We start from the raw sequence: 57,671 nt of genomic DNA, 5'->3' as shown, positions 1-57,671 counted from the left end.
CGAGCGCCCCATGACCCGCATCGACTCGCGCACCGGCACGCCGTACAACACGTCGGCGCACTTCCTCTGGATCGGCGAGCGCACGCGCGAGCTCGACGGCGCGCACGTCGACTACTTCTCGAAGATCCGCAACCCCATCGGGGTCAAGCTCGGCCCGACCACCGCGCCCGAGGTCGCGCTGGAGCTCATCGACAAGCTCGACCCCGAGCGCGAGCCGGGCCGCCTGACCTTCATCACGCGCATGGGCGCCGGGAAGATCCGCGACGCCCTGCCGCCGCTGTTGGAGGCCGTGCGCGATTCGGGCGCCACCCCCCTGTGGGTGACCGACCCGATGCACGGCAACGGCATCACGACGCCGACCGGGTACAAGACGCGGCGCTTCGACGACGTCGTCGACGAGGTACGGGGGTTCTTCGAGGCGCACCGCGAGGTCGGAACGTTCCCCGGCGGCATCCACGTCGAGCTCACCGGCGACGACGTCACGGAGTGCCTGGGCGGCTCGGAGCAGATCGACGAGGCCACGCTCGCGACCCGTTACGAGAGCCTGTGCGACCCGCGCCTCAACCACATGCAGAGCCTCGAGCTCGCCTTCCTCGTCGCCGAGGAGCTCGAGAAGCGCTGACCCCCTCGCCCCCCTCGCGAAACCTCGCAAATGTCTGGCGACACGCCGTGGGAGCGCTGCCAAACCGAACATTTGTGAGGTTTCGCGACACGCGGCGGGGCTAGAACCAGGGCGACTCGCGGACCTCGCGCATCGCGATCTTGCGCTGCGCGGGGGGCAGGCGCGAGAGGTACAGCATGCCGTCGAGGTGGTCGGTCTCGTGCTGCAGCGCCTGCGCGAGCAGCCCCTCGCCCTGAAGCACGACCTCGTTGCCGTCGAGGTCGGTGCCCACGACCTTCGCCCACGGGTGGCGCAGCGCGTCGTGCCAGATCTCGGGCACCGAGAGGCAGCCCTCCCCCACGGGCGACGGCTCGCCGCGCACCTCGACGAGCACCGGGTTGAGGACGTACCCGATGTCGCCGTCGATGTTGTAGCTGAACGCGCGGAGGGCGACGCCGATCTGGTTGGCGGCGACGCCGGCACGCCCGGGCAGGGCGACCGTGTCGAGCAGATCCTGCACGAGGGCACGGATGCCGTCGTCCACGACCTCGATCGGCGCGCACGCGGCGCGCAGCACCGGGTCGCCGAAGAGCCGGATGGGGCGGACCGCCATCAGGCGGCCGCCTGCGCGCGCAGGCCCTCGACGACGACGGCGGCAAGCTCCCGCGCGGCCTCGCGCGTCTCGGGCTGCAGGTCGCGGAACGAGATGACGCTGCCCGACGCGATGTGCGGGTCGTACGGCACCCGCACGACGGCGCGCACCCGGCTGCGGAAATGCGCGTCGAGCTCGTCGGCGCGCACGAGCGCGGCCCCCGGGCGCGCCGTGTTGAGCACGACGATCGCGCGGCGCACGAGGTCGGCGAAGCCGTTGGTCTCCAGCCACGTGAGGGTCTCCGAGGCCAGGCGCGCCTCGTCGATGCTCAGGCCCGCGACGACCACGAGCGCGTCGGCGCGGTCGAGCGTCGCCGACATGACCGAGTGCACGATGCCGGTGCCGGTGTCGGTGAGCACGAGCGAGTAGAAGTGCGCCGCGACCTCGGCGACCTCCTGGTAGTCGACGTCGCTGAAGGCCTCGGACACGTGCGGGTCGGCGTCGCTCGCGATGACGTCGAGGCGCGTGTGGTCGCGCGCGACGATCTGCGAGATGTCGTTGAAGCCGTGCACCTGGGTGTGGCTGCGCGCGAGGTCGCGCACGGTCTTGCCGCTCGTCCGTCCGATGCGCTCGGCCAGCGTGCCGCGGTCGGGGTTGGCGTCGATGGCGATGACGCGGTCTTCGCGGGCATCGGCGAGCGCCATGCCGAGCAGCGTCGTGACGGTCGTCTTGCCGACGCCGCCCTTGCGCGAGAGCACCGGGACAAACCTCGCCCCGCCCGACAACGGCGCGCTGATGCGGCGGTCGAGCTCCTTGCGGGCGCGCGCCCGCTTGCTGTCGCCGAGGTTCAGCCGGCGCCCCGACAGCGTGTAGACGAGGTGGCGCCACGCACCCTCGGGCTCGGGCCGGACGACGTGCGTGGGATCGAGCAGGCGATCGGCGGTGAGGAGATCGGCGCTCTCGCGGCTGACTTCGAAGTCGCCCAGGCGCCGCGACTGCAGCGTGATCTCCGACGTGCGCGGGCGCACCCGCTCGTGCGCGTCGTCGGCGGGGACGGCGACCGATGCGCGCGTCGCGACCGGCGCAGCGACCCCGACGGCGGTCTCGCGCGTGCCCGCAGCGGAGCGCCCGGCATCCTCCGTGACGAGCTCAGCGGCGGGGCCGGAGGCTTCGACGATGTCGGCGGTCACGATCGCGTCGTCGTCCAGCGGAGCCCGGTCGTCCAGCGGCGCCCGGTCGCCCAGCGAAGCCCAGTCGCCCCGCGGTGCCGGGTCGTCCAGCGGAGCCCGGTCGTCCAGCACGACGTCGTCGTCGGCCAGGTCGTCGTCGTCATAGGACGGCGGCAGCGCGACCTCGACGCGGGCCGTGGCCCCTCCGACGATGTCGATGCCCGTCGTGTCGACGGCACCCGTATCGTCCAGCACTCCGTTGCCGAACTCGTCCGGCGTCGGGTCATTGCGGTCAGGCGTCACTTCTTGCACTCCAGATCGCCCGGGTCGCCCCGGGATTGCTCGCGGGCGGCGCGCGCCCGTCGTCCCACGTTAGTCGGCGGGGTGGATGACGAGCAAAAGATCGCCCGCTTCGACCGACGCCGTCCCAGTGATCGCGAGGCGTTCCACGACGCCGTCGACGGGGGCGGTGATGGCCGCTTCCATCTTCATCGCCTCGATGGATGCCACGGGCTGCCCCGCCGTGACGCTGTCGCCGACGGCGGCCTTGAGCGTCACGACGCCCGAGAAGGGGGCTGCGACCTGGCCGGGCCTGCTCGTGTCGGCCTTCTCGACCTGACGGGCCTCGACGGCGACGCTCCGGTCGCGCACGAACACCGGCCGCAACTGCCCGTTGAGGGTCGTCATGACGGTGCGCATGCCCTTCGCGTCGACCGCACCGATCGCCTCCAGCCCGACGTACAGCTGCACGCCCGGGTCGATCTCGGCGACGTGCTCCTCGCCGGGGACGAGCCCGTAGAGGTAGTCGGGGGTGCCGAGGGCGGACAGGTCGCCGTACGTCTCGCGGGTCTGCTCGAAGGCCGCCGTAGGGCCTGCGAACAGCAGACGGTTGAGCGTGCGGCGGCGGGTCGCGGAGTCCGCGCTCAGCCCTTCCTGCTGCTCGTCGGTCAACGGGGTGACGCCGACGACCACCTCGCGGCCCTCCAGCACCTTGGAGCGGAACGGCTCCGGCCAGCCGCCGGGCAGATCCCCCAGCTCCCCCGCCATGAACCCCACGACCGAATCGGGGATGTCGTAGGCGCGCGGGTTCTGCTCGAAATCGGCCGGGTCGGCGTCGGCGGCCACGAGGGCCAGGGCGAGGTCGCCGACGACCTTCGACGACGGGGTCACCTTCGGCAGGCGCCCGAGGATGCGGTCGGCGGCGGCGTACATGTCCTCGATGCGCTCGAACTGGTCGGCCATGCCGAGGGCGATCGCCTGCTGACGCAGGTTCGACAGCTGCCCGCCGGGGATCTCGTGGTGGTACACGCGCCCGGTGGGGCTCGGCAGCCCCGACTCGAACGGCCGGTACAGCTGCCGCACGCTCTCCCAGTACGGCTCCAGCGCGCCGACCGCCGCCAGCGACAGCCCGGTGTCGCGCTCGGTGTGGGCGAGGGCCGCGACGAGGGCCGACAGCGACGGCTGGCTCGTCGTGCCCGACATGGGCGCCGCGGCGGCGTCCACGGCATCCGCCCCCGCGGCACTCGCCGCGAGCAGCGTCGCCAGCTGTCCGCCGGCCGTGTCGTGCGTGTGCACGTGCACCGGCAGGGCGAACCGTTCGCGAAGGGCCGAGACCAGGCGCGCCGCGGCGGCGGGCCGCAGCAGGCCCGCCATGTCCTTGATCGCGAGGATGTGCGCGCCGGTGCCGGCGATCTGCTCGGCCAGGCGCAGGTAGTAGTCCAGCGTGTAGAGATCTTCGGCGGGGTCGAGCAGGTCGCCGGTGTAGCAGACCGCGACCTCGGCGAGCGCCGTACCGGTCTCGAGCACCGCCGCGATCGCCGGGCGCATCTGCTCGACGTCGTTGAGGGCGTCGAAGATGCGGAAGATGTCGATGCCGGTCGCCGCCGCCTCGCGCACGAACGCGTCGGTGACCTCCGTCGGGTACGGCGTGTAGCCGACGGTGTTGCGGCCGCGCAGCAGCATCTGGAGGGGGATGTTCGGCATGACGTCGCGGAGGGCCTCCAGGCGCTCCCAGGGGTCTTCCGCGAGGAAGCGCAGCGCGACGTCGTAGGTGGCCCCGCCCCACGCCTCGACCGACAGCAGCTGCGGCGTCATGCGGGCCACGTGCGGGCCGACGCGCACGAGGTCGCGCGTGCGCACGCGGGTGGCCAGCAGCGACTGGTGCGCGTCGCGGAAGGTCGTCTCGGTGACGGCGAGCGCGGTCTGGTCGCGGAGGGCCTGCGCGAAGCCGGCGGGACCGAGCTCGAGCAGCCTCTGCCGGTTGCCGCCGGGGACGGGGGCCAGCAGGTCGATGGCGGGCAGCTTGCTCCCGGGCGACACCATGAGCGGCTTGTCGCCGTACGGCCGATTGACGGTGACGTCGGCGAGCCAGTTCAGCAGCTTCGTCGCGCGGTCGCGCGAAGGGTTCGACCGCAGCAGCCCGGGCCGCTCGTCGATGAACGACGTGCTCACGTCGCCCGCGATGAAGTGCGGGTCGTCGAGCACGCCGCGCAGGAACGGGATGTTGGTCGCGACGCCGCGGATGCGGAACTCGGCCAGCGCCCGCCGCGCTCGCGCGACGGCCGCCGGGAAATCGCGCCCGCGGCAGGTGAGCTTGGCGAGCATCGAGTCGAAGTGCGGGCTGATCTGCGAGCCCGCGGCGGTCGTGCCGCCGTCGAGCCGGATGCCGGCGCCGCCGGGCGACCGGTACGTCGTGATCTTGCCGGTGTCGGGACGGAACCCCTGCGCGGGATCCTCCGTCGTGATGCGGCACTGCAGCGCGGCCCCGCGCAGGTGGATGTTCTCCTGCGCGAGTCCCAGGTCGTCGAGGGTCTCCCCCGCCGCGATCCGCATCTGCGACTGCACGAGGTCGACGTCGGTGACCTCTTCGGTCACGGTGTGCTCGACCTGGATGCGCGGGTTCATCTCGATGAAGACGACCTCGCCGGTGCGCGGACCGTCGGTCTCCAGCAGGAACTCGACCGTCCCGGCGTTCTGGTAGCCGATCGACTCGGCGAAGGCGACGGCGTAGCGGTGCAGGTCGCTGCGGATGCCGTCGTCGAGGTTCGGCGCGGGAGCGATCTCGATGACCTTCTGATGGCGACGCTGCACCGAGCAGTCGCGCTCGAACAGATGCACCGTGTGGCCCGTGCCGTCGGCGAGGATCTGCACCTCGACGTGCCGCGGGCGGCGCACCGCCTGCTCGAGGAACACGCGCGCGTCGCCGAAGGCGCTGTCGGCCTCGCGCATGGCCTCAGCGAGCGCCGGGGCGAGCTGGCCGGGCTCCTCGACGCGCCGCATGCCGCGTCCGCCGCCGCCGGCGACCGCCTTGACGAAGATGGGGAAGCCGATGTCGGAGGCCTGTGCGACGAGCGCGTCGACGTCGTCGGAGGCCTCGGTCGAGCGCAGCACCGGCACGCCGGCGGCGATCGCGTGCTTCTTCGCCGTGACCTTGTCGCCGGCCATCGCGAGCACCCGGGCGGGCGGGCCGATGAAGGCGATGCCCTCCTGCGCCGCGCGGGCGGCGAGCGTCGGATTCTCCGACAGGAAGCCGTAACCGGGGTAGATGGCGTCGGCGCCGCTGGCCTGGGCGACGCGGATGATCTCCTCGACGTCGAGGTAGGCGCGCACGGGGTGCCCCTGCTCGCCGATCTCGTACGATTCGTCGGCCTTCTGGCGGTGCAGCGAACCGCGATCTTCGAACGGGTAGACCGCGACGGTGCGGGCGCCGAGCTCGAACGCGGCGCGGAATGCGCGGATGGCGATCTCGCCTCTGTTCGCGACCAGGATCTTGCGGAACATGCGCACCTCTTTTACCTGAGATGGCCCGCCGTGCGGAGGTGCGGACCGTGGCTGAGTGTGCTCACAGCCTAGAGGACGGTAACGTAGAGCCTCGTGCACGTACTCTCCGTCTCCTCGCTCAAGGGAGGTGTCGGCAAGACGACCGTGACCCTGGGGCTCGCTTCCGCCGCGTTCGCCCGTGGGGTGCGGACTCTCGTCGTCGACCTCGACCCGCAGTCCGACGTCTCGACGGGCATGGACATCCAGGTCGCCGGTCGCCTCAACGTCGCCGATGTGCTGGCCAACCCGAAGGAGAAGGTCGTCCGTCAGGCGATCACCTCCAGCGGCTGGGCGAAGGTGCACCCGGGCACGATCGACGTCATGATCGGCAGCCCATCCGCCATCAACTTCGACGGCCCGCATCCGTCGGTGCGCGACGTGTGGAAGCTCGAAGAGGCGCTCGCGACGATCGAGGCCGACTACGACCTCGTGCTCATCGACTGCGCCCCGTCGCTGAACGCGCTGACGCGCACGGCGTGGGCGGCATCCGACCGGGTCATCGTCATCACCGAGCCGGGCCTGTTCTCGGTCGCCGCGGCCGACCGCGCCCTGCGGGCGATCGAGGAGATCCGCCGCGGCCTGTCGCCGCGCCTGCAGCCGCTCGGCATCGTCGTCAACCGCGTGCGGCCGCAGTCGATCGAGCACCAGTTCCGCATCAAAGAGCTGCGCGACATGTTCGGCCCGCTGGTCCTCTCGCCCCAGCTGCCCGAGCGCACGTCGCTGCAGCAGGCGCAGGGCGCGGCCAAGCCGCTGCACATCTGGCCGGGCGACTCGGCGCAGGAGCTCGCCGCCGACTTCGACTCGCTGCTGGACCGCATCATCCGCACCGGCCGCATCGCCGCCGGGGAACAGCGCGCCTGACCGTCGGCGTTCGCTCGTTACTCGAACGGCGCGTGGTCGCTGCGTTTCGTCTCGGCGCCTCCGGCGCCTCGCTCAACGACCGTGACTGTTCAACGCCCGTGGCTATAAGAAGCGGTCGTTGAAGGAGCCCACCGGTCGTGGAGCGAGCGGCGCAGCCGCGAGACGAAACGCCGCAATCAAGAGTCGGAGCGAGAACGAGCGCTGTCCGAACCCGAAAGCCCCCGGCGCTCCGCTCGCTCCCGCGCGCTCCAGCCCCTGACGGCATCGAGACCGCCCTCGGCGAAAGCGATGCGCTTGCGGTGACTCCATCCTTGAAGTCGTTTCTCCCACGCGAAAGCCTCATCGATGCGCTCGTACTCCGCGAACCAGAAGAGCTCGACAGGCAACCGACGGCGGGTGTATGCGGCACCTTCACCGGCCGCATGCTCGGCAAGACGACGGTCGAGGTCCAGGGTGCTCCCGGCGTACAACGTTCCGTCTGCGCACGTCAGCAGGTAAACATACGGCATGGCAGGAGCGTACGGATGCCGCCGGCGGCGCGCCGAAGTTGTCCACAGGCGGGAGTCGTTGCTGCGTTTCGTCTCGGCGCCTCCGGCGCCTCGCTCAACGACCGTGAGCTCACCACCGGTCGTTGAGCGAGCGGCGCAGCCGCGAGACGAAACGCCGCAAGCACGACCCGGTCGCTGAGCGAGGTCGAGGGGTCAGACGGCCTTCGCGGCGCGGCCCGCGCGGCGAGCGGCGAGCTCGTCGACCGGGTCGGGCACCTGCGGGTCGAACTCCAGCAGCGTCGACTCGACCTCGTGCAGCACCTTGCCCACGGCGATGCCGAACACGCCCTGCCCGCGGCTGACCAGGTCGATGACCTCGTCGTTCGACGTGCACAGGTACACCGAGGCGCCGTCGCTCATGAGCGTCGTGCCGGCGAGGTCGCGGATGCCGGCCGCCCGCAACTGCTCCACCGCGGTGCGGATCTGCTGCAGTGAGATGCCGGTGTCGAGCAGGCGCTTGACGAGCTTGAGCACCAGGATGTCGCGGAAGCCGTACAGCCGCTGCGACCCCGACCCCTTCGCGCCCCGCACGGTGGGCTCGACGAGCTCGGTGCGAGCCCAGTAGTCCAGCTGCCGGTAGGTGATGCCGGCCGCGCGGGCGGCAATGGCCCCCTTGTAGCCGGCCTCGTCGTCCATCTGGGGCAGCCCATCGGTGAAGAGCAGATCGGTCGCGAACTGCGCGCCACCGTGAAGCTCAGGCACATCCCGCACGGTCATCGTCACCTCCAGACGGTGTGGTTCCACGGTAGATGACCACCGCGCCTGCGGCAACGACATCCGCATCCGGCGCGTCGGCGTGTCGCGGCGCGCTCACGACGTGAGGCGATCGATCGTGGCCTGCACGACCACGGCCCGCACGTCGTCGATCCGGTGGATCAGCTCCGGCGCGAGCTCGGCGGCGCGGGCGCGGGCGGCGGCATCCGTGCGGCGCAGCAGCGGCGCGAGGGCGCTCTCCACCAGCGCCGCCTCGCGTTCTGCCGCCACGCGCATGGTCCGCAGGTGCCGCGGCTGGATGCCGTGCGCGTCGAGCGCGACGAGGGCGCGCAGCAGCGTCACCGCGCGCTCGTCGAACGTGTCGGCGGCGACGACGAGACCCGCCGTGACGGCGTCGTTGAGAAGCGCCGCGGGAGCCCCCGCCGTCGACAGCAGTTCGTCGCGGCGGTAGCGGCGCGGCGCGTGCAGGATCGACGGCGGCAACGCGATGTCGGCGTCGTCGCTGTGCGCATCGAGGTATTCGCGGATGCGGGCGAGCTTGAAGTCGTGGTCGCGCTGCAGGGTCAGTGCCGTCCGCAGGCGGGCGACGTCGACGGGCGAGAACTTGCGGTATCCGGCCTCGGTGCGCATCGGGGTGACGAGCCCCTGCACTTCGAGGTAGCGCAGCTTGCTGGCGCTGAGTTCGGGGAACTCCGGGGTCAACCGCGCGAGTACCTGACCGATGCTGAGGTAGCCCGCGGTCGCCGAACGCCCGCGGGGGGATGCCGCCGAACTCACCCGCCGGTCACCGCACCACGGTCGGCGGGCGATACGAAGAAGTTCAGGCGGAACTTGCCGACACGCACCTCGGTGCCGTCCTCGAGCTGCGCGCGGTCGACGCGCTCGCCGTTGACGTAGGTGCCGTTGAGCGAGCGCTGGTCGACCAGTTCGAACATGCCGCCGGTGCGGGTGATCTCGGCGTGGCGGCGCGAGACGGTCACGTCGTCGAAGAAGATGTCGGCCTCGGGATGCCGGCCGACCGTCGTGACGTCGGCGTCGAGCAGGTAGCGGGCACCCGCGGTCGGACCCGACCGCACGAGCAGCAGCGCGGCACGCGACGGCAGCGCGGCGATCGCCTCGCGCTCGACCTCGGTCAGCTCGCTGCCGAACGGAACGAACGACAGATCGGAGTCGTGACCGAACGTCTGCGTCGTGTCGTGCGTCTCGTGCCGTCCGCTGTCGGCGTCGCGGTGGATGCCGCCGTGTGCGGCGTCGCGGCTGTTGTCGGTCACGGTGGCTCCTCCCTCCACTTCACCCTAATGGATCGGCCCGTCTCCGAAACCCCCGATCGGGCCGGGCCGCCCGCGACGGCGAATGTTTCCGTGTGTGTCGGCGCCCCTCGCTCGCCGCCGCGGCGCGTTCTAGCCTGGCCGGGTCAGCACATCCGGCGCATCCCGCGCCTCTACCGAGGAGAAGCCCGTGTCCACGTCGCAGAACCGCCTTACGCCCACCCCGGTGCGTCAGGACGCGATCTGCATGTGCGCGCACGGGCAGGCCTGCTCGTCGTTCGCCCCCGGGCACGCCGTGCACCTCATCCAGGCCCGCCTGGTCTCGGCGACGCCCGGCGAGTGGGTCGACGCGATCGTGACCGCGACGGATGCCGCGGGCACCGCCCTCGTGCACACGTTGGACGGCGCGCCGGTGGAACTGTGGAACGGCGCCTGGGCGGCCGCGCAGCCGACCGCAGAGCTCGCCGCGGGCGCACCCGTGGCATACCACCCGCGCTACCACGTCCTGAGCGTGGGCGGGCGGCTGTTCAACACCCTCGCGCTGTAGCGGCGGATCGGAGCGTTTCGTCTCGCTCGCTGCGCTCGCTCGCTCAACGACCGGGGGCCACGCTCGCTCGACCGGAGCCCGCGCTCGCTCGCTCAACGACCGGGTGCGCTCAACGACCGGACGTTGAGCGAGGCCCGCAGGGCCGAGACGAAACGCGGTTTCCGAGCCGGGCCTCAGGCGGCCGTCATCATCATGTCCTTCATGGCCATGCAGGCATCCATGCAGGCCTGGCACGAGTCGGCGCACATCTTGCACACGGGGCTCATGTCGGCGTGCATCATGCACATGTCCATGCAGGTCTGACACATCGCCATGCAGGCGTCGAGCATCGACATCATCGACGCCGGCGTCATGCCCTGCATGCGCATCATCGCCCGCATCATGGTGTTGCACATGTCGGCGCAGTTCATGCACGACGCCGAACAGTCCATCATCTGCATGCTGCACACGGTGCACGCCTGCTCGCACGCGGCGCACGCGTCCATGCACGCCTGCATCATGGCCATGTCCATCTGCGGCATGCCCTCCATCGACATCATGTCCTGGGACATGGCGCTCATCATCATGGCGTCCATCCGAATACCTTCTCTCTGTCGTCGCGTCGCAAAACGCGTCATGGCGCCATGGTAGGCCTGCGATGCCGGTCGCAACAGACGGATCTAGGCTCGACATCGTGACGTCATCGAGAATTCACAACCGGGTGCTCGCCTTCGCCGCGCTGGTGCTGGCCGGCATCCTGTCGCTGGCGGCGATGCCCGCGTGGGCGCACGACGAACTGCTCGGCGCCGACCCCGCGGACGGTGCCCACCTCGACGCCCTGCCGGCCGAGATCGCGCTGACGTTCAGCGGCGTGCTCCTGGACGAACCCGGCGCGACGGACATCGTCGTGACCGACGCCGCCGGCACCGACCTCACCGACGGTGATCCCGTGCTCGACGGCACGCGCGTGCGCCAGGCGCTGCAGGGGGCGGGCTCTGGCCCCGTCACCGTGCTGTGGCGCGTCGTCTCCAGCGACGGGCATCCCATCTCGGGCCAGTACGCGTTCACGGTCGGCGAGGGCGGGGCGACCTTCACGCCCGCACCCGGCGCGGACATGGCCGGCACCGATGCGACGTGGCTGCTGTGGGTCGGCGGCATCGCCGTGGTGTGCGTCGTCGGCATCGTTCTCGTCGTCGTGCTTTCTCGAAAGCGCGCCCCGCGCGAGGACTAGGCTTGAGGCATGCCTCATTACAACGTCGTCGTCCTCGGTGCCGGTCCCGGTGGGTATGTCGCAGCGGTCCGCGCTTCGCAGCTGGGCCAGTCGGTCGCCATCATCGAAGAGAAGTACTGGGGCGGCGTGTGCCTGAACGTCGGCTGCATCCCCTCCAAGGCGCTGCTGCGCAACGCCGACCTGGCGCACACCTTCCTGCACAAGGCGGAGCTGTTCGGCATCTCGGGCGACGTGCACTTCGACTTCGGGTCGGCGTGGGATCGCAGCCGCAAGGTGGCCGACACGCACGTCAAGGGCATCCACTTCCTGATGAAGAAGAACAAGGTCACCGAGTACGAGGGACGCGGCTCGTTCACCGGACCGACCTCGATCGTCGTGACGAAGGCCGACGGCGCGACCGAGGAGGTCACGTTCGACAACGTGATCATCGCGACCGGATCGACCGTGCGCCTGCTGCCGGGCGTGCAGCTGAGCCAGAACGTCGTGACGTTCGAGGAGCAGATCCTCACCCGCGACCTGCCCGGCTCGATCGTCATCGTCGGCGCCGGCGCCATCGGCATGGAGTTCGCCTTCGTGCTCAGCAACTACGGCGTCAAGGTCACGATCATCGAGTTCCTCGATCGCGCGCTGCCGAACGAGGACGAGGAGGTCTCGAAGGAGATCCAGCGCCAGTACAAGAAGTACGGCGTCGACATCCTGACCTCCACCAAGGTCGAGTCGGTCGTCGACAACGGCTCGTCGGTGACCGTGACCTATGCGGCGAACGCCGACGGCGCGCGCGGCGAGATCACGGCCGACAAGGTGCTCATGTCGATCGGCTTCGCGCCGCGCGTGGCGGGCTTCGGCCTGGAGAATACCGGCGTCGCCCTCACCGACCGCGGCGCCATCGCGATCGACGACGACATGCGCACGAACGTGCCGGGCATCTACGCGATCGGCGACGTCACGGCCAAGCTCCAGCTCGCGCACGTCGCCGAAGCGCAGGCCGTCGTCGCCGCGGAGACCATCGCCGGCGCCGAGACGATGACGCTCGGCGACTACCGCTTCATGCCGCGCGCGACGTTCTGCTCGCCGCAGGTCGCGTCGTTCGGGCTCACCGAGCAGCAGGCGCGGGATGCCGGCTACGACGTCCGCGTCGCCAAGTTCCCGTTCTCGGCCAACGGCAAGGCGAACGGCCTGGGCGAACCGGTCGGTTTCGTCAAGCTCATCGCCGACGGCGAGCACCTGGAGCTGCTCGGCGGCCACCTCATCGGCCCCGACGTGTCGGAGCTGCTGCCCGAGCTCACCCTCGCGCAGAAGTGGGATCTCACGGCGCTGGAGGCGGCGCGCAACGTGCACGCCCACCCGACGCTGTCCGAGGCGCTGCAGGAGGCCTTCCACGGCCTCGCGGGCCACATGATCAACATGTAGTAGCAGGCGGTGGGCCCGGGGCGTTTCGTCTCGGGCCTGCGGCCCTCGCTCAACGTCCGGAGAATCCTCCCGGACGTCGAGCCCCCGGTCGTCGAGCCCCCGGCCGTCGAACTCCCGGTCGTCGAGCTCCCGGCCGTCGAGCCCCCGGTCGTTGAGCGAGCGCAGCGAGCGAGACGAAACGCCCCGGACTCTTCCGCGCCGCGGGCTCACGCGCCAAGGGCGCGCGCGATCTTCGAGCCGGATGCCGACACCCGCCCGCCGACACCGGCCACGAGGGCATCGGCCACGGCGAACAGGGCCGCGCGGGCGCCGGCCTCGCCGGGGGCCGCAGGCCCGAGTTCCAGTTCCCACTCACGCCACGCGGTCTGCACGCCGCGGCGCACGTCGGTCGCGATGACGCGGTCGTCGACGAACTCCGCCACCAGCCCCCCGGCGGCATCGCGCAGGGCGTACGCCGTGCGGGCGTTGCGGATGCGGGCGAGCTCCACGAACGGCGGCGCGGCGATGGGCGCGAGCGCCGCGAGCACCTCGGCGGGCACGCGCGCGGGCGCGCCGGCATCCGGCGCGCCGGCGGCGTCCCCCGCATCCGCGACGTCCTCGATGTCGAGTGGCCACTGCGTCTCGAGCCTGCCCGCGGGGGTCGACTGCTTGATATGCCAGCCCTCGTCGGGGCCACCGGTGCGACGGCGCAGCGCGGTCAGCGCCGCCGCGAGCCGCCCGTCGGGAGTGTCGAAGTAGCGGGCATCGAGGGCGCGCGGCTCCGGCGCGTCGACCGTCGCCACCCCGGGCAGCAGATCCCAATCGGGCAGCGGCGTATCGGCATCGACGTCGTACTTGCGCTCGATCTCGAGGGAGCGCGCCGCGGTCACTCGTCCCGGCCGTCGACGTCGGGGGCGATGTCGCCCTCGGCCTCGACGAAGCGGAACACCGCCTCGGTGGGCCCGTCGTGGTCGCCGGTGTGCGACGGCGAGCCCTCGCGCGCGTAGACGATCTGGGTCTCGCTGTAGGGCATGATCAGTCGCTGCTGCGACGCATCCTCGAGCGGGAGCACCTGCCCGTCGAGCGGGCCTCCGACAAGTCGTGCAATGGCCATGGTGACCTCCTGCCGCCAGCCTATCGCCGGGCCGGGCCGGCCCGGCCTCAGCGCGCCGGGTCAAACCCCTCCAGCACCCCGTCGGGCGTCGCGAAGCGGGTGACGAGGCTGCAGTCCTTGCCGCCCAGCCCCTCCTCCACGAGCAGGTCGAGCTGTGCCAGGGCGAGGCGAGCTGCGGGCAGGTGCACGCCGGTGAGGTCGCCGGCATCCACCGCGAGCGCGCAGTCCTTGCGGGCGAGATCGACCGAGAACGTCGCGTCGAAGTTGCGGTTCGCCGCCGCGGTCTCTACGACTCCCGGCACCGGATACCACGTGCGCACCGCCCACGACTCCCCCGACGACACCCGCGCAACGTCGTAGAACACCCTCGGGTCGAGGCCCAGCCGAGCGGCCAGCTGCGAGCCCTCGGCCATCGCCATGACGCTGATGAACAGCATCATGTTGTTGGCGAGCTTGGCCGCGATGCCCGACCCCGCGGCGCCGCACGCGACGACGTTGCCGGCCAGGGGCGCGGCGAACTCCCGCGCCCGCTCGATGTCGTCCTGCCGTCCGCCGAGCATGAACGTGAGGGTGTGCGCGGCAGCCCCCGCCGTGCCGCCCGAGACCGGCGCGTCGACGAACGTCAGCCCGCGCTCGTCGGCCTGCGCGTGGCACCAGCGCGAGGTCTCGATGTCGACGGTCGAGGTGTCCATCAGGACGGTAGATGCCGATGCCACCTCGAACACCCCGCCCGCTCCCCCGTACACGGCCCGCACGTGCTCGGGCCTCGGCAGCGAGGTGAAGCACGCGTCGGCGCCGTCGAGGGCGTCGGCGATGGATGCCACGATCCGCACGCCGGCGGCGGCCGCTGCGGCGGCGGCATCCGGGTTCGGGTCGATTCCGTGGACGGTGTGACCGGCGGCGACGAGATTCGCGGCCATGGGCGTGCCCATGTGACCGAGTCCGATGAAGGCGATGGTGGACATAGTGCCCACGCTAGGCACCCGCCCCGGCGGGGGCAATGGGGGTGGGCAGTGGGGGCGCCGACGCCGGGCCCGTCGGGGCGCCCGGCCCGGGACCGCGCACCACGCACCACGCACCACGCACCACGCACCGCGCACCGCGCACCGCGCACCGCGCACCGAATAGACTCGACCACCGATGAAACCGTTCCTGCTGCTCGCCACCCGCGCCGAAGACCTCCCCGCCGACGAGGAGTACGCGCTGTTCCTGCGATACACCGGGCTCGACGAGCGTGACCTCGTGCGCGTGCGGATGGAGGCGAGGCCGCTCGGGCCGATCGACCTCGACGACTACTCGGGGATCTTCGTCGGCGGCGGGCCGTTCAACGCCTCCGACCCCGAGCACGAGAAGTCCGCGACACAGCACCGGGTCGAGGCCGAGTTCGCGGCCCTGCTCGACGAGGTGGTCGCGCGCGACTTCCCGTTCTTCGGTGCGTGCTACGGCATCGGCACGGTCGGGGCGCACCAGGGCGCGGTGATCGACGGCACGCACCGCGAGCCGATCAGCGTCGTCGAGGTCTCGCTGACCGACGCCGGTCGGAGCGATGCGCTGCTGGCCGAGATGCCCGACACGTTCGCCGCGTTCGTCGGCCACAAGGAGGCGATCGCGGTGCTGCCGCCGACGGCGACCCTGCTCGCGCGCGGCGCGGCGTGCCCCGTGCAGATGTTCCGCGTCGGGCGCAACGTGTACGCGACGCAGTTCCACCCCGAGCTGGATGTCGACGGGATCACCACCCGGATCCACGCCTACGCCGACCACGGGTACTTCGCCGCCGACGAGCTGCAGCTCACCCTCGACGCCGTCCGGCGCCTGCCGGTGACCCACACCGGCGCGATCCTGCGCGCCTTCGCCGACCGTTACGCCCGCTGACTGCGCGGCCGTCCAGGGCGTTTCGTCTCGGCGCTGCCGGGGCGTTTCGTCTCGGCGCTGCCGGAGCGTTTCGTCTCGGCGCTGCCGGAGCGTTTCGTCTCGGCGCTGCCGGAGCGTTTCGTCTCGGCGCTGCCGGAGCGTTTCGTCTCGGCGCTGCCGGAGCGTTTCGTCTCGGCGCTGCGCGCCTCGCTCAACGACCGGTCAGCCCGGCACGTCCCCGGTCGTTGAGCGGACCCCCGGTCGTTGAGCGGACCCCCGGTCGTTGAGCGGGCCACTCCCCGGTCGTTGAGCGAGCGCAGCGAGACGAAACGCCGGTGGCCTCCCGCCGCCGCATGTGCCAAACGCAGGGTGAAACCGCCTCAGGCGGCTCCGCAGAGCCACTCTCGATCGGTTGACCCTGCGTTTGGCACGCTTTCGCGAGTATCAGCGAGCCCCCGCGGCCCTCAGCGCGTGGGCGGGGTGTGCCAGATCCGCTCGATGTAGTCGTGCATCGACCGGTCGGACGAGAAGAAACCGCTGCGGGCGACGTTGAGCACCGCCGCGTGGGTCCAGGCGTCCTGGTCGGCGTAGGCGGCGTCCACACGGGCCTGCGCCTCGATGTACGAGGCGTAGTCGGCGAGCACCATGAAGCGGTCGTCGTAGAGCAGGTTCGACACGATCGGCTCGAAGACGGTGCGGTCGCCGCCCGAGAAGGCTCCCGAGGCGATGAGGTCCATCGCGGCGCGCAGCTGCGGGTCGTGCTGGTAGAACTCCGCCGGCTTGTAGCCGCGCGCCCACAGAGCCTCGACCTCGGGCTCGCTCTGTCCGAACAGGAAGAAGTTGTCGTCGCCGACGAGCTCGCGGATCTCGACGTTCGCGCCGTCGTCGGTGCCGATCGTGAGCGCGCCGTTGAGGGCGAACTTCATGTTGCCGGTGCCCGATGCCTCCTTGCCGGCGAGGGAGATCTGCTCCGAGAGGTCGGCGGCCGGGATCACCCGCTCGGCGAGCGTGACGTTGTAGTTCGGCGGGAACAGCACCTTCAGCCGCCCCTCGACGCGCGGGTCGTCGTTGACGACCGAGCCGACGGCGTTGATGAGGTGGATGATGCGCTTGGCCATCTGGTAGCCCGGCGCGGCCTTGGCCCCGAAGATGACAGTGCGCGGCTGCACCTCGGATGCCGCCACCCGACCCGACGTGATCGCCTCGTACTGGGTGACCACGTGCAGCAGCTTCAGCATCTGCCGCTTGTACTCGTGCAGGCGCTTGACCATGACGTCGAGCATGTGGCTCTCGTCGGCCTCGAACCCGTCGCGGGCACGCAGCACGTCGCTCAGGCGCTGCTTGTTGGCGGCCTTGACGCCTGCGAACGCGGCGCGGAACTGCGGATCCTCGGCGTAGGTCTCGAGCTCGCGCAGCCGGTCGAGGTTGGTGAGCCAGCCCGGGCCGATGGCCGACGTGATGAGTTCCGACAGCCCGGGGTTGGCGAGCCGCATGAACCGGCGCGGGGTGACGCCGTTGGTGACGTTGGTGAACTTGCCCGGGAAGAATTCGTTGAAGTCGGGCAGCACCTTGTCGCGCAGCAGCTGCGAGTGCAGCTCGGCGACGCCGTTGACCTTGGCGCCGGCGACGGTCGCGAGGTACGCCATGCGCACCGACCGCTCGGGGAACTCGCCGATGATCGACATGTTGCGGATGCGCATCTCGTCGTCGCCGAACCGCTCGCGCACCTCGGCGAGGAACTCGTCGTTGATCCGGTAGATGATCTCCAGGTGCCGCGGCAGCAGGCGCCCGAGCAGGTCGACCGACCACACCTCCAGGGCCTCGGGCAGCAGCGTGTGGCACGTGTAGGCGAAGCACTGCTGGGTGACCTGCCAGGCGGCATCCCATTCCAGTCCGCGCTCGTCGACGAGCACGCGCATGAGCTCGGGCACGCCGATGACGGGGTGGGTGTCGTTGAGCTGGAAGATGACACGCTCGGGCAGCTTCGTCAGGTCGAAGTCGGGTGCGAGGAGGTTGTCGAGGAAGTCGCCGATGGATGCCGCCACGAAGAAGTACTGCTGCTGCAGGCGCAACTCCTTGCCCTGCGGCGTGGAGTCTTCGGGGTAGAGCACCTTGGAGATGTTCTCGGCGTAGGTCTGCGCGCGCACGGCCTCTTCGTAGTCGCCCGAGTTGAACACGCGCAGGTCGAACGAATTGGTCGCCTTCGCGCCCCACAGGCGCAGGGTGTTGACACGGCCGTTGAGGTAGCCGGGCACCATGTAGTTGTAGGGGACGGCCTGGACGTTCCAGCCCGGGATCCAGCGGGTGCGCTCCACGCCCTCGTCGTCGTAGGTCTCGGTGTGGCCGCCGAACGAGATGGTGCGGGCGGCTTCGGGGTGCGGGAACTCCCAGGGCGAACCCATCGCGAGCCACGCATCGGGGGCCTCGACCTGCTGGCCGTCGACGAAGGTCTGGCGGAAGATGCCGTATTCGTACCGGATGCCGTATCCCACGTTCGGAACGCCCATCGTTGCGAGCGAGTCGACGAAGCAGGCCGCGAGGCGCCCGAGGCCGCCGTTGCCGAGGCCGGGCTCGACCTCCTGCGCACGCAGGTCGTCGATGTCGATGCCGCACGCCGCCATCGCCTCGGTGGCGATGTCGTTCAGGCCGCTGGCGAGCAGGTTGTTGTCGAGCTGGCGGCCGAGCAGGTACTCGGCGGAGAGGTAGCACACGCCCTTGGCCTGCGATTCGCGCTGGCGGCGAAGGTCTTCGAGCCAGCGCGCCATGAGGTAGTCGCGCACGGTCATCGCGAACGCGAAGTAGCGGTCGTTCGCGCTGGATGCCGACAGCGGCACCCCGCGCTCGTAGTTGAGGTTCCGCAGGAACTGGCGGACGAATCCGTCGACGGATGCCGCGAGGCCCGTCACCGGCGCGAGTGCGAGCGGGTGGGTGGCGCCGAGCGGGTGGGCGGCGGGACCGGTCACAGTGGGTTCAGGCACGTCGTCCAACGTAACGTGCCGTCGCGTTCGATGCACATCGACGCGCGTCGGCGTGGCGTTCGCGCGTTTCGTCTCCTCGCTGCGCTCGTCGCTCAACGCCCAGGATGTGCCCCGGTCGTTGAGCGACCGCACCCCCGGCCGTTGAGCGCGCCCGGGTCGTTGAGCAACCGCACCCCCGGCGGTTGAGCGACCGCAGCCCCCCGTCGTTGAGCGCGCCCCGGCCGTTGAGCGCGCGCACCCCCGGCGGTTGAGCGACCGCAGCCCCCCGTCGTTGAGCGCGCCCGGGCCGTTGAGCAACCGCACCCCCGGCCGTTGAGCGACCGCAGCCCCCCGTCGTTGAGCGCGCCCCGGCCGTTGAGCAACCGCCCCCCCGGTCGTTGAGCGAGCGCAGCGAGACGAAACGCCGCGAGCCCTGCCGATGAGTCAGTCCGCGGCATCCTCGGTCAGCGTCACGATGAGTGCCGTCGCGATGAGGATGACCTGCGCCGAGAGGTTGATCCACAGCAGCAGGGCGATCAGCGACGCGAACGAAGCGAGCAGGGGGTTGTGCGTCGCTCCCCCGACGAACAGGCCCGACAGCTGCTGCAGCACGGTCAGCGCGACGGCGCCGAGCAGCGACCCGGTCCACAGCGCCCGGGCGGGTGCCCGCACCCCCGACAGGGCGCGGAAGAGGACGGCGATGGCGACGGCATCGAGGGCGAAGGTGACGAAGATGGCGAGCCATCGGCTGCCCCAGCTGACGATCGGGTCGCCGCTGCCGACGCCCAGCCAGTCGGCGACGGCGCCGAGGCCCGCGGTGCCGAGCACGGTGACGGCCGCCGAGACGACGAGGGCTGCTCCCACGCCGACGGCGAGCGCGAGGTTGCGGAGCATCACCCAGACGAAGAAGACGTCGTCCGACGCGGTACCGCACAGCACTCGCATCGCGACGTGCAACGAGGCGATCGCGCCGATGGCGGCGCCGACGAGACCCGCGAGCGACAGGATGCCGGCGATCGACAGCCCGGCCGGCAGCGTCGCGTCGTCGAGGTCGATGAGCCCGTCGGGCCCGACGAGTCCGGGGATCGTGCTGTCGACAGCATCGACGAGCGCCTGCAACGCCTGCGGGTTGCCGGCGAGCCAGAGCCCCGCGATCGAGAAGCCGAGCAGGACGCCGGCGAACACGCCGAACAGGGTGCGGTAGGTGACGCTGTCGGCGAGCAGCGCGCCGTGGTTGTCGAGGTAGCGCATGACCGCCCGCACGGGCGTCAGTGTCTGGGCCCAGGCGACGATCCGCTTGACGGTGCCGGGGATGTCCATGCCTCCACGATATGCGGGCAACCGGCGGCGGGTGGGCCGGAGCCTCCGATCCGGACGCCGACCGGAGCGTGGCACCTCTCGGTCGTCGAGCGCGCCGCGCCGCGAGACGAACCGCTGCCGCGTCCCCGACCCCTGGCCCGGTCGTCGAGCGGGCATCGGAGCCGTGAGCAAACGCGCCGCCGCACGGCCGCAGCGCTACGCGGCGTGGTGGTAGTCGTGGCGCCGCCTGGCGGCGGGGCGTGGGGTGCGTGCGGGGTCGACGTGACGCGGCGGGATGAGCCAGACGTCGGAGTTGATGCCGGGTCCGTCGATGCGGATGTCCCAGCCGTGGTCGTGGATCAGGTGGTGACACGACTCGCACAGCAGGGCACCGTTGTCGAGATCTGTCCTGCCGCCATGGGACCACCAGGTCAAATGATGGACTTTGCAGCGTCCGGGTGGCGCCCCACAGCCGATGCAGCCACCGTCTCGTTCGGTGATCGCCCGTTTCTGCGCGGGCGTGAAGAACCTCTTGTCGCGTCCCCAGTCGAGGATCTCGCTGTCGGCGCCGAGTACGCAGGGAATGACGCCCCCGGATGCGGCCATCTGCCGCACTGTGGCGATGGAGACGGGCTGGTCGACGCCGTCGATGACACCGACCCCGGTCCCGGCCTGCAGGTCGGCGAGGTCAACGCGGACGATGACGGTCGCGCCGGGCAGCGACTCGTGCTTCTTGCTGCATCCCGCGTAGTGCTCGCAGATCGCGATCAGGGCTTCCGCGTTCAGCACCGGAATCGGCTTCGGAGGCAGCCCGTTGCCTTTCGTGCCGGCGTCGCGTTGCCGGCCGAGCTCGGCGGTGACCATCGCATCGATCACCGACACGATCGGCGCACCCCGCACCGGGTCGAACGCGCCGTTCAGGATGATCATGCCGGTGCCGTCCTGCCGGATCGACAGCCCCGTCTTCGCGCGCTGCTCTTCCTCTTTCGGCTCAAGCCCGTCGGGGTCGAGGTGCGCCTCGGCGCGGAGCAGGATCTTCTGCAGGATCCCCACATCCACTCCCACCGCCTGCTCCGTGAGAAGCCGCTCGGCGTCATCGAGGGCGTCGAAGGGGACCCGGTCGGACAGCGAGTCCAGAAGCCGGATGATCATGGCTGCGGCATCCCGCCCCAGCCTCCCGGCCGTCACCGCGGCGCCCACGTGCGGGTGCCGCGCTGGAGCCTGCTCCCCGGTCAGCAGGAGCCGGGGCGCGGTCGCATCCCCCACCTCCACCAGTTTCGCCGCTTCAGCGATGGTGGTGCCCAGCGTGGTGGCGAGCATGACCGCCGCGGTCCGGTGTCCCTGCCGTTTCGCGAGGGAATCCGCGCCCAGTTCAGGCCGGGACTGCCGGGCGACTTCGGCGGCGACCTGCACCGCCGCGGCATCCAGCAGCCGACGCGCCTGCCCGAGCAGCCGGTTCACCTCGACCAGCCGGCCCGGGTCGCACCCCTCCACCGGCCCGCCCGGCCACGCCTGATTCAACGCGGTCACCGCGTCGATCAGAGGGGCCAGAGGTGAATTCATGTCCCCCACACTACTCGCCCGGGTCAACCAATACTAGTACATATGTATGAGTTTATTCTCATCTTAGGGTGCTAAAACACCTGTGGATAACGCGCCTGAAACCGGTCCCAATGTCCGACCTTCGTGCTAGCAGCGGAGGATCGAATCGGCGCCAAAAACAACCCAAAAACAACCCAAAACAACACGGGGCGCGAGGCTCCCCAGCTACTCGCGCCCCGTGGTCCAACGATCGACCGCGGCGGGTTCCGCGGGATCGGCTTGTGTGGTGTCAGCTGTTCGGCATGAGCACCCAGGTCGTGCCCGACAGGCTGAGCCTGCCGTCGGTGAAGCTGCTGCTGGACACCGTGACGATGCGGCTGGATGCCTGCAGGTTCGCCGCGAAGTTCTCCAGCGAGCCGCGGTCGCCCGTGGCCGACAGCGTCATCGGCACCGCGACGAGCGTGCCCGCGGACGGCAGGGCGACGTCGACGCCGCCCGGCGCGGAGAAGCTCGTCGCCGTGTCGAACGTCATCGATTCGATGGTCACGCCGGCGGCGCCGGCTGCGGCACCGACCTCGTCGACGAGCGCCTGCTGCGAGCGCGCCTCGGGAATCTCCGCGATGCCGGTCGCGAGCTGCGCCTTGTACTCGTCGAGATGTTCGCTGTCGGCGGCGAGCGCGGCGTTCTTCGCCTCCTGCACCTGGTTGGTCGTGCGCAACCCCTGTGTCTGCTTGTCGGCGGCCGCGATACGGTCGAGCTGCGGCTGCACGCCGAGGAAGAAGCCGCCCGCGACGACAGCGACGGCGAGCATGCCGATGACGATCAGGGCCAAACGGTGCTTGTTCATTTCCTATTCCTCGCTGTCCGTCGTGTCGGACGAGTCCGCCGGGGGTGTCGTGAGGGCCGTCTGCAGCGCCTCGTGCAACTGGTCGACGAGGTCCGCGTCCAGCGCGTTGACGCGGGCGGTGCCGCCCAGCGCCGAGGCGTCGAGGCGTACGACGCCGGTGATCGTGTAGCCGCCGTCGGAGTTGACGACCGACTCGACGTTGGCGCTGACGTAGCCGGTCAACGACGGCAGCGCGTTGAGCATGGGGGTCGGCGACCCGAAGCCCGAGCCCTGCGCGGCGAAGGTGATCTCGATCACGCCCTGCGCGTCGATCGCGACTTCCTGCCCGACCGGACCGCTGTCGGAGCCGCCTCGAACCGTGATGGTCTCCGTCGTGAGCGTGACATCGGCCGGCATGGCGGCGTCGAGTTCGCGCATGAGGCGTGCCCAGTCGGCCTCGGGGTACAGCGCGGCGAGCCGGGCGGAGTCGTAGTCGCTCAGCCGCCCCTTGACCGTCAGAACCTCGCTGTATTCCTGCTGCTCCTGCATCAACTGCGTGTGGCGCACCTGCTCGTCGGCGAGGGCCTTCTCTGCGCCGAAGGCGAGCACCGCGGCGCCGAGCCCCGCGACCACCGCGACCGCCGTCAGCCCGGCGAGCCCCGCCAGCAGCAGCCGCCTCGTGCGGCGCTGCTTGCGACGGATCTCCACCGACGGCGGGATGAGGTCGACGCGAGCCACGGCGTGCACGCGCTGCGACGGGGCGAACTGCGTCGCGTCGTCGTTCGCTGCCGCCCGCGCCCGGCGCGAGCCGGGAGCCGCGGGGGCCGCCGTCGTCGCGCGCTTGTCGACCTTCGGGGCCTTCGCGGTCTTGGGCGCCCGTGGCGGCTTCGTCTGCTTCGGGGTCTTGACGAGTGCCATCTCACTTACCTCCCACGGTCACGCCGAGCGGCGCGGCCAGTTCCAGAGCGAGCTTCTCGACACCCGCGGCGTGCTGCTTGCGGCGCACCGTGAAGGTGTCGAGGGGGTCCACATGCGTCGTCGCGATGCCGAGAGCGCGGCTGAGCACGGCGCCGAGGCCCGCGAGCCGGCTGCCTCCGCCGGCGAGCACGACGCTGGAGATGTGCTGGCCGGGGTGCGCGTTGGCGTAGAAGTTCAGGGTGTTGCGGATGCTCTCGATGAGCCCCGCGACGTTCTCCCGCACGAGGTGCTCGGCGTCGACCTCGCGCGGCGTCGTGGCTCCGCCCTGCAATCCGCGGCGCACCTTGTCCTGCTCGGCCTCGTGGAAGCTGATGCCGAGGCTGCGCTCGAGGGTGCGGCTGATGTCGTCGCCGCCGCTGGGCACGAGCCGCACGAATTCGGGCGTGCCTCCGGTGGCGATCAGGATGATGGTGCTCGACGCGCCGATGTTGATGAGGGCCGGGTTTCGCCCGGAGCTCCGGGCGAAACCCGCAGCAGTGAGAAGCCGGCGAAGTCGACGGCATCCACCTGCTTGCCAGCATCCTCGATCGCCGTCACCGTGGTTTCGAGCCCGCTCTTGACGGTCGCGACGAGCAGACCTTCCTGCTGGCCGCCTCCGACATCGCGCAGCGGGAGGAAGTCGAGGATCGCGTCGTCGAGGTCGAGCGGGATCTGCCCCTCGACCGCGAACCGCAGCGACTGCTTGCGCTGCGCCTTGGGCAGCACGGGCAGCGTCGCCTCGCGGACGACGACCTTGCGGTTGCCGATGCCGAACGCCACCCGGTTCGTCGTGAAGCCCGACTTCTTCCACAGCTCTTTGATCGCTTTGACCCCGCGCCCGGTGTCGACGATCTCGCCGTCGAAGATCGTGCCTTCGGGAACGGCGACGTTCCCGAATCGGCTGATCCTCGGGCGGGGCGTGTACGCCTCGTCGATCTGGACGGCACGGATGCCGGCTCGGCTGAAGTCGAGCGCTACCACACTGGCCACGTCACCACTCCTTTCTGCGGGTCGGTCGTCATCACGCCAGCCCCACGGTTGTCAGATAGAAATCGGCGATCGCCGACCCTGCGAAGATTCCGAGCCACGCTCCGACGAGCATGGAAGGACCGAACGGGATGGCCGTCTTGCGCGTCGCGCGCCGGCCGATCATCAGCACGACGCCGACGACGCCGCCGATGACGAAGGCCGCGAACGCGCCGACGATGAGCGCGCCCCAGCCGAACCAGCCCAGGCACATGCCGAGCAGGCCCGCGAGCTTGACGTCGCCACCGCCCATGCCGCCCGGATAGATCATCGCCATGATCAGGTAGAACATGAACAGCGCGACGCCGCCGATGGCGGCCTGCAGCAGCGCTCCCCCGTCGCCGAGGAGCACCGACGCGAGCACGAGCAGCGCACCGCAGACGAAATACGACGACAGCACGATCACATCGGGCAACCGCCGGGTGTCGAGGTCGATGAGGAACAGGGCGACGGAGATCGCCGCGAGGTAGAGGAGCGCGGGCAGCACCTCCAGCGGCCACCAGTCGGCCAACGCGCCGAACGTCAGCACGGCGAAGAACACGCCGGTGGCGAACTCCACGAGCGGATACCGCACGGAGATGTGCGCGCTGCAGTGGCGGCAGCGTCCGAGCAGCACGAGGTACGAGAGCACCGGGATGTTGTCGTACCAGGCGATACGCGTGCCGCACTGCGGACAGGCGCTCGGCGGGTGGACGATGCTCATCCCCTGCGGCACGCGCCAGATGACGACGTTGAGGAACGAGCCGATGAGCAGCCCGAACACGCCGCCGATCGCGGTGATCACCGGGATCAGGGTGGAGAGGGTGGTGGGCGAAGTCATCGGGCCGACCCGTCTGCGTTGAAGACGGCCGCCGTCTCGACCCAGGTCGTGACGCCGTAGGTGGTGGTGACGGGGTTGAGGAACTTCGGCGGCGCCTTGTACTTGAACCGGGTGTCGTAGACGTAGTTCTTCGAGAAGCCGGTCTGGATCACGCCGGTGCTGCTGTTGGCCGTGGCGACTGTACCGCGGTACTTCTGGGCGATCGCGCCGTAGACATTGAGTGTCCCGCGCGCAGGCCCCACGTCGTAATTCTGCACCTGGAAGGTGTGCGCGACCGAGAGGATCGCGGCCTCGATCGTGCGGTTGCCGCTTTGCAGCAGGGCGCCGCTGCTGTTCTTGGGGTTCCAGACCAGCACCGCGTTGTTGCCGACGAGCCCGAGGATGTTCTCCTGCCGGTCAGCGTAGGTGACGTCGCCGACCACGACGATGTAGTTTTCGGCCGCGACCGTCTCGGCGCCGTTGAAGGTGCCCTGGACGAACGCGTCGCCGGCGCGGCACCCGTAGGGCATCTTGTCGGGCGCGACTTCGCTCACGGTGTTGTACGCCGACCGCATCGGATACGCCGTGTAGGAGGCGGCCGTGCCGAACACCCAGCCGCCATTCGTCGTGCTCGTGCAGGTGAAGTTCGCCGGCCAGGCGTCCGAGGCCCAGTAGTTGACGTCGGTCGTGACCGACGGCACGTTCTGCACGTAGAGCACGTTGTTGTCGGGCAGGGTGATCGTGGCCCCCGCCGCCGACTGCAGCTGCGAGATCGTGCCGCACTCGCTCGGCTCCGAACCGGTAGATGAGTTCGCGTCGCCGATGCGCGTCTTCTTCGTGAAGGGCGAGCGGATGGTGACGGTGCCGTTCGAGTTGAACGTGAACTGGGTCGGCCCGGTGTACAGGCACCCGGGCCGCGGCACATCGGTGGCGGTCAGGTCGGTGCGCGTCTCCTTCTTCAGCTGCGAGTTCGTCTCGGGCATGCCGGTGACACCGCCGTACGCGGGGTATCCGGCGAGCGAGAACGTGGCGGCGGTGCAGCTCGAATTGGTCGATGTCAGAGCCGAGTAGTAGGGGCTGGTCGGTTTGCCCGTCGTGACGGCACCGGCGAACACCGTCTGGCAGGCGCGGATCGTGTCGTTGGAGTGCACCGGCCCGTTGATCGTGTCGAAGGCACCGAAAGACACGTCTTTGCAGGGGTTGCTGCTCGAGGTCGTGCGCCCGTTCCATGCGTACTTCATCACGGTCTTCGTGCTGTCGGTGAAGCAACCCGCCGTCGTGGTGCTGAAGAGGGTCGGATCCTGCACCTCGAGGTCGGTGAAGTAGAGGAAGTCGATGAAGCCCTGCTGCTTGAGGTCGGCGATGAGGGTGCGTGTCTCGTCGCCGACCTTGCCGGTGGCGCGCACGCGGATGCGCCCGGAGGTGAGGTAGGCCGAGTTGTCGACCTCGTAGCGGAACTGGGCGCGGCCTTCGCTGCCGTTGACGTCGGCCCACGTACCGCCCGCGCCGAGGCCGAAGGCGGGGTTGGTGGAGTCTGCCGTGAGGATGCTGCCGTTCGCGAAGGTCGAGCTCGAGTTGCCGAAGCGGTAGTAGCTGGTGTCGGCGGACAGCCGGCTCTGGTATTCGTCGATGCCGGCGTACGCGGCCGCGAGCGCTGCGTTCCAGTCCGCATCGGAGTGCGCCTGCTTCATGCCGTTGATCGAGAGCGCGACGAGCATGGTCATGAGCATCGCGAGCACCGCCCCGACGGCTACCACGACGACGAGCGCCGAACCGGACTCGTCGCGCAACAACGTCCGATCGGTCATTGAGCGAGCGTGCCCATCGGTCGTTGAGCGAGCGTAGCGAGACGAAACGCCTCGATCTGACGCGATCATCAGTGCACCTCCACACGCGCGACGCCGAGGTTCGGCAGTCCGACCTGGTTCTGCAGCACGATCGGCGCCACGCGCCCGCTGCCATCCGACTGCACCTGCATGGTCACCGTCACGCTCGCGATGTTGCGGATCTGCGCCGTCGTCAGGCTCTCACCGGCGGCGGGAACGAGCGCATTGTCGTCTTTGTCGTAGTACTGGAACAGCGGCTTGGTCGTACTGGGCGCGAGCAGCGACCGCGCGACGACGCGGGAATAGTCGGTCGTGGTCTGGAACGCCCAGTACGTCGTGTGCACGTGGTAAGCCTCCCACCGGGTCTCGACGAGTTCGTTGTTCGCGTTGCGTGCGAACTGGACCTTGAGTGGCGGCGGATCGGTCGAGACGCCGGCGTCGATGAAGGAGTGCATGATGATCTGCTCGGCCCCCGCATAGAGGAACACCGGCGTGTTGTCGACGCTGCCATACACCGGGATCTCGGTGCCGGCTCGGATGATGCGGGTCACCTCGTTCATCGCGGTGGAGGCCATGCGGCTGTTGGTGACCGAGCCACGCTGGTCGCCGAACGAGCGCATCGTCCCGACGAACATCGTCGCCACGAGTGCCATCAGCAGGCTCATCAGGCCCATCGCCACGACGAGTTCGATGAGGGTCATCCCCTGCTGGTCGCCGCGGTGCAGCAGTCGTCGCATCCGGAGCATCAGCCGGCCACCCTCGGGTCGAGGACGACGACGGTGTTCGTGCCGGTGCCGGACACGATGGCCGATGCCGCCGCCGTGATGCCGGAAGTGAGCTGCGTCGTGGTCGCACCGGAACTCGTGCCGTAGTAGAGCTTGTAGGTGCCGTAGGGCAGCGCGATCGTCGTGCTGGTGGTTGTCTTGGCCAGCTCTCCGAACGTGTACTTCGGTGCGGTCGTGAGCGTGCAGCCGGGGTCGCCGGCGCCGCCTCCGACGTAGACGGCTGTCACGTATTTCTTGGCAGAGCTGGGCAGGCCGGTCACCTGTACAACCCCCATCGGCACCGAGGCGACATCGCTCGCGCCCGCTGCGACGCCGACGGCGCCGGGGCGCTCACCGGCCAGTCGGGATGCTCCCGCGGCGTCGGTGCCCGCGGCCCAGTGGCCAGGGTCGGGGGCGAGGCAGCTCGTGGCGGCGACGTCGGGGGTGTCGGCGAAGCCGCCGGCGAGGATGTTGTAGCCGGACGAGAACGGGAAGCGCGTGATCGACTTGGGGTTGGTGGCGGCGGTGTCGGTGACGGCGGAGGTGCCGTAGGTGGAGAGGAAGGTGGTTGTCAGGTTCGTGGGCAGCACCTTGGAGCCGGTGTAGTTGCCCGCGTAGGTGATGTTGTAGGTCGCGGCGGCGTCGTACGAGAAGCTGACGCGCGACGAGCTGCCGGCGACGACGGAGACGGTCGCGGTGGGCGCGGTCAGCTGGTTCACGCCGATGTAGCCGCTCTTCGACACGCTCACGGTGTAATCGTTGACGGGCACCTTGAGCAGGTAGGCGCAACCCTCGCTGTCAGTCGTGACAGCCGCGACGCCCGCGGGGCTGAGGCTCACGGTCGCGCCGCTGACCGGCTCGCCGGCCGAGTCGGTGACGCCGACGAGCACCGTGCCGAGCGACTGGTCGTTGATCTTGGTGGTGGGGGTGAACAGCGTGTCGCTCATGACGTGCTGCGTGCCGTTGCGGGCCGTCTCCCAGCTGACGTCGACCGTCACCTGCTTGTACTCCAGGGCTCCGACGGCGGCACCGGCCTCGCAGCTGGCACTGGCACCGGTCGAGGTGTGCCAATTCCACCGGACGACGACGCGGAAGGTGTCGCCGTTGAGGGTCGTCGTGAAGTCATCGCTCTCCACGGCAAACACATCGCCGGCCGCGCGGATGAGGTCGATCTGCTGCGACGCGAGGTTCGCGGCGACGACGCGGGCGCGGGTGTCGCGGGTGGTCGCGAGGCTCGAGGTGAGCACGAAGAGGAACCCGGTCGAGATGATCGCAAAGACGATCATCGCGACGACGACCTCGATGAGGGTGAAGCCGGCGTCGTCGGACGCAAGTGAACGGCGCACGGGAACCTCCTTCACGTGCCGCGGGGGGGATGGCATGGGGGGATTTGCACGTTGTGCCTGCGCGGAAGCCGCGCAGGCACAACGTGTTCGGGCCTGGTCAGGCGGCTAGATCACTCCCAGCCAGTTCCTTCGCCATCGCTCTTGTACTCGAACTCCTTGCCGTCGATGTTGTCGCTCGAACCGGTGATCGTGTACGACGTGCCATCAGTGCCCACTTCGATCACGAGCTCGTTGTCGGGCGAGATCGTCAGCTGGACGTCGCCATCAATAGGGACGGGGGACTCGTCAGCCGCGTAGGTTCCTGAGACGGTCGAAGGCAGCTTGCCGTTGTTGTTCGTGGCAACCGTCTCGAGAACGATGGCGGCGTTGCTGACGTCGGACTCGACCGACGACTTCCACGCGCCCTCGCGCATGTTGAGGAAGACCGGGATGGCGATCGCGGCGAGGATGCCGATGATGATGACGACGACCAGGAGCTCGATGAGGGTGAAGCCCTTTTCACCGTTCTGCTTCTTGGCCAGCGTCTGGGACACGAGCTTGTTCATGATTGTCCTTCAAGGTGGGGGGATGTGCACTTCTCAGTGCAATCAGCTCCGGGGGGTGGTGCTGACAAGAATCAACATAGCGAAGATCCAGAAAAATGAGAAGTCTCTAATGAAGTGAAAAAAGTGATTATTGTTAATGACTATTAACTAGCCCCATTTTCCGCGTAATTCCGGGGGTTTTCACCCCGTCCCCTCCCCCGCCGATCACGGTCGATCACAGCCTCTTTCATGAGAAACCTCACATCTAGACCCTCCGAGCCCCCTTCCGGGCGCGTCACGCATGACCCTCAGCCGTCGCAGCAGAAGCAAGACGGGGACTTTCATGGCAGGTCATCGCCCTTCCGGACGGATCGCTCGCTCCGGTGAGGTTCACGTTCAAGGGCGGGACGAGTTTGCCGGCTGCAGAAGTTGTCAAGTGACGTGACGGCCGCCGCTGCGGCGCTGGATGGCCCCCAATAAACTTGGGCGATGATGTTCCGCACCTCCGACCGTCTCTATGTGGACGAGTCCAAGGCTCGCGGTTACTACGTGGTGGCCACGGCGGCCGCGGTGGGATCCGTGCGCGAGTGCGAGAGGTCGCTTCGCACGTTGTTGAAGCCTGGTCAGCGTCGCGTTCATTTCAAGAGTGAGCGGGACAGCCGGCGACGCGAGATCCTCTCTCGGATGAACGAACTCGATGTTCGGGTTGCCGTGTGGATCAGTGATGGCAGGCCGAACAAGGAGGCTCGCGATCTGTGCATGGTCGAGATGGCGGCCGAAGCTTGTCGTTCCGGCGTCGACGAACTCATCATCGAAAGGGATGCATCGCTTGAGGTTGCCGATCGCAGGCTCATCGCCGGTGTCGTGCAGAGCGAGGCAGCGTCGCACCTTCGCTACCAGCACTCGGCGCCGCATGAGCACCCGCTGCTGTGGGTGAGCGACGCCGTCGCGTGGTGCTGTTCGAGCGGCGGCGACTGGAAGCGTCGCGCTGAGCCGCTCGTCAAAGACCGGGTAGTCAGGCTCTAGAAATGCGTGAACCTGGCCCGTCATACCGTCCGGAAGACTGCCAGGTTCCGAGGGCTACTGCCCGCCGCATCGCAATCCTAACACGGGTTCGGGACTCGAGCCCGGGTGTCGGGGTTCGGACGTGAGCTCGTCTCGCGAACACTGCGCGTCCCCACAACCAGCACAGGAATGCTACCTTGAGGACGCGCCTCCCCCGCAGGGGTGTGAGGAAGAAGGGGCCGAGGCTCCCGGGGGATACCGGGACTCGGCCCTAACGTTTCCCCGACGTGTCAGTTCAGCTTTACCGCATGCTCGGCGAGCCTATGGCGGAGCTGTTCATAGGGCTCAACGTCCATCGCGCGGAAGTATGCGCCGACGGCTCGTGCAGTAGCCGCTCCATGCACAAACGGCGGGCGCGCTCCTGTTTGTGCTGGTCGAGCGGTGCACCGACGATGACCGTCTGGGCAACGTCGAGGGTCGCGACTGCCGCCGCGATGACTCGTCGCCGTCGTGGATTCTCGTCCCGCCAGTGCAGCCGGCGAGCCCCTCCGGGGAGCAAGCGCCGCAACTCGGCGCGGACCGGTTCGCAGCTCGCCGGGTCGGCGACGGCAGCCGCGAGAATGTGGATGCCCTCGGTAAGAACACCGCCGGGCGCATGCATAGACTCATCCACCCAGGCATGCAGCACAGGAGTCGAGGTCAACGCCGCATCCTGGCCGGGTCCACCGACATCAGCCGACATATCGCGACGAGAACAACCGCGTACGAGTACCCGTCGCACCGACTCAGTCTGCGTCGCGGATTCGTCGGCGGATCGCTCAGGCGCAGAATCGACCTGGCGAGGGAGCGGACGGCGGCCGGCTGGGCTGGTTGATCGCCTCGACCATCGCCATCGCGGCAGTTCAGCGGGCACTCGACGCAGAAGGTCGCATGCTCTTCCTGCTCAAGGGCGGCACGCTCTTCGCGGTGTGACCTGGCGTCGCATCCAGTTCGAAACGTCGCCCGATGAAGCCGGGATCGGTGAGGAACAGGAGCGAGTGGAACCGCCGCCGTTGGATCGCTTCGGCCTCCCCGACACTGACGGCCTCGTGGGGATCGCCATGAGACTTCAGATCGCACAGAAGCTGCACTCGGTCTCGGACCCGCATGACCCTCCCACCTCCGTCAACGACCGTCCGCGCGACGTCGTCGACCTGCTCCTGCTCCGCGACCTCATCGCAGAGACCGGAAGCCCGACGATAGAGAACGTGAGAGATGCGACCGTCGCCGTGTTTGCGGCGCGCGCCGCAGCAGCACAGTTCGGGCTTCCCGAACGGCACTGGCCCCCGATCATGCATGCCCACGATCACTGGCGCGACGACTACGCGAGAGTAGCCGCCTCAGCACACGTTGACCTGCCGATGGACGACGCCGTCGCGCAGTTCAACGCATGGAATCGAGCAGATCGGCTCGGCATCCGGCTGAAGCCGCTGGAAGCGCCGCGCCGGGTCAACCGCGTCGCTCGTACTTCGAGGCTTTGTATGCGTCGACGGCGGCGCGACTCGAGCGGTATCGACCATCCGGCCCGAAGATCGCTTCGAGGCGTCCGCGACTTGCGGCTTGACGGAGTGCGCCCAGACTGAACTCCTCGTCGGCGAGCGCTTCCAGCGGCACGTACTTCGCCGGGTCGGCGATGTCCGGGATGAGCCGGTGCAGGTTGTCGATGACCGACCGGGCGATGACTTCAGCCAGCGGGGCGAGGTCACCGTGGTCAGCACTATCCAGCGCCTTGAGGTAGCGGCGACGCTGCTCCTTGAGGATGACGGCCGGCGGCCAGCCGAGCCGGATCAGGATGAGGTTCAGCAGGAGTCGCCCGGTGCGCCCGTTCCCGTCGATGAAGGGGTGCACTCGCTCGAACTCGACGTGCAGCGCAGCAAGCCGCTCGGGCACCGAGTCGATGCCGGCGCCGGAGGCGAGGTCCGCCTTCAGACGGTTCACGCGGTCGACCCAACCCGCGGTCTCCGATGGCACGATCGGATGGGTCGGCGGAGTCATGCCTCCGGCGAAGGGGCGGATGTCGTGCTCCCGGAAGTTGCCGGGCGACTCGCTCGGGTAGGCATCGGAGTGAGGCGCTACCTCCCAGACCTTGCTCATAACAAGGGCATGAATCCGCCGGACTTCGGTCAGGTTGACCAATCCATCGTGCTGCCACTGCCCGGGGTCGACCGCCTGCTCGTAGATCCAGCGGGATGCCTCGGCGTAGCCGAGAACTTCCATGTAGTCCTTCAGATCCTTCGCTCCGACGGCCCTGCCCTCTTGGAGGAGCTGCTCGACTTCACGGAGCACGAGGGTATTGCCCTCGATCGCGGTGCTGTGGTGCGCTTCGAGGTGCCAGAGGTCGTCCCAGAGCTGCTTTGCTTCAACGGGCCTAGGCAGACCCCCGTAGTCAGCGAGCTCATCGATGGCCGCTGCAAAGCGCTGGTAGACGACGCCGCGAGGGGGCCGGCCGCGTCCGGGCCGGCCCGCGGTAGAAGTTGTCATAGTTGCACCTCACTTATCCAACAACGACAATTTATCAGATTTGTCATAGCTCGTCCGAAGGAATGCAACACAACAACTTCATCCGAAGCAGTGCATCGGAATCGCTGCTCACCGAGGGGGATCGCAGCGGGAGGTCGCGAAGCGCCTCGGTGTCACAGCGCTGGAGTCGATCCTCGGCCGGAGCGTCGATCTCGTGAGCTATCGAGGGCTCGACCCCCAGCGCGACCGCGACATCCTCCGCGGCAAGGTGCTGCCGTGATGGAGGACGCCTACGACGCTGACGAGGTCGCGCAGGAGGCGGGCGACTCGCTGATGATCAAGACCGGCGAGGCGGCGAAGACCATCGCGGCTCGTGGACTCGCCGCGCCGCGCGGGGTGAGCTGGAGCGACGCTGCGAAGAACCGCGAGAAACTTGCCCACCACTACTCGATCACCGACCGCGACGTGACGTGGCAGACGCTCTCCGTTTCCCTGCCTGCCTGGGCGACGGCGCTCGCGCCCTAGTTCGCCGAGGCTGCATCGAGGCTCGACGCCGAGGATGACGACGGAGGTGAATGATGGGTCGAGCAGGCGGCATAGCCGCGGGCCGGCGCCCAGACCTGGCGGCATCCGGCCCCACACACGCAGCTGACCCCGGATGCTGCCAAGTACGCAGCGCGGCGGCAGGCGCCGAGCGGGCTACATGTTCTGGATGGACTGGAAGATCATGAACATCGGCATGTAGAGCGCGACGATCATGAAGCCCAGGAGGCCACCCATGAACACGATCATGAGCGGTTCCAGCATCGCCGTCAGCTGCGAGCTCATGGTCTGCACTTCGTCGTCGTAGAAGTTCGCGGTCTTCTCGAGCATCGTGTCGATCGCGCCGGACTCCTCGCCGATGCCGACCATCTGCACCATCATGTCGGGGAAGATCGGCGCACCGCCGAGCGCCTCGGCGATGGGCCGGCCCTGCCGCACCTGCTCCGACACCGATTCCAGCGAGTCGGTGACGACATAGTTGCCCGAGGTTGCGCCGACGATCGACAGCGACTGCAGAATCGGCACGCCGGCGGCGATCATCGTCGAGAAGTTGCGGGCGAACCGGGTGAGGGCGATCTTCGTGTTCAGCTTGCCGAACACCGGCACCTTGAGCTTGATCGGGTCGACGACGCGCAGCACCCGGTCGGTGTTCTTGTTGCGTCGCCACCAGATGCTCGTCGCGATGATCACGACGATCGTGACCGGTGCGACGATCGGCATGGCGTGCGACATGTCGACGAGGAACTGCGTCGGTGCGGGCAGCGTGGCCCCGAGATCCTGGAACATCTTGTCGAACACCGGCACGATGAAAATCAGCATGGCGGCGACGGCCAGCAACGCCACGCACAGCACGACGATCGGGTAGGTCAGCGCCGATTTCACCTTGGCGCGCAGCTTCGTCTCGGCCTCGAAGTTGTCGGCCACCATGAGCAGCGACTTGTCCAGGAAGCCGCCGGTCTCACCGGCGCGGATCAGGTGCACCATGAGCGGCGGGATCACGAGCGGATGCTCCTCCAGCGCCGACGACAGCGCGGTGCCGCCCTCGACCTTCCCCGTGATCTCACCGAGCGTGCGGGTGAGCATCGGGTTCTCGGTCTGGCTCGTGACGATCGACAGGGCGCGCAGGATCGACACACCCGCGCCCACCATCGTCGCCATCTGCCGCGACATCAGCGCCATGTCCTTCAGGGACGGATACCGCTCCATCCCCGGGATCGTGATCTCCTTCTGCAGGCCGGTGCCGCCGCCCTTCTGCTCCAGCTTGTCGGGAATGACCCCCTGCGCCTTGAGCTGGCGGATCGCCCCCGCCTCGGAGGGCGACTCGAGCACGCCCTTGACCTTCTTGCCGGTCGGGTCGATGCCCTTATAGGTCCACTGTGCGACTGCTGCGTCGGCCATGTCAGTTTCCTCCTGCGCCGACGACCTGGCGCGATCCTTCGGGGATGAAATCGCCGAACGCCTGACGGTTCAGCCCGCGATTGCGCACGAGCTGGTCGAACTCGGTGACGTCCTGCGCCAGCTCCAGCGCGTCGGCGTACTCGATCTCGCCGCCCAGCACGAGCCGTGCCAGATCCTGGTCGAGGGTGTGCATGCCCAGCTCGGTGCCCGCCTGCAGGCTCGTGCGCAGCTGGTGCGTCTTGCCCGCGCGGATGAGGGCCTGGATGGCCGGGGTCGAGAACATGACCTCGGTGGCGACCGTGCGGCCGCGGCCGCCGGCCTTGCGGATCAGGGTCTGCACCACGACGGCGCGCAGAGTCGCGGCGAGCTGGGTGCGCACCTGCGCCTGCTGGTGCGCCGGGTAGACGTCGATGATGCGGTCGATGGTCTGCGAGGCATCCTGCGTGTGCAAAGTGGCGAAGACGAGGTGACCGGTCTCGGCGGCGGTCAGCGCCGTCGAGATCGTCTCCAGGTCGCGCATCTCGCCGACGAGGATGATGTCGGGGTCCTGCCGCAGCGCGCGCTTGAGCGCCTCGCCGAACCCGTGGGTGTCGGCGCCGACCTCGCGCTGGTTGATGATGCCGCGCTTGTGGTGGTGCAGGAACTCGATCGGGTCTTCGACCGTGATGATGTGCGAGGCGCGCGTCGAGTTCGCGCGGTCGATGATGGCCGCGAGCGTCGTCGACTTGCCCGAGCCGGTCGGGCCGCACACGAGCACGAGCCCACGCGGCAGGTTCGCCAGCTCCACGAGCTCGCGCGGCAGGCCGAGCTGGGCGACCGACTTGATCTCGGTCGGGATGATGCGCAGGGCGGCGCCGAGGCCACGCTGGTCCTGAAAGATGTTTACGCGGAATCGGGCGATGTCCCCCACCGCGTAGGCGAGGTCGAGCTCGAGCGACTTGTCGAACTCCTGCATCTGCTCGGCGGGGACGAACCCCTCGATCACCCGACGGATGCGGGCACGATCCCACACCGTCGTGCCCGCAACCGACTGCAGCTGACCGTCGAGGCGGACGACCGGCGTCGTCTCGGCCGACAGGTGCAGGTCCGACGCGCCCGTCTCCAGCACCGCGCGCACGGCGCGGATGAATTCGGGGTCCATGTCGGGGTTCTGGGTGAGCATCACGGCGTCGACCTCGGCGGCGCGACGCTGCAGCGGCGACGCCGACTCGGCCGGTGCCGGCGTCGTGGCGCGGCGGCCGGCATCCGGGGAGGCGGCGGACGCGGGCGGGGCGACGGATGCCGGGGCCATGGTGGAGGCCGGCACGGCCGTGCCCGCGACCGGCGGCTGCGGCGCTGCCGGGGAGGCTGCGGCGGCACGCGTCGGCGCGGCGGCGCGCGCGACCGGCGCGGCTGCCGCCGGCGCGGCGGCGCGGGTCGGTGCCGCGGCGCGGGTGGCGGGCGGGCCATCGACGAACCACGTCGGCGCCTGCTCCCCCGACTGTGCCGGGGAGGACGCCGGCGGCCGCAGCAGCGCGTCGAAGGCGCTCCCCGCGTCGCGCGACGCCGTCGGGGCGGACGCCGTCGGGGCGGACGCCGTCGGGGCGACCGATGCCGGCGCTGCGACGCGGCCGGCGACATCGAAGTCGAGGCCGGAGCCGCCGCGGCGGTCGTCGGCGGGCAGGGTGACGCCCGGCATCCCGTCGAGGAACGAGCGCAGCTCAGGATCGACGTCGTTGCCGCCGAACAGTTCCTTGAAGCGCGAACCGCCCGTCACCGGGGCGTATCCGCCGTCATCCATCACCATTTCATAGCCTTCCGGGGGGAGAAGTCTGCTGTCCATCGCCTACAGCGTCACGCGAAGGATCTCCTCGATCGAGGTGTGACCGAGAAGCACTTTGGCCCAGCCGTCGCCGCGCAGGCGGGCCATGCCGGTCGATTCGGCGTGGGCGGCGATCACCGCGGCGGGTGCGTTCTCCGAGGCGAGACGCTCGATCTCCTCGTCGACGGCCATGACCTCGTGCAGCGCGATGCGGCCGCGGTAGCCGGTGTTCGAGCACTGCGAGCACCCGACCGGACGGTAGACGACCGGCGGTTCCTCACCGGTCAGCGGCACGCCGACGATGCGCAGCTCCATCTCGGTCGCCGGCCCCGAGGTCTTGCACTTCTCGCACAGGCGGCGCGCAAGACGCTGGGCGACCACCGAGTCGAGCGCCGATCCCACGAGGAAGGGCTCCACGCCCATCTCGATGAGGCGGGTGACCGAGCTGGGCGCGTCGTTGGTGTGCAGCGTCGACAGCACGAGGTGACCGGTCAGCGACGACTCGATGGCGATCTTCGCCGTCTCCTCGTCACGGATCTCGCCGATGAGGATGACATCGGGGTCGGATCGCAGGATAGAGCGCAGCGCGGCGGCGAAGGTCATGCCGGCCTTGGGGTTGACCTGCACCTGGTTGATGCCCGCCATGCGGTATTCGACCGGGTCTTCGACCGTGATGACGTTGATCGAGGGCTTGGAGACCGTCGCGAGCGTCGTGTAGAGGGTCGTGGACTTGCCCGAGCCGGTCGGGCCCGTCACGAGGATCATGCCGTAGGGCTTGGAGAAGCTCTTCTGGAACACGTCCATGTTGCGGTCGAGCATCGACAGGTCGGACAGCTTCAGGCTGGCGACGGGCGCGTCGAGCACACGGGCGACGACCTTCTCGCCCCACACGGTGGGGAGCGTCGCGACACGCAGGTCGACGGTGCGACCGGAGTGCGCGACCGAGATGCGGCCGTCCTGCGGCTTGCGCCGCTCGCCGATGTCGAGCTCGGCCATGACCTTGATGCGGCTGATGACGCCGGGGATCATCGAGCGCGGTACGCGCTGCACCGTCGTCAGCACGCCGTCGATGCGATAGCGCACGCGCAGTTCGTCGCGCATCGGCTCGATGTGGATGTCGGAGGCACGGTCGACGATCGCCTGGCTGATGGTCAGGTTCACGAAGCGGATGATCGGAGCCTCGTCGGTGCCGGAATCGGCGACGTCCTGGCTGAAGGGGTCGGCATCCGACTCGGCCGTGAACGCGGAGGTCAGCTCCTGCAGCTCGGCGTCGGCGCGATGATAGCGGTCGATGGCCGCGAGAATGGCCTCGGGCTCGGCGACGACCGGCACGATCTGTCCGCGCACGACCGTCGCGACGTCGTCGAGCACGACGACGTTCTCGGGGTCGGCGACGGCGACCATGATGCGTTCGCCGGCGCGAGCGATCGGCAGCACGACGTGGCGACGCGACATCGCGTCGGGGACCAGCCCGACGACGGAGGTGTCGACCGCGAACTCGGTGAGGTCGACGTATGCGAGACCCAGGCGACCGGCCAGCGCCGCGGCGCGCTCGCGCGGCGTCTGCGGCTCGGGGGCGGGCTCGGGCTCGACGAACTCCTCGGCGGATGCGGCATCCTCGGTCTCATCGGCGCCGTCGTTCCCGGGGACGGAGGAGACGACCGTCGGGCCGGGGAACGTCTCGTCCGGGTGCGCGAACGAGTTCGTCAGCGCGTCGACCCAGCCGAGCGGGTCGATCTCCTCTTCGGGTTCGTCTACCGGCTCCGGCGCGGTGTCTTCCGCGTCTTCGGATGCCGGCGCGGCGACGAAGGCCGCCTCGGGCTCAGCCTCGCCGGCGGACTCGGTCTCGACCGGCTCGGAAAGGAACGCCGTGTCGGCGGGCTCGGAGAGGTCGAGGTCGGCGAAGTCGGCATCGAGGTCCGCGGTGTCGGCCTGCTCGTCCTGGTCGAGCGGCATCTCCCCGCGCAGCAGCGCGTCGAAGTCCGACTCCTTGAAGGTCGGCTGCTCGTCGAACACCGGGTCCACCACCGCCGGCTCGGGTCCGGCGGTGGTGGCCAGCGCCTCTGCGGCGACCGTGTCGTCGAGATCCTGCTCGACGGAAAAGGTGGGAGGCGGGACCGCAAGCGGGGTCCGGATCTCAGTGAGCCGCGCGAATTCGGGGGCATCGCTACGGCCGGCAAGAAGCGACTGCCAGATCAGATCTCCGCTGGACATCGACGCTCCTCTCCTGAGCCTTGGGGGGTGGACCTACGTGTTGCGTCCGTACGAGTCGGTGGGGGCCCGACCCAGAAGCTGGGCCTCGCGGCGGTTCTTCTCGCAACACGGGGCGACGATCGGGTGACGCATGCGCGTCCTCTTCCTCGCCCCGGCCACATCGCTCGACACCTCGACGATGCGCTCCGGGGGGTGATCACATCGGTTTGGTTTCTCGTCCTGCGGGGGGTCAGAGCGAGGTGGTGCTGAGCTGTGAGAAGAGCCGCCGCGAGGCTTCCCTCTCCCATAACCAATCATTAGAGATCTCTCATGTTGGTGTCAACTCCGAACCTGAGATTCGCGTGAAAAAGAAGTTACTTGCCGAATGCGGGACACTGCGCCCCGGCACGATCGCTCGCCGTTCAAGCCAGAAAATACCCTGATGAAAAGCACACAATCGAAGCTCTTCGAGCACCTATCGACCGCTCACCCGAGGCAGCGCGCCGAGCGGCACGCACGCCGCCTCCAGCCCGCCGCGAAGATGAGATGCCTCTCACACTTTGCGCCGCCGCTACCCGCTGTGACCCGCGCGCCGCGTGAGAAACCAGTTCCCGCATGAGAAACCATCGCAGAAGTAGTTTCTCATGCGCGATGTGGTTTCTCACGCACGGGAGAGGTCGGAAAGGGGATGCGACGGCGCGACGTAGCGGGACGCGCTTGACCTGGATCCGTCGGACGTCACGGGCCGTCGGCCTCGGCGCGCAGCATGTCCGCGCGACTGGTGGCATCCCGCGCTTGGCGGTGCGGGGTGGTGACACGCATTCCGAGCTGGTTGCGGCGGGCTTATTCGGCTCCGTCCTCACTGACCAGCAACGCCCGACGCTCCTGCTCGCAACGCTGCCGCATCCCAGCGCGGTCGCCTCTCGGGGCCTCGACATGTTGGGCGGCACCGATAACGCGCGGGTCAGCCCCGGCACGATGCTCGGCCTGCGGCGCTGCCCACACGGGCAACGTCTCGGTAGTGCGGGGGTTCACCCCGTGTCTCGCGCACCTGTGCCCGAATCGTCTGGGTGTGCGCGCTCGCCTCGACACTGCCGGACGGTTCAGTAGACGGGGGCGAGTTCGTCGGAGACGAGCTGCACCGGGCCATGGCCAGGTTCTCCGCAACGATGTGGAGGTGGTTCGTCTGGCGGCCTCGGGTCATGCCGACATAGATGCTTGCCGCGCTGGTCGCCTCCGACAGCATCGTGTGAGACGCATTGACCGTTGCGCCTTGGACACCGTAGGCAGTCGCGGCGCAGGGCCGGGTGCGCCCACTCGCTCACGTATTCACTCGGCAGGGCGGCCGTGCGCCGTTGCCTGCGCCCGTCCGAACCCCAGCGTGGGCGGGCTCGACAGACACGGACAACGGCGCGCAACTCAGGCGCTTCGCGCCGGCGCCTCAACGGTGACGACGGGTGCCGCCGGGTTCAGGCCCGGCGGCACCCGTCGTCACGGGAGACGGAGATCGGCGCTCAGCGATCCTTCGCGGGTCGGCGCCGGGCGGTCATCCAGAGCACACCTCCGCCGAAGAGCAGCGCGAACGCGGTGCCCAGCACGCCGAAGGGGATCGTGCCGCCGGTGTTCGCCAACGCGCTGGAGGCGGTCCCGGTCGGCTCGACGACGGCCGCCACGGTCTTGACGATGACGCCGGCGTCCCACGTCGGGTCGATGCCCTGCGACGCACGGATCTCGCGGTACTCGTAGTCGCCGGTCAGCGCCTCGTTCGAATCGTCGAGCACGACGGTGATGGTCAGCCCCGTGTCGGGATCGGCGTCGGAGTCGGCGCCGTCATCCGATCCGGAATCACGGCTCGTGAACTCGTAGAGCGTCTTCTGGGCATCGGTCAGCGTGAAGCGCACCCGGTAGGTGCCGGCCGTCAGCTCGTCGAACACGTAGCGACCGTTCGCGTCGGTCGTCGTCGTGGCCAGCACCGTGCCATCCGCGTCGAGCAGTTCGACGGTGACGCCGGCCAGCGGCGTCTCGTCGGCATCCTGCACGCCGTCCTTGTCGGCGTCGATCCAGACGTAGTCGCCGATGGCGTACGTCTTCAGCACGAACCCGAAGTCCAGCGTGGGGTCGCGGTCGCCGTCCTCGGACAGATCGCCCGGTTCGGTCGTCGCCTCCCACGTCGACGAGTCGCCGGCACGGTCGCCCTCGCCGGCCGTCGTCGGCACGTACGGGGCGAGGGCCGCCGCCGAGGCCGTGCGGTCGATGCTGACGGTGTAGGTCTGCTCCCCCGTCAGTGCCGGCAGGTTCTCGAACGTGTACTCGCCGTTCGGGCCCGTCGTGGTCGGGCCGACCAGGTTGCCGTTCACGTCGGTGACCGGCTGGCCGTCGGGGCCGACGATGGTGAGGACCACGCCCGGGATGCCGGGCTCGTCCGGATCCTGCCGGCCGTCGCGATCGGTGTCGACCCACACGTAGTCGCCGACCGACACCTTCTTCAGCGGCACGATGGTCGCGGTGGAGTCACCGATGCGGTTGACGATCGGCACGGAGGCGTCGTCGACGCGCACGGCGAAGTACGCCGCGATCGCGCTGTCGGCGTCGAGCACGGTGCCCGACTGCTGTGCGATCGTCACGGTGCCCGTCGCGTCATCGTACGAGGCGACCAGGTTGCCGCCGATGTCAACGGGGCCCGCCGTCGCGTTCGCCCCGGTGGCCGCATCGGCCTCGCTGACGAATCCGACGAACTCCACGGCGCCCGGCAGCACGTCGATGACGGGCACGATCACGACGTTGTCATAGCTGCCGTGCGGGAGGAACTCGATGCGGTAGACGAAGATGTCCTGCACGAGGTTGCCCTCGCCGTCGGTCTGCGCGTTCAGCGTGTCGGTCCAGTCCGCGTCGGCCGAGTCGTACAGGCGCTTGCGCACCTCGGCCTCGTCGCCGAACGACGTCGCCTCGGTGCCGGTCTCCGACCAGTACAGCGGGTCGCCGTCGGCGCCGAACAGCGTGGCACGGTTGGTGATCGTCTTGGTCACCTTGCCCTCGAACGGCGTGCTCGTCAGGCTGAGGTTCACGACGTAGGCACGGTCTGCGCCGCGGGCGTCCACGACCGCCTTGCCCGACGCGCTCAGCTCGATGACGAGGTTGCCGTCGGCGTCGACGCTGAGGACGAAGTCGCTGGCCGCGAGCGCCTGGCCGTCGTAAGAGCCCGACACGGCGATGGACGCCGCATCCGTGACGTCGAAGACGTCACCGTCGACGTAGTCCACGATCCGGCTGGTGCGCGCGTCGATGCCCTTGCCCGCGGCGACGGCGAGCGTGTAGTCGACCGTCACGCTGTCGCCCGGGTCGATCGCGGTCTCCTGCGCGGTTCCGGTCTTGGTGAACACGCTCGAGTCGTTGAGCCCCTCTCCCGAGTCGGGCAGCACGACGACCGTCACATCGCGCCGGGCGGTGTACGGGCTGCCGGAGCGGTAGTTGTACAGTGCGTCGTTGCGCAGGAGGTACGGCGTGGCGTCCTCGACGGTGGTGCTGCCGGTCTGGGTCAGGCCGGTGACCGTGGTCAGCTGCGCCTTCACCGCGATGGTGGCGTTGGTGGTGTTGTCCTTGCCGACGTTGACGAGCAGCTGCTGCCCGTTGAGGCAGTACTGGCCGACGTACGCGTCGTCGGCGAACGCATCGGCGGTCGCCGGGCAGGTCGTCGCCTCGGTCAGCACGATGCCGCTGGCGGTGATGAAGTCGGCGTCGCCCGTGTTCCAGGTCGCCTGGGCGGGCAGGGTGTCGCTGATGACCACGTTGCGGTCGAGGATGAAGTTGGGCTCGCCCGTCCACTGCCGCAGGTCGGCCCGCAGCGTGTAGGTGATGTCGGCAGCCGGGGTGAGGGTGCCGTCGTCATCGGCCTCGACGTTCTTCGTCGACCAGTCGGCGGTCTTGGCGAACGCCTGACCGATGTTGACGCCGGCGACCGTGCCGCGCAGCCGCACCGACGCCGTGCGCTCCGTTCCGTCGAACCCGGCCGTGTTGGTCGGAGTGATCTGGAAGGTGCCGGTGCCACCGTTCAGCGCCTCGTACTGCGTCTGCAGCTGCGCCTGCAGCGCCGCCACGTCGGTGACGGTGACACGGTAGGTCAGCTGGAGCACGGACGGACCGGGCACGTCGACCGTGCCGGAGAACGCGTTGCCGGTCACCGTCGGGTCGAACGCGAACGCATCGGTCGTGCGGTTGAGGCCATCGGCATCCCACTGGGTCAGCTGCCCCGAGAACGAGTCCGAGACGTACCCGAAACCGGCCGGGAGCTGGTCGGTGATCGGGAAGTCGGTCCGGGCATCGGGCGAGTTCACCGTCAGCGTGTAGGTCAGCTCCTGGTCGGCGACGGCCGGGTTCAGCACGACCTGGCCGTTCACGACGCTCACGTAGCTGTCGAGGTTCGCCGGAGAGACGCCCTTCGCGTATCCCTCGCTGACGTTCGCGAACTGGTCGCCGGAGTTGCGGACGATCACCTCGACCGAGCTCTGTTCGCCGTCGATCTCCCAGGTGAGCGGCGTCTTCGCACTGGCATCCACGTCGTTGACGAGGAACGTCAGGTCGAACACGCCCTGATTGACATCCGCAGGCCACGGGTCGCGGAACGTGACCGCGACGGAGTTGCCGGTCTGCACGACCGACGCGATCGCGGTGTTCGCGGCCGGCACCCCGGTCAGGGTGACCGCTGCACCGAGGTCGAACACGACGGTCGATCCGGGGGTGACCGTCGAGTCGTATTGCACCCGCAGGGTCAGCGTGTCACCCTCGTTGACGACGGTCGTGCCGTCGTAAGTCTCGTTTCCGAGCAGGATGTTGGCCGTGATCCCGGTCGTCGCTGCGTGCGCAGCCATCGGCAATCCGATCGCGCCCGCGAGCGCGAGGAGGACGGCAAGACACAGCGACAGCGCGCGATGTGCCCGGATTCGTGACGGCCTTTCGGCGGCGAAAGCGGTAGCAGACAAGGAACTCTCCAGATGCAATGGGGGGTAGCGTTCCGATCCTGGCGCAAGCCACGCGCGCGATATCAGCGGTTCGGACCGAGTTCACACCGGGATGCCGGTATTTGGTACCGGGATGAATCGGTCAGCGGTGCTGGTCGCCGACCGCGGGAGCCTGGGGCTCCGTCTCGCCGAGCAGGCCCAGCTCGCGGGCGGCGACGAGGGCCGATGCCCGCGACGTCACCCCGAGCTTGCGGTAGATGCTCTGCAGCTGCGTCTTGACCGTGTGCGGCGACACGACCAGCGCCTCGGCGATGGCGCGCGCGCTGCCGTGCGTGACGAGCTCGCCGAGGACGATCCGCTCGCGCGGAGACAGCACGTTCGCGGCGTGCAGCGCCTGCGGGGCGAGCGGGGCGGGCACGTCGAGGTACCGCTGGATCAGCGGCACCTGGCGCAGCCCGGCGAACTCTCGCAACTGCTGCCGGAAGCGAGAGGGCAGCAGCGCGACATGCACGCGGGGGCCGTACGACTCCCACGCCAATGCCGCGGCGGTCAGCCACGACCACGCCGCCTCGGTGTCGCCGCACCGCAGCGCCGCGACGGCGCCGAGCGTGTGGGTCTCGGCGAGAGTGCGCACCGTGTGTCCCGGCAGATCCAGCAGCGAACGTGCGGCGGCGAACGCGTTCTTGTCGCGCTCGGTGGCCATCAGCACGGCGATCCGCGCCGCCGCCACGTAGGGGCTGTCGGCGGGCTGGGCGACGAGCGCATCGGTTGCGGCCCGCACGTCGCCGCAGGCGAGCCACGCGAACGCGAGGACGGCGTGCAGCCGCTGTGTGGCGACGTTGTCGCCGATGCCGGGGCGCGGCACGGTCGCCGCCAGTTCCCGTGAGACCCGCTCCGCCTCGGCCTGGGCCTGACCGGCGCCGTGGCGGGCGGCGAGCGCGACCCCGGCGAAGAAGGCCCAGAACTCCGCCGTCTCGAGGTAGGTGCCGGCATCCTTCAGCACCTCGATCGCACCGAAGAAGTCGAGCGCGTCGAGCCGCGCATACCCCTCCGCGATCACGCCCGGGCCGTTCATGAACGACTGCCGCAGCGCCGTCGGCCATGCCACGGCATCCACCGACGCGGCGAACGCCGCGGCGCGCGTCGTCTCACCGGCGAATGCGCTGATGCCCGCGGCGTAGACGATCGAGCAGTTCCGGGTCTTCTGGTCGGGGCACAGCGCGACCGACCTGTTGACCGCGGCCATCGCCTCGCCGATCCGGCCGCCCTGCCACAGCGAGTAGCTCAGCTGGCGCAGAATCGTCCCGACGTGTTCGCCGAAGACCTCGAGGATTTCGGGGGCGATCGCATCGAGCGTGCCGATCACGCGGAGGCTGGCGTCCGACGAATCACGGAACCGCAGGGCGAGCCGGCGCGCGATGGCCTGCATGCTGTCGACGACGAACGCATCCAGCGAGGGCTCGAGGTAGGCCGGGCGGGCGGTGGAGGCGACGGCGAGCTCCGCCACGCGCGGCGACTCTCCGCGGCGGTTCAGGTTTCCCGCGAGGGCCAGGGCAAGACCGAAGGCGAGCATCGGATGGTCGCCGAGCAGCTCCTCGGGCACGCGACTGAGCGCACCCAGGAACCGGTCGGTGATGTAGCTGTCCGGGTTGGTGATGACCACCGAGACGAACACCCGGTCGGCCAGTGCGTAGTCGCCGGCATCGATCGCGAACTGCAGCGCCTGGTCGACGACCTCTTCGTTCTCCAGCAGCCACAGCGCCGTCGTCGTGCACAACCGGCGGAATCGATCGGCATCCTCCTCGGCCTTCGCGCGGAAGCTGTCGCGGATGGTGTCGACGTACTGGAACACCGAGTGGTGTCTGCTGTACGGGATCCAGCGGCCGAATCCGTTGCGCTCGAGCATGTCGAACATCCGCGACGCGTCCCCGACGCCGTCGTCGCTCCCGCCGAGCCGCGCGGCAAGCTCCGCGTCGACGTACGGCGGCACGCTGGTGTCGGTGACGAACTGGACCGCGACCTGATCCGGCAGCAGCGACTCCAGCCTCGTCGCCAGCACGGTGCTCCACTCCCGCGATTCCAGGTGCGGCACCGAGCCCAGCTGCGCCAGGACGAGCACGACGGCCTGCACGGTGAGCGCGAACCCGCGGGTCGCGGCCGCGACCGACGCCGACAGCGCGTGATCGTGGATGCCGGTGCGCATCGCGATCAGGTCGGCGACCTCATCGGCGGTCAGCGCCAGCTCGCTCAGCGAAATCACGCGGACGATGCCGTCGGGAAGGACGAGATCCATCAGCGTCGTGCGAGCGCGCGTCGTGATCACCAATCGCAGGTCGGGCGCCACACGCACAAGACGCGCGAGATCGGCGTCGACAGCGCCCTGCGCATCGCCGAGGTTCTCGTAAGCGTCCAGCACGATGACGACCGGCCCCGCCTCAGCGATCAGGTTGCTCGCGAGCCGCACCGGATCGCTGGCGACGCTCAGCTGCTCACGGATCGCCGCGGCGTCAGCCTCATCCACATCGCCCAGTCGCGTCGCACTGTTGAGCAGATGATGCCAGAACGCCTGCCGGGTGTTGATGGCGGCGCTGAGCGATACCCAGGTCCGCGAGGCCTGGGCGCTGCACCGGGTCCAGTTGCGCAGCAGCGTCGTCTTGCCGCTGCCGCTCGGCCCCTGGACGACGCACACCCGCACATCTGGGGCATCCAAGACCCGATACAGCCGCGGACGACCCACCACCCCGGCAACCGTTGCCAGGTCCGAGCCATCCCCCGCCATGCCCTCCTTCCTATCACGTGCCCGGCGCCGATGCCGGTTGCCAGTGCCCGCGGGCCGTGTCGGCGGGCCGCCCCGCCCCCGTGCGATGCGCCGCCGCCCCGACACGGCATCCGTGCAGACCCTGTAAGCTGGTCGGGTTGCCCTCTCGGGCGACAACAACGGGATGTGGCGCAGCTTGGTAGCGCACCTGACTGGGGGTCAGGGGGTCGCAGGTTCAAATCCTGTCATCCCGACAGAAAGCCCCGGTAGATCTGAGGATCTGCCGGGGCTTCGTCGTTGGCGGAAACGGCGTGGGACTCCGAAAGAGTTCCCTGATCCGAGGGGCATTTCTGCGTCACGACTCCCGCTCAACATCCAAACTTCATCGGTGAATCCAGGCTCAGGGTGTGCCGACCAAGAGACCAGCACCCACGTTCCACAGAGGTCCCTTGCCCGCCTAACTGCCTACAGATCCTCTTGATGTGTCAGGAGTTAGGAGGGTTCTGTGGCCGTGAACGAGCTTGCGTCTGTGTTCACGCTCGAGGACGCGCGCGCAGCGGGTCTCAGCAAGGACCAGGTCTACTCGCTGCTCGACCGGGACGAGATCGAGCGCGTGGGGCGTGGCGTCTACGTGCGCCCCGATGTCATCCCGCCAGCCTTCACTGCGCTCGCCGCTGCAACTGCGCTGCGAGACGATGCAACACTGTGCCTGACGAGCGCTCTTGTCCACCATGATCTGAGCGATGCGATCCCTTTCGCCTCCGACATCGCGTTGCCACGTGGAACCCACCAGCCCGCCGGACTGACGAACGTGAGTTGGCATAGCTTCGACCCGAAGACCTTTCCGATCGGACGCGAGCACGTTGACGTCGGAGAAGGCGCGGGGGTCGCAATTTACTCGGCGGAGCGGACCATCGTCGACTGCTTCCGGCTCATGCACCAAGAAGGCAGCGATGTCGCACACGAGGCGCTGAGGCGCTGGCTTCGCCGAAGAGGGAACACGCCCGCGCGGCTACTCAAGGTTGCAGGATCGTGACCCTGCCGAGTACATCACCCTCTACGCGCTGGAGGGTTTCCTCGCACGGCTCGCAGCATCAGAGTTCGCCTCAGACTTCGTCCTCAAAGGCGGTGTGCTTATGGCGGCCTTTGCTGAACGTCGACCGACTCGCGACATCGACTTCGCTGCGCGCGGTTTCGCGAACGATATCCCCGAGGTCGAACAGCGCGTGCGTAACATCCTCGCAGCCCAGCGTGAGGACGGGCTCGAATTCGATGAGGACTCGGTCAGCGGTGCGCAGACCCGCGACGAAGCCGACTACAACGGCGTGCGGGTCAAGATGACTGCCCGGTTGGCAACGGCACAGGTCGCGCTGCACATTGATGTGAACTTCGGTGACCCGATCTGGCCTGCACCCACAGAGGCGGTCCTGCCACTCCTGTGGGGTGGCAGGCTGCGACTCCTCGGGTACCCGGACCACATGGTGCTTGCGGAAAAGATCGTCACCGCGCTCGAACGCGGAGAGCAGAACACTCGCTGGAGAGACTTCACCGACATTGCGGCCATCGCCCACTCCCGAAGTGTCGAAGGTGCGGACCTGCAGGAAGCGATCGGTGTTGTCGCCCGCTACCGCCATGTTGAGCTGGAGCCACTCGGCCCATTGCTGTCACATATGCGAGCACTCGCGCAGCGCAAGTGGGAGGTCTGGCGGAGGAAGCAGAGGCTCGATCAGTCGACCCCGGTGAGTTTCGCCGACCTGCTCGCAACATGTTTGACCTTCGTTGAGCCGGTCCTCGCAGGCAAGACCGACCGATTGCAATGGAACTTTTCTTCCCTGGCGTGGGAAGAGCCAGCCGCGGCAGGTCTGTTGGGTTTCGTCGTTGGCCGATAACCCGCGATGACGTTGCGGGGACCAGCACCCGGATCTCGTGTGGTCGTATCCTGTCGTCATGTCGACCGTCACCGAGCGAACGAGCGCGCTGCGCGCGATCGTCGACGCCAACCGCGTCGAGCTCGCCGGCGTGCTCGCTCGTTAAGGTGCCGCCAATCCGCGGATCTTCGGATCGGTTGCTCGAGGCGACGCGTGTCTGGAGAGCGACGTCGACTTGCTCGTTGACCTCGATCCCGCAGGTGGCAATCCCCTGCTTCGTGTCGCGGGAATCGGTGAGGAGCTCAGTCGCCTCTTTGGTGTAGACGTGGACGTCGTCACGGATGAGCTGTTGCGCGATCCGGTCTCGGCGACCGCGCGACGCGACATGATCGCACTGTGAGTCGATCTGCCGAGGAGCGCTTCGCTGACATCCTCGCCGTCATCGGGGAGGCAGCGCGCGCGCTTCCCGAGGAGGAGCCTCGCGTCGATCAGCGCAGTCCCCTGGGCGTCGATCGCGGGCCTCCGAAATGTGGTCGTGCACGAGTACTTCCGGGTTCAGCCGGCACTCGTCATCGAGATTCTCGACGATGAGCTCGTGCCGTTGGCAGCGGCGATTCGGCTCCAACGTACGTGACGCTGTGGAGCGGTCACCGACGACCCCACCCGATGTCCCACGCGGGGAGTACCGTCGGGGTCATGAGCGAGATCGTGATCGAGTCGGCATCCGTCGAACGTTTCGGCGACGTCGAACACGCACTCACCGGGGGTGGCGACGGCGCGTCGTGCTGGTGTCAGTGGTGGATGCTGCGCGGCAAAGACTGGCAGACGACCACGACGGGTCAGCGCCGCGAGATGCTCCGCGACGATCTGCGCATCGCACCCGTCTCGGGCCTCGTCGCGTACGCCGGCGGCGAGGCGGTCGGGTGGGTGAAGGTCGCGCCGCGCACCGCACAGCCACGCATCGCGCACAACCGCAACCTCCAGCAGTCCCCCGAGCCGATGGACGACCCGTCGGTCTGGGCGGTGACCTGCTTCGTCGTGCGGCGCGAGCATCGCGGCGAGGGCATCGCCGGCGAACTCCTGGACGCCGCCGTCACCCACGCGCGCCGGCACGGGGCGCGGGTGATCGAGGGCTACCCCGTCGACACGACGGTGAAGAAGACGTCGTCGAACGACCTGTACCACGGCGCACTGTCGACGTTCCTGGATGCCGGGTTCACCGAGGTCGCCCGTCCCGCGCCGGCGCGCCCCATCGTGTCGTTGACGGTGTGACGGCGGCCGCCGGCAGGGCAGAATCGATGGGGTGAGCGAGTCCCCGGCATCCGTGCGGATCGACGCGTGGCTGTGGGCCGTGCGCGTCTACAAGACCCGATCCGCCGCGACGACCGCGTGCCGGGCCGGGCACGTGCGCATCGGCGGCGACAAGGCGAAAGCCGCCCAGCCGGTGCGGATCGGCGACGAGGTGCGCGTACGGATCGCGGGGTTCGACCGCATCCTCATTGTGCGGCAACTGCTCGTCAAGCGGGTCGGGGCGCCGCTGGTGGCGCTGGCCGCCGAAGACCGCACGCCCGTGCGTGAGCCCGTCGCCCAGCTCGCCGTCCGCGACCGCGGCGCCGGCCGCCCCACCAAGCGCGAACGCCGCGACATCGACCGCCTGCGCGGTCGCGAGCAGTAGCCGCGTGGCCGGCTGCGCTCAGTTGCCCGCGCCGCCGTGCCGTCGGATCGCGGCGCGGCGGACCGCGGCATCCGCCGCCACCAGCACCACCGCCGTGACGGCGTAGACCGCCAGGTCGCGCGGGTCGAAGACCGTCCCGAGCACGAGCATGATCGGCGGAAACCCGGATCCCCACGCCATCGGAAGACCCGTCAGCTGGAAGAACTCGACGGCGACGCACCACGCCAGTACCAGGGCGCCGACGATCACCGGTCGCGCCCGCGGCGCGAGCACCACCGCGCAGGCGTAGACCGCGGCGACGTACAGCGCATCGCCGGCGATGTCTGTGGCCGCCGAGTCGGGCAGCATCAGATGCACGCCCAGCCCGGCCGCCACCACCGCGAGCAGCACGACCGCCGCGGAGATCCGCCGCACCGGCGTCATCGCGCCGGCAGCTGCCCGCGCAGCCACGAGACCGGCCGCACGGCGGCGCCGGCACCCGCCGCGCGCTCGCCGAGACCCCGGTCGCTGGTGACCACCGTCACCGCGCGACCCGCGGCGATCAGCCGCTCGGCGACGGTGACGATCGCGTCGTCGCCGTGGCCCTCCGCCCGCACGACCTCTACTCCACGACCGTTGGCTCCACGACCGTTGGCTCCAGGGACGTCGGCTCCAGGGACGTTGGCTCCAGGGGCGTCGGCCGCTGGGACGTCGGCTCCAGGGACGTTGGCTCCAGGGGCGTCGGCCGCTGGGACGTCGGCCGCGCCACGCGCCGCGCCCTCCAACACGACGTGCACCTCGGGGAACCAGGTGCGCTCCGGCAGGTCGAGCACCCCGGCATCCATCCCGCGCGAGGCGAGCGCGCCGACCTCGGTCAGCAGCCGCGCTGCGGCGCCGGCGCGATCCTTCCACCACCCGTCGGGCACCGAGCCGACGACGTTCGCCGCATCGACGACGACCGCGGGACGCACCGGCAACAGGACTCGCAGTCGCGGCCACGACGCGGCGAACCCCGGATGCAGGGGGTAGGAGTCGACGGCTTCCACGGGCACCCAGGCCAACTCGCGGCTCTCCGGGTCGCTGATGACCGGCTCGAACGACTCCACGACGTCGGCGACCACGGTCGAATACGTCCACGCCTCGGCGTCGAAGACGCTGATGAGCCGCGGGCGGACAGCATCGGCGGGCACACCGGCCTCTTCGGCCGACTCGCGCAGCGCGGCGGCGCGCGCTGTCTCGCCCGCGTGTCGAGCGCCGCCGGGCAGCCCCCACGTGTCGCCGAAGTGGCTCCAGGCCACGCGGTGCTGCAGCAGCACTCCGCGCTCGGGGTCGACCGCGAGCAGCCCGGCCGCACCGAACCGGCCCCAGTACCGGGTGCCGTCGGAGGTCACCACCCAGGCGTCGCCGGGGTCGCGCGGCCCCTGCGGGCGACGGGGCTCACCGGGCGCGGGCGGGACGATCGTCACCCTGCCAGCCTGTCACACGTGCCGCCGCCGTGAGGCCTGCGGCGTCACGGCACGTACGGTTTCATCCGTCGCACAGCGCGCTCACCGCGCCGGATGGCCGCACTTTGCGACGGACGAATGGAGCGGCAGCCCGTTCATCCGTCCCAAACCATCGCCACACGCCGGGATGAGGGCACTGTGCGACGGATGAAAGAGCCGCCCCGCCCGGCGCGCGCGACACCCGCCGCGCCGCCGCCGCCCGCATCGCGCCGCACCGCGCCCCCGGCATGCGCCATGCCCCGGCATCCGCCACCGCGCCATGCCCCGGCATCCGCCACCGCGCCATGCCCCGGCATGCGCCATCCCCCGGCATGCGCCATGCCCCGGCATGCCCCACCCGCCGGCATCCCCGTGTCGCGAAAAACGGAAGAATCGCGAGAAACGGATGCCGACGGCCCCAACCGTCCGTATTTCGCGACATATCCGTTTTTCGCAACGCGCGCCGACCCGCCAAAGCGCCACCACACCGACACGCCGCCGCACACACGCCGCCGCCGCACACACGCCGCCGGCGTCGCACCCGCGCCGCGTCAGCGCTGCCGGCGCTCGCGCACCCGCATGTTCAGCACGATGGGCGTGCCCTCGAAGCCGAACAGCTCGCGCAGGCGCCGCTGGATGAAGCGACGGTAGCCGGGGTCGAGGAACCCGGTCGTGAACAGCACGAACGTCGGCGGCCGGGTCGCCGCCTGCGTCCCGAACAGGATGCGCGGCTGCTTGCCGCCGCGCACCGGGTGCGGGTGCTCGGCGACCAGCTCCGCCAGGAACGCGTTGAACTTGCCCGTCGAGATGCGCTGATCCCACGATTCCAGCGCCGTCTCGAGCGCGGGCACGAGCTTGTCGAGGTGCCGCCCGGTGCGCGCCGACAGGTTCACCCGCGGCGCCCACGCGACGTGCGCGAGATCCTGCTCGATCTCCCGCTCGAGGTACCGGCGCCGATCGATGTTCTCCATGTCGAGGTCGTTCAGCCGGTCCCATTTGTTGAAGGCCAGCACCAGGGCACGCCCCGACTCGAGCACGAGGTCGATGATCCGCACGTCCTGCTCGCTCACCGGCTGCGTCACGTCGAGCACGACGACGGCGACCTCGGCCTTCTCCAGCGCGGCCGACGTGCGCAGCGACGCGTAGAAGTCCGCGCCCTGCTGCAGGTGCACCCGGCGACGGATGCCGGCGGTGTCCACGAGCCGCCAGAGCTTTCCGCCCAGCTCCACGATCTCGTCGACCGGGTCGCGCGTCGTGCCGGCCAGCTCGTTGACGACGACCCGTTCCTCACCGGCCGCCTTGTTCAGCAGCGACGACTTGCCGACGTTGGGGCGCCCGAGGATCGCGACGCGGCGCGGCCCGCCCAGCTCGTTCTTGGCGACCGCCGAGACCTCCGGCAGCACCTTCATGACCTCGTCGAGCAGGTCGGCGACGCCGCGCCCGTGGATCGCCGACACCGGATGCGGCTCCCCCAGTCCTAGGTTCCACAGCGCCGCGGCCTCGGGCTCCTGCCGGGCATCGTCGATCTTGTTCGCCACGAGGAACACCGGCTTGCGCGTCTTGCGCAGCAGCCGCACGACGGCCTCGTCGGTCGCCGTCGCGCCGACCATGGCGTCCACGACGAACAGCACGACGTCGGACAGGTCGATCGCGACCTCGGCTTGCGCCGCGACCGAGCGGTCGATGCCGCGCGCGTCGGGCTCCCACCCGCCGGTGTCGACGAGCGTGAACTTCCGGTCCATCCACTCGGCCTTGTAGGTCACGCGGTCGCGCGTGACGCCCGGCGTGTCCTCGACGACGGCCTCGCGGCGCCCGAGGATGCGATTGACCAGCGCGGACTTGCCGACGTTCGGCCGCCCCACGATCGCGACGACCGGCAGCGCCGGCAGCATCTCGACGACCTCGCCTCCGGCGGTGAGCCCGGCCAGCAGGTACGCGTCGTCGTCGTCGAGGTCGTAGTCGGCGAGCGACTCGCGCAGCGCCGCCGCGCGCTGGTCGGCCAGTTCCTCGTCGAGGTCCGCGAGCTTCTCTTCGAGGTGGTCGGCGCCACCCTCGTACTCGTCTTCAGCGCTCATGCGAGCCTCCCTGCTGCTGTGACGCGGCCGCGACGATGTCCAGGACGGCATCCACGGTCTGCGTGAAATCGAGATCGGTCGAATCGACCACCGTCACGCCTGCCGCGGCGGTGAGGAAGTCGACGACCTGGCTGTCGGCGGCATCCCTGCGGTGCAGGGCGTCGGCGACGGATGCCGCATCCTGCGTCGTCAGCTCGGCGCTGCGCCGCGCCGCGCGCACCGACGGCGACGCCGTCAGGAGGATGCGCACCGGCGCGTCGGGGGCGACGACGGTCGTGATGTCGCGGCCCTCGACCACGACGCCCGGGCGGCCGGAGTCGTCGACGAGCGCGCGGAACAGCGCGTTCACCTGCTCGCGCACGGCGGGCACCCGCGCGACGCCGCTGACGGCGGCCGACACCCGCGGCTCGCGGATCGCCGCGGTCACGTCGGCCCCGCCGACCCGCACCCAGTAGTCGTCGGGGTCGAGCGAGATGGCGTACGGGAAATCGGCCGCCGCGGCCCGCACCGCATCGGCATCCGCGGTGTCGCCGCCCTGCTCGATCACATGCCAGGCCAGGGCGCGGTACGCGGCACCGGTGTCGAGGTAGCCGAACCCGAGCCGGCGCGCGGCCTGCTTCGAGACGCTGGACTTGCCCGACCCGGCCGGGCCGTCGACGGCGACGGTGAACGTCATGACGGGATGCTCGCAATCTTCCAGCCGCGGGCCACGAGACCCTCCTGCGCGTGATGCAGGACGCTCGGTGCGACGCTGATCTCGGCGAGGCCGAACTGGGCGCCCGGCGAGTGCTCCAGCCGCAGATCCTCGACGTTGATGCCGAGGTCGCCGAGTTCGCCGAACAGCCGGCCCAGCTGGCCGGGGGTGTCGTCGACCATGACGACGAGGCTCTCGAAGCGACGGTTCTGCCCGTGCTTGCCGGGCAGACGCTCGACGCCGTCGTTGCCGCGACGGATCGTGTCGGCGACGGCGCGCCGTGCTCCGGGCGTGTCGGGGGCGCGCAGCGCGTCGGCGACGTCGCGCAGGTCGTCGGCGAGCGCGTCGAGCACATCGACCACCGGTGCCGAGTTCGCACCGAGGATCTGCACCCAGAGCTCGGGCGCCGATGCGGCGATGCGGGTCGTGTCGCGCACGCCCTGCCCGGCCAGGCGCAGCAGGTCGTCGGGGGCGTCGACGAAGCGCCCGGCCAGCAGCGACGCCACGAGCTGCGGCACGTGCGACACGAGCGCGACGGCGCGGTCGTGCTCTTCGGGCGTCATCTCGATCGGCGTCGCACCGAGATCGAGCGCAAGCCCTTCCACGAGGGCGAGGTCGGATGCCGGGGTCTCGTCGTCGCGGCACACGACCCACGGCCGGCCGACGAAGATGTCGGCGCGCGCCGAGATCGCCCCGCCGCGCTCACGCCCGGCCATCGGATGCGACCCGATGTAGTGCGTGAGGTCGATGCCGCGCCCTCGCAGCGCGGCGAGGGGGTCGAGCTTGACGCTCGCGACGTCGGTGACGACGGCATCCGGGTAGGCGGCGAGCTCGCGTGCGACGACGTCGGCGACGACGTCCGGCGGAACGGCGACCACGACGAGCGCGGGACGGTCGTCGCCGTGCGCCGCGCGTCCGGCGCCGTAGTCGATCGCCAGCCGCAGCTGCGCGGGCGAGGCGTCGGCGAGCACGACGTCGACGCCCAGCGCGCGCAGCGCGTGCCCGATGCTCGACCCGAGCAGGCCCGCACCGACGACGCGCACCGTACCGGACGTGCGTGCCGCACGGGTGCGCTGGTCGGTCACTTCTTCTCCGCCTCGGGGGTCGTGGGCGCCTCGGGGCTCCGGGAGGGAGCGGCAGCCTCGCGCGCGATGGTCAGCAGCGCGCCGCGTTCCACTGTAGTCAACTCGCGCGCCCCGCCCGCCGGGAGGGTGCCCAGGTGCAGCGGCCCGAACTGGCGCCGCACCAGCTCGACGACCGGATGCCCCACCTCCGCCATCATCCGCCGCACGATCCGGTTGCGCCCCGAGTGCAGCGTCAGCTCGACCAGGCTCGTGCCGCCCGAGGTGTCGAGCAGCCGCGCCCTGTCCGCCGCGATCGGCCCGTCGTCCAGCTCGATCCCCTTCGTCAACCGCGAGATCGTCGCGGGCGTCACGCGACCGGTCACCTTCGCGATGTACACCTTCGTGACCCCGAACGACGGATGCGCCAGCACATGCGCGAGGTCGCCGTCGTTCGTGAGGACGAGCAGTCCGCTGGTCTCGGCATCCAGTCGTCCCACGTTGTAGAGGCGCTCGGGCCAGTCCTTCGTGAACCGGCGCAGGTCGGGACGGCCCTGCTCGTCCTTCATCGACGAGACGACCCCGGTGGGCTTGTTGAGCATGAGGTAGCGCTTGGTCGCGTCGAGCTGGATCGCCGTGCCGTCGACGTCCACGAGGTCGCGTGCCGGGTCGATCCGCGTCCCCAGTTCGGTCACGACGGCGCCGTTGACCCGCACGCGCCCCTGGGCGATGTACTGCTCGCACACCCGCCGCGACGCGACCCCCGCGTTCGCCAGCACCTTCTGCAGGCGCACGCCCTCGGGCTCAGAGGCCGTCACCGGAGCACCTCCGTGTCGAAGCCGTCGGATCCGTCGTCGAGCAGCGGAGAGATGTGCGGCAGCTCGTCGAGGGAGTTGATCCCGAGGTTCACGAGCAGCGCGTCCGTCGTGCCGTAGTTGATGGCGCCGGTGTCGGGGTCGGTGAACAGTTCGGTGACAAGGCCCCGGCCGACGAGTGTCCGCACGACGGAGTCGACGTTGACGGCGCGGATGGATGCCACCTGGCTGCGCGTCACCGGCTGCTTGTACGCGATGACGGCCAGGGTCTCCAGTGCCGCCTGCGACAGGCGAGTGGGAGCCTGCGCGTTGACGAACTCCGACACGACGTCGTCGTGCTCCTCGCGCACGTACAGCCGCCAGCCGCCGCCGACCTCGCGCAGCTCGAACCCGCGGCGCGGGCCTGCGGCCTCGCCGTCGTAGTCGGCGACGAGCCCCTCGACGGCCTGCCGGACGGCGGGCACGGGAGACCCGACGGCGGCGGCGAGCGCGACGAGGCTCTGCGGCTCGTCCACGACGAGCAGGATCGCCTCGAGCCGTCGCGCGACGTCGACCGGCTCCTGCGAGCGCTGCGGCTCGGACGTTTCGTCTCGCCGCGCCTGTTCGACGTCCGGGAACACGGTCCCCGGGCTCGTCGAGGAGTCGGCGGTCGGCTCATCGGTCATAGTCGGCTCCCAACGTGGCGAGGTTCTCTTCGGACCAGCGCTCGGCGGTCCAGCGCAGCGTCAACTCGCCGAGCGGCTCCAGCTGGTCGAACGAGATGGCGGCGTGCCGGTACAGCTCCAGCACGGCAAGGAAGCGCGCCACGACGATGCCCGCCTGCCCCACCCCCGCGATCAGCTCGCGGAAGTTCAGGGTGCCGGCATCCCGCAGCAGCGTCACGACGACGGCCGCCTGCTCGCGGATCGAGATGAGCGGCGCGTGCAGGTGGTCCAGGCCGACGTGCGGGATCTCCTTCGGCGCGAAGGCGAGCATCGCGATGGCGGCGAAGTCGTCTTTCGACAGCGTCCAGATGAGCTCGGGCACGGCGCGGCGGTACTTCTCGTCGAGGCGCACGGCGCGCACGTGCCGGCGGTCTTCCCGGCGGATGCTGCGCTCGAACCACGCCGACACCTCCTTGAACGCGCGGTACTGCAGCAGCCGCGCGAACAGCAGGTCGCGGGCCTCGAGGAGCGCGACCGACTCGGCATCGACCAGCTCGCCCTGCGGCAGCAGCCCCGCGACCTTCATGTCGAGGAGGGTCGCCGCCACGACAAGGAACTCGGATGCCTGCTCCAGCTCCTCGTCGGCATCCAGACCCCCCAGGTACGAGATGAACT

Annotated in this window: 52 protein-coding genes and 1 tRNA gene (2 of these 53 only partly in view); 15 read left to right on the top strand and 38 right to left on the bottom strand. The window is 69.6% G+C overall.

All coding sequences use genetic code 11. The annotated features are described in order from the left end of the window. Positions 1-622, top strand: the final stretch of a protein-coding gene (locus QM720_RS10320; RefSeq protein ID WP_415126215.1) for a class II 3-deoxy-7-phosphoheptulonate synthase. The gene continues 716 nt to the left of window position 1, outside the view; 622 of the gene's 1,338 nt are visible here — the last part of the coding sequence; its start codon lies beyond the left edge, outside the window; the stop codon is at positions 620-622. Positions 623-722: 100 nt separating this feature from the next. Here the strand turns inward: QM720_RS10320 and def are convergent, their stop codons facing one another. The 3 genes from def to QM720_RS10305 are packed head-to-tail and all read right to left on the bottom strand — an operon-like array spanning position 723 to position 6,142. Then, complete coding sequence (gene def / locus QM720_RS10315) at positions 723-1,214, bottom strand: peptide deformylase (RefSeq protein WP_415126213.1); 492 nt, start codon at positions 1,212-1,214, stop codon at positions 723-725. Continuing rightward, a complete protein-coding gene (locus QM720_RS10310) occupies positions 1,214-2,674 on the bottom strand; it encodes a MinD/ParA family ATP-binding protein (RefSeq protein ID WP_415126211.1) in 1,461 nt (486 codons plus the stop codon). Before QM720_RS10310 ends, def begins: the two co-directional genes overlap by 1 nt. Positions 2,675-2,734: 60 nt before the next feature. After that, positions 2,735-6,142: a pyruvate carboxylase gene (locus QM720_RS10305; RefSeq protein WP_415126209.1), complete on the bottom strand. Its 3,408-nt coding sequence runs from the start codon at positions 6,140-6,142 to the stop codon at positions 2,735-2,737. A 93-nt stretch (positions 6,143-6,235) separates the two neighbouring features. Here QM720_RS10305 and QM720_RS10300 point away from each other — a divergent pair, with 93 nt between their 5' ends. Continuing rightward, complete coding sequence (locus QM720_RS10300) at positions 6,236-7,042, top strand: ParA family protein (RefSeq protein WP_415126207.1); 807 nt, start codon at positions 6,236-6,238, stop codon at positions 7,040-7,042. Positions 7,043-7,218: 176 nt separating this feature from the next. Here the strand turns inward: QM720_RS10300 and QM720_RS10295 are convergent, their stop codons facing one another. The 4 genes from QM720_RS10295 to QM720_RS10280 form a co-directional block, all read right to left on the bottom strand. Beyond that, a complete protein-coding gene (locus QM720_RS10295) occupies positions 7,219-7,551 on the bottom strand; it encodes a GIY-YIG nuclease family protein (protein ID WP_415126205.1) in 333 nt (110 codons plus the stop codon). Positions 7,552-7,743: 192 nt separating this feature from the next. Next, entirely contained in the window at positions 7,744-8,307 is a 564-nt protein-coding gene (locus tag QM720_RS10290; protein ID WP_415126203.1) for a MerR family transcriptional regulator, read from the bottom strand. 93 nt (positions 8,308-8,400) lie between these two features. After that, positions 8,401-9,081 carry a MerR family transcriptional regulator gene (locus tag QM720_RS10285; RefSeq protein ID WP_415126201.1) on the bottom strand — a complete coding sequence of 227 codons (681 nt, stop codon included), beginning with the start codon at positions 9,079-9,081 and terminating at the stop codon, positions 8,401-8,403. Further along, a complete protein-coding gene (locus QM720_RS10280) occupies positions 9,078-9,575 on the bottom strand; it encodes an FHA domain-containing protein (protein ID WP_415126199.1) in 498 nt (165 codons plus the stop codon). Before QM720_RS10280 ends, QM720_RS10285 begins: the two co-directional genes overlap by 4 nt. Before the next feature lie 187 nt (positions 9,576-9,762). On the opposite strand from QM720_RS10280, the gene QM720_RS10275 reads away from it, so the two are divergent. After that, complete coding sequence (locus tag QM720_RS10275; RefSeq protein WP_415126197.1) at positions 9,763-10,119, top strand: hypothetical protein; 357 nt, start codon at positions 9,763-9,765, stop codon at positions 10,117-10,119. 173 nt (positions 10,120-10,292) lie between these two features. On the opposite strand, the gene QM720_RS10270 is transcribed toward QM720_RS10275, so the two are convergent. Continuing rightward, entirely contained in the window at positions 10,293-10,736 is a 444-nt protein-coding gene (locus QM720_RS10270; RefSeq protein ID WP_415126195.1) for a hypothetical protein, read from the bottom strand. Positions 10,737-10,792: 56 nt separating this feature from the next. Between QM720_RS10270 and QM720_RS10265 the strand changes: the two genes are divergently transcribed. Both QM720_RS10265 and lpdA read left to right on the top strand, forming a co-directional pair. Beyond that, positions 10,793-11,329 carry a copper resistance CopC family protein gene (locus tag QM720_RS10265; RefSeq protein ID WP_415126193.1) on the top strand — a complete coding sequence of 179 codons (537 nt, stop codon included), beginning with the start codon at positions 10,793-10,795 and terminating at the stop codon, positions 11,327-11,329. Between the two features lie 9 nt (positions 11,330-11,338). Next, entirely contained in the window at positions 11,339-12,739 is a 1,401-nt protein-coding gene (lpdA, locus tag QM720_RS10260) for a dihydrolipoyl dehydrogenase (RefSeq protein WP_415126191.1), read from the top strand. Between the two features lie 206 nt (positions 12,740-12,945). Here the strand turns inward: lpdA and QM720_RS10255 are convergent, their stop codons facing one another. The 3 genes from QM720_RS10255 to QM720_RS10245 are packed head-to-tail and all read right to left on the bottom strand — an operon-like array spanning position 12,946 to position 14,797. Then, positions 12,946-13,608, bottom strand: coding sequence for a CYTH domain-containing protein (locus QM720_RS10255; RefSeq protein ID WP_415126189.1), 663 nt, complete (start codon positions 13,606-13,608; stop codon positions 12,946-12,948). Next, positions 13,605-13,832: a response regulator gene (locus QM720_RS10250; RefSeq protein ID WP_415126187.1), complete on the bottom strand. Its 228-nt coding sequence runs from the start codon at positions 13,830-13,832 to the stop codon at positions 13,605-13,607. The genes QM720_RS10255 and QM720_RS10250 overlap by 4 nt, the downstream gene beginning before the upstream one ends. 47 nt (positions 13,833-13,879) lie before the next feature. Next, complete coding sequence (locus QM720_RS10245) at positions 13,880-14,797, bottom strand: NAD(P)-dependent oxidoreductase (protein ID WP_415126185.1); 918 nt, start codon at positions 14,795-14,797, stop codon at positions 13,880-13,882. 175 nt (positions 14,798-14,972) lie between these two features. Between QM720_RS10245 and QM720_RS10240 the strand changes: the two genes are divergently transcribed. Further along, the gene (locus tag QM720_RS10240; protein ID WP_415126183.1) at positions 14,973-15,704 is read left to right on the top strand and encodes a glutamine amidotransferase; all 732 of its coding nucleotides are present in this window, start codon (positions 14,973-14,975) and stop codon (positions 15,702-15,704) included. A 443-nt stretch (positions 15,705-16,147) separates the two neighbouring features. Here the strand turns inward: QM720_RS10240 and QM720_RS10235 are convergent, their stop codons facing one another. The 12 genes from QM720_RS10235 to QM720_RS10180 all read right to left on the bottom strand — a co-directional run bounded on the left by QM720_RS10235 (position 16,148) and on the right by QM720_RS10180 (position 29,570). Further along, positions 16,148-18,661, bottom strand: a complete 2,514-nt coding sequence (locus QM720_RS10235; RefSeq protein ID WP_415126181.1) for a glycogen/starch/alpha-glucan phosphorylase — start codon at positions 18,659-18,661, stop codon at positions 16,148-16,150. 423 nt (positions 18,662-19,084) lie between these two features. Continuing rightward, the gene (locus QM720_RS10230; RefSeq protein WP_415126179.1) at positions 19,085-19,960 is read right to left on the bottom strand and encodes a YihY/virulence factor BrkB family protein; all 876 of its coding nucleotides are present in this window, start codon (positions 19,958-19,960) and stop codon (positions 19,085-19,087) included. A 195-nt stretch (positions 19,961-20,155) separates the two neighbouring features. Then, on the bottom strand, positions 20,156-21,502 hold the full coding sequence (locus QM720_RS10225; protein ID WP_415126177.1) for a DUF222 domain-containing protein: 1,347 nt from the start codon (positions 21,500-21,502) through the stop codon (positions 20,156-20,158). A gap of 268 nt (positions 21,503-21,770) precedes the next feature. Further along, a complete protein-coding gene (pilO, locus tag QM720_RS10220; RefSeq protein ID WP_415126175.1) occupies positions 21,771-22,328 on the bottom strand; it encodes a type 4a pilus biogenesis protein PilO in 558 nt (185 codons plus the stop codon). 3 nt (positions 22,329-22,331) lie between these two features. Beyond that, entirely contained in the window at positions 22,332-23,225 is an 894-nt protein-coding gene (locus QM720_RS10215) for a hypothetical protein (protein ID WP_415126173.1), read from the bottom strand. A 1-nt stretch (position 23,226) separates the two neighbouring features. Beyond that, positions 23,227-23,685 (bottom strand): pilus assembly protein PilM, encoded by a 459-nt coding sequence (pilM, locus tag QM720_RS10210; protein ID WP_415127896.1) that lies wholly within the window; start codon positions 23,683-23,685, stop codon positions 23,227-23,229. Next, complete coding sequence (gene pilM / locus QM720_RS10205; protein ID WP_415126171.1) at positions 23,685-24,254, bottom strand: type IV pilus biogenesis protein PilM; 570 nt, start codon at positions 24,252-24,254, stop codon at positions 23,685-23,687. The genes pilM (QM720_RS10210) and pilM (QM720_RS10205) overlap by 1 nt, the downstream gene beginning before the upstream one ends. A gap of 31 nt (positions 24,255-24,285) precedes the next feature. After that, positions 24,286-25,110, bottom strand: a complete 825-nt coding sequence (locus tag QM720_RS10200; RefSeq protein ID WP_415126169.1) for a prepilin peptidase — start codon at positions 25,108-25,110, stop codon at positions 24,286-24,288. Further along, complete coding sequence (locus QM720_RS10195) at positions 25,107-26,897, bottom strand: hypothetical protein (protein ID WP_415126167.1); 1,791 nt, start codon at positions 26,895-26,897, stop codon at positions 25,107-25,109. The genes QM720_RS10200 and QM720_RS10195 overlap by 4 nt, the downstream gene beginning before the upstream one ends. Positions 26,898-26,965: 68 nt before the next feature. Continuing rightward, a complete protein-coding gene (locus QM720_RS10190) occupies positions 26,966-27,652 on the bottom strand; it encodes a type II secretion system protein J (RefSeq protein WP_415126165.1) in 687 nt (228 codons plus the stop codon). 8 nt (positions 27,653-27,660) lie between these two features. Then, on the bottom strand, positions 27,661-29,025 hold the full coding sequence (locus QM720_RS10185) for a carboxypeptidase regulatory-like domain-containing protein (protein ID WP_415126163.1): 1,365 nt from the start codon (positions 29,023-29,025) through the stop codon (positions 27,661-27,663). A gap of 110 nt (positions 29,026-29,135) precedes the next feature. After that, positions 29,136-29,570: a type II secretion system protein gene (locus QM720_RS10180; RefSeq protein ID WP_415126161.1), complete on the bottom strand. Its 435-nt coding sequence runs from the start codon at positions 29,568-29,570 to the stop codon at positions 29,136-29,138. A 468-nt stretch (positions 29,571-30,038) separates the two neighbouring features. Between QM720_RS10180 and QM720_RS10175 the strand changes: the two genes are divergently transcribed. Then, positions 30,039-30,575 (top strand): hypothetical protein, encoded by a 537-nt coding sequence (locus tag QM720_RS10175; RefSeq protein ID WP_415126158.1) that lies wholly within the window; start codon positions 30,039-30,041, stop codon positions 30,573-30,575. A 280-nt stretch (positions 30,576-30,855) separates the two neighbouring features. Here QM720_RS10175 and QM720_RS10170 read toward each other — a convergent pair whose 3' ends face one another. Both QM720_RS10170 and QM720_RS10165 read right to left on the bottom strand, forming a co-directional pair. Continuing rightward, a complete protein-coding gene (locus QM720_RS10170) occupies positions 30,856-31,296 on the bottom strand; it encodes a hypothetical protein (protein ID WP_415126156.1) in 441 nt (146 codons plus the stop codon). 746 nt (positions 31,297-32,042) lie between these two features. Beyond that, entirely contained in the window at positions 32,043-33,074 is a 1,032-nt protein-coding gene (locus tag QM720_RS10165; protein WP_415126154.1) for a Fic family protein, read from the bottom strand. Between the two features lie 258 nt (positions 33,075-33,332). Here QM720_RS10165 and QM720_RS10160 point away from each other — a divergent pair, with 258 nt between their 5' ends. Next, on the top strand, positions 33,333-33,578 hold the full coding sequence (locus QM720_RS10160) for a HepT-like ribonuclease domain-containing protein (RefSeq protein WP_415126152.1): 246 nt from the start codon (positions 33,333-33,335) through the stop codon (positions 33,576-33,578). A gap of 174 nt (positions 33,579-33,752) precedes the next feature. Here QM720_RS10160 and QM720_RS10155 read toward each other — a convergent pair whose 3' ends face one another. The 5 genes from QM720_RS10155 to QM720_RS10135 all read right to left on the bottom strand — a co-directional run bounded on the left by QM720_RS10155 (position 33,753) and on the right by QM720_RS10135 (position 46,653). Further along, the gene (locus QM720_RS10155) at positions 33,753-34,994 is read right to left on the bottom strand and encodes a type II secretion system F family protein (RefSeq protein ID WP_415126150.1); all 1,242 of its coding nucleotides are present in this window, start codon (positions 34,992-34,994) and stop codon (positions 33,753-33,755) included. A gap of 1 nt (position 34,995) precedes the next feature. Further along, positions 34,996-36,780, bottom strand: coding sequence for a type IV pilus twitching motility protein PilT (locus QM720_RS10150; protein WP_415126148.1), 1,785 nt, complete (start codon positions 36,778-36,780; stop codon positions 34,996-34,998). 39 nt (positions 36,781-36,819) lie between these two features. Next, the gene (locus QM720_RS10145) at positions 36,820-39,009 is read right to left on the bottom strand and encodes an ATPase, T2SS/T4P/T4SS family (RefSeq protein ID WP_415126146.1); all 2,190 of its coding nucleotides are present in this window, start codon (positions 39,007-39,009) and stop codon (positions 36,820-36,822) included. 1,493 nt (positions 39,010-40,502) lie between these two features. Further along, positions 40,503-43,853 carry an SdrD B-like domain-containing protein gene (locus tag QM720_RS10140; RefSeq protein WP_415126144.1) on the bottom strand — a complete coding sequence of 1,117 codons (3,351 nt, stop codon included), beginning with the start codon at positions 43,851-43,853 and terminating at the stop codon, positions 40,503-40,505. Between the two features lie 232 nt (positions 43,854-44,085). Continuing rightward, complete coding sequence (locus tag QM720_RS10135) at positions 44,086-46,653, bottom strand: LuxR C-terminal-related transcriptional regulator (RefSeq protein ID WP_415126143.1); 2,568 nt, start codon at positions 46,651-46,653, stop codon at positions 44,086-44,088. Between the two features lie 228 nt (positions 46,654-46,881). Here QM720_RS10135 and QM720_RS10130 point away from each other — a divergent pair. The 7 genes from QM720_RS10130 (at position 46,882) to QM720_RS10100 (ending at position 50,244) form a co-directional block, all read left to right on the top strand. Next, positions 46,882-46,955, top strand: a tRNA-Pro gene (locus QM720_RS10130). A gap of 251 nt (positions 46,956-47,206) precedes the next feature. After that, on the top strand, positions 47,207-47,737 hold the full coding sequence (locus QM720_RS10125; protein ID WP_415126141.1) for a type IV toxin-antitoxin system AbiEi family antitoxin domain-containing protein: 531 nt from the start codon (positions 47,207-47,209) through the stop codon (positions 47,735-47,737). Next, positions 47,724-48,590: a nucleotidyl transferase AbiEii/AbiGii toxin family protein gene (locus tag QM720_RS10120; RefSeq protein WP_415126139.1), complete on the top strand. Its 867-nt coding sequence runs from the start codon at positions 47,724-47,726 to the stop codon at positions 48,588-48,590. Before QM720_RS10125 ends, QM720_RS10120 begins: the two co-directional genes overlap by 14 nt. 163 nt (positions 48,591-48,753) lie before the next feature. Further along, complete coding sequence (locus QM720_RS10115; protein ID WP_415127894.1) at positions 48,754-48,969, top strand: nucleotidyltransferase family protein; 216 nt, start codon at positions 48,754-48,756, stop codon at positions 48,967-48,969. 6 nt (positions 48,970-48,975) lie between these two features. Then, positions 48,976-49,203, top strand: coding sequence for a DUF86 domain-containing protein (locus tag QM720_RS10110; RefSeq protein ID WP_415127892.1), 228 nt, complete (start codon positions 48,976-48,978; stop codon positions 49,201-49,203). A 62-nt stretch (positions 49,204-49,265) separates the two neighbouring features. Continuing rightward, entirely contained in the window at positions 49,266-49,841 is a 576-nt protein-coding gene (locus QM720_RS10105; RefSeq protein WP_415126137.1) for a GNAT family N-acetyltransferase, read from the top strand. Between the two features lie 31 nt (positions 49,842-49,872). Continuing rightward, positions 49,873-50,244, top strand: a complete 372-nt coding sequence (locus QM720_RS10100) for an RNA-binding S4 domain-containing protein (RefSeq protein WP_415126135.1) — start codon at positions 49,873-49,875, stop codon at positions 50,242-50,244. A gap of 18 nt (positions 50,245-50,262) precedes the next feature. Here QM720_RS10100 and QM720_RS10095 read toward each other — a convergent pair whose 3' ends face one another. The 8 genes from QM720_RS10095 to QM720_RS10060 form a co-directional block, all read right to left on the bottom strand. Beyond that, on the bottom strand, positions 50,263-50,694 hold the full coding sequence (locus tag QM720_RS10095) for a DUF2809 domain-containing protein (RefSeq protein WP_415126133.1): 432 nt from the start codon (positions 50,692-50,694) through the stop codon (positions 50,263-50,265). Beyond that, a complete protein-coding gene (locus QM720_RS10090) occupies positions 50,664-51,689 on the bottom strand; it encodes an NUDIX domain-containing protein (protein ID WP_415126131.1) in 1,026 nt (341 codons plus the stop codon). Before QM720_RS10090 ends, QM720_RS10095 begins: the two co-directional genes overlap by 31 nt. A gap of 569 nt (positions 51,690-52,258) precedes the next feature. Continuing rightward, a complete protein-coding gene (gene der / locus QM720_RS10085) occupies positions 52,259-53,782 on the bottom strand; it encodes a ribosome biogenesis GTPase Der (RefSeq protein WP_415126129.1) in 1,524 nt (507 codons plus the stop codon). Continuing rightward, positions 53,772-54,458 (bottom strand): (d)CMP kinase, encoded by a 687-nt coding sequence (gene cmk, locus QM720_RS10080; protein ID WP_415126127.1) that lies wholly within the window; start codon positions 54,456-54,458, stop codon positions 53,772-53,774. The genes der and cmk overlap by 11 nt, the downstream gene beginning before the upstream one ends. Then, positions 54,455-55,561 (bottom strand): prephenate dehydrogenase, encoded by a 1,107-nt coding sequence (locus tag QM720_RS10075; RefSeq protein WP_415126125.1) that lies wholly within the window; start codon positions 55,559-55,561, stop codon positions 54,455-54,457. Before QM720_RS10075 ends, cmk begins: the two co-directional genes overlap by 4 nt. Next, positions 55,558-56,355: a pseudouridine synthase gene (locus tag QM720_RS10070; RefSeq protein WP_415126123.1), complete on the bottom strand. Its 798-nt coding sequence runs from the start codon at positions 56,353-56,355 to the stop codon at positions 55,558-55,560. The genes QM720_RS10075 and QM720_RS10070 overlap by 4 nt, the downstream gene beginning before the upstream one ends. Further along, positions 56,352-57,017, bottom strand: a complete 666-nt coding sequence (scpB, locus tag QM720_RS10065; protein WP_415126121.1) for an SMC-Scp complex subunit ScpB — start codon at positions 57,015-57,017, stop codon at positions 56,352-56,354. The genes QM720_RS10070 and scpB overlap by 4 nt, the downstream gene beginning before the upstream one ends. Then, positions 57,007-57,671: the 3' portion of a segregation and condensation protein A gene (locus QM720_RS10060; protein WP_415126119.1), read on the bottom strand. The gene runs 148 nt beyond the window's last position; the window shows 665 of its 813 coding nt (coding positions 149-813); the start codon falls outside the window, past its right edge; it ends in the stop codon at positions 57,007-57,009. Before QM720_RS10060 ends, scpB begins: the two co-directional genes overlap by 11 nt.

Origin of the sequence: Microbacterium sp. (assembly GCF_047602155.1) — a bacterium.
Taxonomy (GTDB): domain Bacteria; phylum Actinomycetota; class Actinomycetes; order Actinomycetales; family Microbacteriaceae; genus Microbacterium.
The sequence above is the reverse complement of the archived record's forward strand: the minus strand, read 5'-3'. Positions and strand labels throughout refer to the sequence as shown.

Excerpts from the sequence above, each read along its gene's own strand:
- def (WP_415126213.1), bottom strand. The coding sequence starts at position 1,214 with ATGGCGGTCCGCCCCATCCGGCTCTTCGGCGACCCGGTGCTGCGCGCC.
- QM720_RS10305 (WP_415126209.1), bottom strand. The coding sequence starts at position 6,142 with ATGTTCCGCAAGATCCTGGTCGCGAACAGAGGCGAGATCGCCATCCGC.
- QM720_RS10295 (WP_415126205.1), bottom strand. The coding sequence starts at position 7,551 with ATGCCGTATGTTTACCTGCTGACGTGCGCAGACGGAACGTTGTACGCC.
- QM720_RS10290 (WP_415126203.1), bottom strand. The coding sequence starts at position 8,307 with ATGACCGTGCGGGATGTGCCTGAGCTTCACGGTGGCGCGCAGTTCGCG.
- QM720_RS10270 (WP_415126195.1), bottom strand. The coding sequence starts at position 10,736 with ATGACGCGTTTTGCGACGCGACGACAGAGAGAAGGTATTCGGATGGAC.
- lpdA (WP_415126191.1), top strand. The coding sequence starts at position 11,339 with ATGCCTCATTACAACGTCGTCGTCCTCGGTGCCGGTCCCGGTGGGTAT.
- QM720_RS10250 (WP_415126187.1), bottom strand. The coding sequence starts at position 13,832 with ATGGCCATTGCACGACTTGTCGGAGGCCCGCTCGACGGGCAGGTGCTC.
- QM720_RS10245 (WP_415126185.1), bottom strand. The coding sequence starts at position 14,797 with ATGTCCACCATCGCCTTCATCGGACTCGGTCACATGGGCACGCCCATG.
- QM720_RS10240 (WP_415126183.1), top strand. The coding sequence starts at position 14,973 with ATGAAACCGTTCCTGCTGCTCGCCACCCGCGCCGAAGACCTCCCCGCC.
- QM720_RS10230 (WP_415126179.1), bottom strand. The coding sequence starts at position 19,960 with ATGGACATCCCCGGCACCGTCAAGCGGATCGTCGCCTGGGCCCAGACA.
- QM720_RS10225 (WP_415126177.1), bottom strand. The coding sequence starts at position 21,502 with ATGAATTCACCTCTGGCCCCTCTGATCGACGCGGTGACCGCGTTGAAT.
- pilO (WP_415126175.1), bottom strand. The coding sequence starts at position 22,328 with ATGAACAAGCACCGTTTGGCCCTGATCGTCATCGGCATGCTCGCCGTC.
- QM720_RS10215 (WP_415126173.1), bottom strand. The coding sequence starts at position 23,225 with ATGGCACTCGTCAAGACCCCGAAGCAGACGAAGCCGCCACGGGCGCCC.
- QM720_RS10200 (WP_415126169.1), bottom strand. The coding sequence starts at position 25,110 with ATGACTTCGCCCACCACCCTCTCCACCCTGATCCCGGTGATCACCGCG.
- QM720_RS10195 (WP_415126167.1), bottom strand. The coding sequence starts at position 26,897 with ATGACCGATCGGACGTTGTTGCGCGACGAGTCCGGTTCGGCGCTCGTC.
- QM720_RS10190 (WP_415126165.1), bottom strand. The coding sequence starts at position 27,652 with ATGCGACGACTGCTGCACCGCGGCGACCAGCAGGGGATGACCCTCATC.
- QM720_RS10180 (WP_415126161.1), bottom strand. The coding sequence starts at position 29,570 with ATGAACAAGCTCGTGTCCCAGACGCTGGCCAAGAAGCAGAACGGTGAA.
- QM720_RS10175 (WP_415126158.1), top strand. The coding sequence starts at position 30,039 with ATGATGTTCCGCACCTCCGACCGTCTCTATGTGGACGAGTCCAAGGCT.
- QM720_RS10170 (WP_415126156.1), bottom strand. The coding sequence starts at position 31,296 with ATGTCGGCTGATGTCGGTGGACCCGGCCAGGATGCGGCGTTGACCTCG.
- QM720_RS10165 (WP_415126154.1), bottom strand. The coding sequence starts at position 33,074 with ATGACAACTTCTACCGCGGGCCGGCCCGGACGCGGCCGGCCCCCTCGC.
- QM720_RS10160 (WP_415126152.1), top strand. The coding sequence starts at position 33,333 with ATGGAGGACGCCTACGACGCTGACGAGGTCGCGCAGGAGGCGGGCGAC.
- QM720_RS10155 (WP_415126150.1), bottom strand. The coding sequence starts at position 34,994 with ATGGCCGACGCAGCAGTCGCACAGTGGACCTATAAGGGCATCGACCCG.
- QM720_RS10150 (WP_415126148.1), bottom strand. The coding sequence starts at position 36,780 with ATGGTGATGGATGACGGCGGATACGCCCCGGTGACGGGCGGTTCGCGC.
- QM720_RS10145 (WP_415126146.1), bottom strand. The coding sequence starts at position 39,009 with ATGTCCAGCGGAGATCTGATCTGGCAGTCGCTTCTTGCCGGCCGTAGC.
- QM720_RS10140 (WP_415126144.1), bottom strand. The coding sequence starts at position 43,853 with ATGGCTGCGCACGCAGCGACGACCGGGATCACGGCCAACATCCTGCTC.
- QM720_RS10105 (WP_415126137.1), top strand. The coding sequence starts at position 49,266 with ATGAGCGAGATCGTGATCGAGTCGGCATCCGTCGAACGTTTCGGCGAC.
- der (WP_415126129.1), bottom strand. The coding sequence starts at position 53,782 with ATGAGCGCTGAAGACGAGTACGAGGGTGGCGCCGACCACCTCGAAGAG.
- cmk (WP_415126127.1), bottom strand. The coding sequence starts at position 54,458 with ATGACGTTCACCGTCGCCGTCGACGGCCCGGCCGGGTCGGGCAAGTCC.
- scpB (WP_415126121.1), bottom strand. The coding sequence starts at position 57,017 with ATGACCGATGAGCCGACCGCCGACTCCTCGACGAGCCCGGGGACCGTG.